Below are 55,827 nucleotides of genomic sequence, written 5' to 3'. Positions count from 1 at the left end.
GGGCCACACCGTCGCTGGAGAGCACCTCGACGTTGAGGCACAGCGACTGCAGCTCCTTGAGCAGCACCTTGAACGACTCCGGGATGCCCGGCTCGGGGATGTTCTCGCCCTTGACGATGGCCTCGTAGACCTTCACCCGGCCGAGGACGTCGTCGGACTTGATGGTCAGCAGCTCCTGCAGGGCGTAGGCGGCGCCGTACGCCTGCATGGCCCAGCACTCCATCTCACCGAAGCGCTGGCCACCGAACTGCGCCTTACCACCCAGCGGCTGCTGCGTGATCATCGAGTACGGGCCGGTCGACCGGGCGTGGATCTTGTCGTCGACCAGGTGGTTGAGCTTCAGGATGTAGATGTAGCCGACCGCGATCGGGTCCGGCAGCGGCTCGCCGGAGCGACCGTCGAACAGCTGCGCCTTGCCGCTGGAGCCGATCAGCTGCTTGCCGTCCCGGTTGGGCAGGGTCGACGCGAGCAGACCGGAGATCTCCGCCTCGCGGGCACCGTCGAAGACCGGCGTGGCCACGTTGGTGTCCGGCTCGGACTCGTGCGCGTCGATCGACCGGAGCTGACGCTTCCAGTCCGTGTCGTCACCGTCGACGCTCCAACCGGTCTTGGCCACCCAGCCGAGGTGCGTCTCCAGCACCTGGCCGATGTTCATCCGGCTCGGCACACCCAGCGGGTTGAGCACGATGTCGACCGGGGTGCCGTCCTCCAGGAACGGCATGTCCTCGATCGGCAGGATCTTCGAGATGACGCCCTTGTTGCCGTGGCGGCCGGCGAGCTTGTCACCGTCCTGGATCTTCCGCTTCTGGGCGACGTAGACCCGGACCAGCTCGTTGACGCCCGGCGGCAGCTCGTCGCCGTCCTCGCGGGAGAAGGTACGCACGCCGATGACCGTGCCGGTCTCACCGTGCGGCACCTTCAGCGAGGTGTCCCGGACCTCGCGCGCCTTCTCGCCGAAGATCGCGCGGAGCAGCCGCTCCTCCGGGGTCAGCTCGGTCTCGCCCTTGGGCGTGACCTTGCCGACCAGGATGTCGCCGGGGACGACCTCGGCGCCGATCCGGATGATGCCGCGCTCGTCGAGGTCGGCGAGCATCTCCTCGCTGACGTTCGGGATGTCGCGGGTGATCTCCTCCGGACCCAGCTTGGTGTCCCGGGCGTCGACCTCGTGCTCCTCGATGTGGATCGAGGTGAGCACGTCCTGCTGCACGAGGCGCTGCGACAGGATGATCGCGTCCTCGTAGTTGTGCCCCTCCCAGGTCATGAACGCCACGAGCAGGTTGCGCCCGAGCGCCATCTCGCCCTCGTCGGTGCACGGACCGTCGGCGATGACCTGGCCGGCCTCGACGCGGTCGCCCTCGAAGACCACCGGCTTCTGGTTGACGCAGGAGCCGGCGTTGGAGCGGCGGAACTTGTGCAGCAGGTACGTCCGGCGGTGGCCGTCGTCCTGGTGGACGGTGATGTAGTCGGCGCAGAGGTCCTCGATGACGCCACCGACCTCGGCGACCACCACGTCACCGGCGTCGACCGCGGCACGGTACTCCATGCCGGTGCCGACCAGCGGCGCCTCGGCCTTGACCAGCGGCACCGCCTGGCGCTGCATGTTCGCGCCCATCAGCGCCCGGTTGGCGTCGTCGTGCTCGAGGAACGGGATCATCGCGGTCGCGACCGAGACCATCTGCCGCGGCGAGACGTCCATGTAGTCCACGGCCGCCGGCGGGACGTCCTCGGTCTCGCCGCCCTTACGGCGGACCAGGACGCGGTCCTCGGCGAAGGTGCCGTCCGCCTTCAGCGGCGCGTTGGCCTGCGCCTTGACGAAGCGGTCCTCCTCGTCCGCGGTCAGGTAGTCGATCTGGTCGGTGACCCGACCGTCGACGACCTTCCGGTACGGCGTCTCGATGAAGCCGAACGGGTTGACCCGGGCGAAGGTGGACAGCGCGCCGATCAGGCCGATGTTCGGGCCTTCCGGCGTCTCGATCGGGCACATCCGGCCGTAGTGGGACGGGTGCACGTCACGGACCTCGAAGCCGGCCCGCTCCCGGGACAGACCACCCGGGCCGAGCGCGCTCAGCCGGCGCCGGTGGGTCAGGCCCGCCAGCGGGTTGGTCTGGTCCATGAACTGGGACAGCTGCGAGGTGCCGAAGAACTCCTTGATCGCCGCCACCACCGGGCGGATGTTGATCAGGGTCTGCGGCGTGATCGCCTCGACGTCCTGGGTGGTCATCCGCTCGCGGACGACCCGCTCCATCCGGGACAGGCCCACCCGGACCTGGTTCTGGATGAGCTCGCCCACGGTACGCAGGCGTCGGTTGCCGAAGTGGTCGATGTCGTCGGCCTCGTAGCCCTCCTCACCGGCGTGCAGCCGGCAGAGGTACTCCACGGTGGCGACGATGTCGTCCTCGGTGAGCGTGCCGGTGGTGATCGGCACGTCCAGCTGGAGCTTCTTGTTGAACTTGTAACGACCGACCTTGGCGACGTCGTACCGCTTCGGGTTGAAGAAGAGGTTGTCGAGCAGGGTCTGGGCGTTCTCACGGGTCGGCGGCTCGCCAGGGCGCAGCTTGCGGTAGATGTCGAGCAGCGCCTCGTCCTGGCCGGCGATGTGGTCCTTCTCGAGCGTGGTCATCATCAGCTCGGACCAGCCGAACCGCTCGCGGATCTGCTCGGCCGACCATCCGATGGCCTTGAGCAGGACCGTGACGGCCTGCCGACGCTTGCGGTCGATGCGGACGCCGACCGTGTCGCGCTTGTCGATGTCGAACTCCAGCCAGGCACCCCGGCTCGGGATGACCTTGACGCTGGAGAGGTCGCGGTCGGAGGTCTTGTCCGGCTGCTTGTCGAAGTAGACGCCCGGGGACCGGACGAGCTGGCTGACCACGACGCGCTCGGTGCCGTTGATGATGAAGGTGCCCTTCGGCGTCATCATCGGGAAGTCACCCATGAACACCGTCTGGCTCTTGATCTCGCCGGTGGTGTTGTTGGTGAACTCCGCGGTCACGAAGAGCGGCGCGCAGTAGGTGAGGTCCTTCTCCTTGCACTCCTCGATCGAGGCCTTCACCTCGTCGAAGCGCGGGGCCGAGAAGGAGAGCGACATGGTGCCGGAGAAGTCCTCAATGGGACTGATCTCGTCGAGGATCTCCGCGAGACCCGAGCGTGCGTGCGGGTCGTCCGCCGACCGGCCCTGCCAAGCCTCGTTGCCGACGAGCCAGTCGAAGGACTCGTTCTGAATGGCGAGGAGGTTGGGGACCTCGAGGTGTTCGGTGATCCTGCCGAATGAAACTCGGCGGGGAGCGAAAGCGCTCGACGTACGACTGGTCTTCGCAGGGCGGGAAGCTGCCAAGATGCGTCCTTCCGAGGACCGGTGCTGCAGAACGGCTGGTACGCGTGCACTCCAATGACCCCACCAGAAATATCCGCAAACGGACATTTCCGAGCAGGGGTCAAGTCGGAAGGCAGCGCAAACTAGCAGTGTAGCCGAGAGGCTAACCGCTGTCCAGCCCACCCCGCAGGTCGTCGCGGAACGTGCCTCGGGACCCTGTAACCGGGTCGCACCGGGCCGCTCGGAACGCAACGTTCCCGCCGGGCCGCTCGGGTGCCGCGGCCGATGGTGTCGCCGCTGCCATTACCCAAGTGGTGGCCGTTGCAAGCGCGGAAGGTCTTGCTGGTGTCAGCGTGCCTGGCAGCCCGGTGCCGCGTCAAGGGCCGGTCCCCGGGTCGCGTGTCTTTCCCACCGACGGACTACCGACAGGCGACGCCGGGCGGTCCGGCGCCGGGCGACGGACGCCCTGCTCACGCCGCTGCCGGCCGGGGCACCAACACGGCGGGCGGCGATCCGTTCCCGGATCACCGCCCGCCGCGACGCGGTGTGCCCCGGCTCACGTGAGCCGGACGCGCGCCTGGTCGTACCTCAGATCACTTGAGGGTGACCTTGGCGCCCTCGCCCTCGAGCTTGGCCTTGGCCTTCTCCGCGGTCTCCTTGTTGGCCTTCTCCAGGACCGGCTTCGGCGCGGCCTCGACCAGGTCCTTGGCCTCCTTGAGGCCCAGGCCGGTCAGCTCGCGCACGACCTTGATGACCTGGATCTTCTTGCCGCCGTCAGCCTCGAGGATGACGTCGAACTCGTCCTTCTCCTCCTCGACCGGGGCGGCGGCACCCGGGGCGCCCGGGGCAGCGGCCACCGCGACCGGAGCCGCGGCGGTGACCTCGAAGGTCTCCTCGAACTGCTTCACGAACTCGGAGAGCTCGATCAGCGTCATCTCCTTGAACGCGTCGAGCAGCTCGTCGGTGCTGAGCTTCGCCATGTCTGGCGTCCTTTCCAACTGGATCTACAAAGACTGAACTGGGTACGCCGGGAGGCCTCAGGCCGCCTCGGCGCCCTCCTTCTCGCGCTTGTCCGCCAGGGCGGCCGCCGCACGGGCGGCCTTCGAGAGCGGAGCCTGGAACAGGGCCGCGGCCTTGCTCAGGTTGCCCTTCATCGCGCCGGCCAGCTTGGCCAGCAGCACCTCACGGGACTCCAGGTCGGCGAGCTTCGTGACCTCGGCCGCAGAAATGGCCTTGCCCTCGAAGACACCGCCCTTGATGACGAGCTTCGGGTTGGCCTTCGCGAAGTCGCGAAGCCCCTTCGCCGCCTCGACGACGTCGCCCGAAACGAAAGTCAGCGCGGTAGGACCGGTGAACAGCTCGTCGAGGCCGGAGATGCCCGCGTCCGTCGCGGCACGCTTGGCCAGCGTGTTCTTCGCGACCGTGTAGCTGGTCTCCTTGCCGAGCGAGCGCCGCAGCTGGGTGAGCTGGGAAACCGTCAGACCGCGGTACTCGGTCAGCACCGTGGCACCCGCGTTCCGGAAGCTCTCGGTCAGCTCAGCGACGGCCGTGGCCTTGTCGGCCCGGATCGGCTTGTCCGCCATGTCCCTCCTCTCTCGTTGCTCGAGGCTGGTCACCGTCGGGCAGCGGGAGCTGTCGACGGTGGCGGAGGCGACACGACAACGAGAAAAGCCCCGGCGCAGGGCGCACGGGGCGAGGGCCGGCGGGCGCACGCACGGTCGGCGGACCATGCTGCACTGCCGATTTTCGCTTGCCGCCCTGCGCGGGTCGCCCGTCATCGCGGGACCTTCGACCGTGCCGAGGCACGGTGACCAGCGGTCTCTGGGTGGAACTTCGCGGCCAAGGTTACGCGACCCGCCCGGCGACCGCCAAATCGCCCCCCGGGTGGCCCGGCTCACTCCCCCGGCCACCCCGCCCGGCGAGCCAGCGCCCGACGGCGGTCCGGGTCGGGACCGGTGCCGCCCGGCCCGGCCGGCCCGCGCCGGCCGCCGGTCAGGGCCGGGACCGGCGCCGCCAGGAGTAGCCGGCGAGGGCGACCGCGCTCCAGGCCGCCGCCCACCCGGTGAGCGCGGCGCCGGTCGGCAGACTCAGGTCACCGGCGACGGCCCGGGCGGTGGCCATCACCGGTGGCGCCAGCCAGGGGGCGACCGAGCCGGTCAGGCCGAGGACGACGGCGCCGACCCCGCCGACCGCCAGCACCGCGACGCTGTACCCGGCGCTGCCCGTACTGGCCCGGCTGGCCAGCGCGCCGAGCGCCGCCGCCGGTACGACCAGCAGGTGCGCCCAGGCGCCCAGGGTGACGCCCACCACCACCGACCGGTCCCCCGGCTCGACCGGGCCGGTGACCCCACCGACCAGCCAGGGGAAGACCAGCGCGACGGCCACCGTGCCGAACGCCGCCACGCTCGCCGCCAGCAGCCCGGCCGCCTCCTCGCCCCGGACGCCGGCCAGCACCCGGGCCAGCCGGCGCTGGCCGTCCGGCTCCACGTCCAGCAGCACCTTGGTCTGCCAGGCGAGCACCGGGAAGAGCACCGCCGCCGAGACGCCGTACGCCTCCGCCGGCTGGGCCCGGCCCCCGCCGTAGAGCACGCCGAGCGCCACCAGGCCGGCGAGCACCGGGGCGAGCGCCCGGCCCGTCCGCAGGAAGCCGGCGAGCCGCAGCCGGGCCAGCGCGATCACCGGACCACCCCGCCGGGCTCGCCGGCCGCTCCCGTCGCCGAACCGGCCACCGCCGTCGCCGAACCGGCCGACGCACCGCCGGGACGGGCGTCGGCCACATCGCGATCATGATCGGTCGACGCGAGCTCCCTGTCGGCCGTCACGGAGCCGGCGGGCGGCCGGTCCGGTCCCGGTTCACCGGCGGCCTCGGCCGAACCCGCGGGCGACCCGTCCCGCCCCGGTCCGCCGGCCACGGACCCGGTGGGTGGTCCGGCCACGGACCCGGTGGGTGGTCCGGCCACGGACCCGGTGGGTGGTCCGGCCGGCTCGGGCCCGCCGGCGGCCGATGCCGGAGCGGTTACCGGGGCCGGTTCACCGGCCACCCCGGCGGGCCGTCCGGACCCGGCCGGCGCGGCGTCGGGGCGTACCCGCAGGATGTGGTGACCCTCGGCGCGCAACCGGGCGACGGTGCCGGCCACCCGCGCGGCCGGCACCGCGACCTCGACCACGGCCATCCCTGCGGCGGACGACGGCGCCTCCTCGGTGACCGTGCCGTCGGCCACCGTCCAGTGCCGCGCGCCGGGCAGCCGGACGGTCTCCCCACGGTGGTCGCTGACCAGCACCGCCCCGCCCGTGCCGAGCACCTCGTCGATCACCGCCGGGACCAGGTCGCGGGTGGCCGCGTCCAGGCCCTCCCAGGGCTCGTCGAGGACCAGCAGGCCGGGCGGGCGGAGCATCGCCTGGGCCAGGCCGACCTTCTGCGCGGTGCCCTTGGACAACTCCGGCAGCCGGACCGTGCGGAAGGCGGCCAGCCCCAGCCGGGAGGTCCAGTCGGTCACCGCCCGGCCGGCGGCCGCGGCGTCGAGGCCGGCGACCCGTGCCATGCCGGTCAGGTAGCGCTCCACGGTGAAGGGCTGGTCGGCGGGGAAGCGTTCCGGGACCCAGCCGACCCGCCGGGGGCGCTCGGTCACCCGGCCCCGGACCGGACGCAGCACCCCGGCCGCGATCTGCAGCAGGGTGGACTTCCCGGCACCGTTGCGGCCGAGCACCACCACGACCTCACCCGGACCGATCCGCGCATCCACACCCCGCAGCACCCACGGCCCCCGCCGGCGGTACCGCAACCAGACGTTCTCCAGCCGCATGCCGCGAGCCTGCCACAGCCGGACGAACGGCAGGGGCCCCGCCACGAGTCGTGGCGGGGCCCCTGCGCGGGAGTCGTGCTCAGCCCTCGGCCGGGGCCTCGCTGAGGTTCTTCACCAGCTTCGGGTCGACCGGGACACCCGGGCCCATGGTGGTGGTGAGGGTGACCTTCTTGAGGTACGTGCCCTTGGCCGCCGACGGCTTGGCTCGGAGCACCTCGTCGAGGACGGCGGCGTAGTTGTCCACCAGCTGGGTCTCGGAGAACGAGGCCTTGCCGATGATCAGGTGCAGGTTCGAGTGCTTGTCCACCCGGAAGGTGATCTTGCCGCCCTTGATGTCCTGCACCGCCTTGGTGACGTCCATGGTCACCGTGCCGGTCTTCGGGTTCGGCATGAGACCGCGCGGGCCCAGGATCCGCGCGATCCGGCCGATCTTGGCCATCTGGTCCGGCGTGGCGATCGCCGCGTCGAAGTCGAGCCAACCGCCCTGGATCCGGGCGACCAGCTCGTCGGTGCCCACCTCGTCGGCACCCGCCGCGGCGGCCTCTTCGGCCTTCGCGCCGGCGGCGAAGACGATCACGCGGGCGGTCTTACCGGTGCCGTGCGGCAGGTTGACCGTGCCGCGGACCATCTGGTCCGCCTTGCGGGGGTCGACGCCGAGGCGCATGGCGACCTCGACCGTGGCGTCGAACTTGACGTTGGTGGTCTCCTTGGCCAGCTTCACGGCCTCCGCGGGGGTGTAGAGCTTGGACCGGTCGATGACATCGGCGGCCTTGCGGTAGCTCTTGCTGCGCTGCATGTTCTGGTTACTCCTGTGGTCTCTGGCGGGCCGCGTCACCGCGCGCCCTCCCACGATCCGTTCGGGTCTGTGGTGGCCGACGTCAGTCGTTGACGACGATGCCCATCGACCGGGCGGTGCCGGCGATGATCTTCTCAGCCTGGTCGAGGTCGTTGGCGTTGAGGTCGGCCATCTTCTTCTCGGCGATCTCGCGCAGCTGGGCGCGGGTGACCGAGCCGACCTTGTCCTTCTGCGGGACGCCGGAGCCCTTCTGCACGCCGGCGGCCTTGATCAGCAGGCGGGCGGCGGGCGGGGTCTTCAGCACGAAGGTGAAGGTCCGGTCCTCGTACACGCTGATCTCGGCGGGGACGATGTCGCCCCGCTGGGACTCGGTCTGCGCGTTGTAGGACTTGCAGAACTCCATGATGTTCACGCCGTGCTGGCCGAGCGCGGGGCCGACCGGCGGCGCCGGGGTGGCCTGGCCCGCCGGCAGCTGAAGCGTGAACGTCTTGACGAGCTTCTTCTTCGGAGGCATGTCTCTTCCTGGGGCTTGGAACTGGGATTTTCGCCGGCCTGCGGGCGCGCACGGTCAGCGCGGTGCGGAGAGCCGACGTTCTAGGGTAGCGCAGCCGTCCACCACCCTCCCGGCCGAGGTCCGGGCGGGCGGCGAAACGACGCACCGGCGGCCGGCCGGGAGGCCCACCGCCGGTGCGGACGTACGTCAGATCTTGGCGACCTGGTTGAAGTTCAGCTCCACCGGCGTCTCCCGGCCGAAGATCGACACCAGCACCTTGAGCTTCTGCTGGTCGGCGTTGATCTCGCTGATCGTCGCCGGCAGCGAGGCGAAGGCGCCGTCGGTGACGGTGACCGAGTCGCCGACCTCGAAGTCGAGGACCTTGACCTCGGGCTTGGCCTTCTTCTGCTCGGTCTCGACGGCCGGCGCCAGCCACTTGAGCACCTCGTCGAGGGAGAGCGGCGCCGGGCGGTCGGCCCGGTCGGTCGCGCCCACGAAGCCGGTGACCCCCGGCGTGTTGCGCACGCACGAGTAGGACTCGGCGGTCAGCTCCATCCGGACCAGGATGTAGCCCGGGAAGACCTTGGCCTGGACCTGGGACCGCTTGCCGTTCTTGACCTCGACCTCTTCCCGGGTCGGCACCTCGACCTGGTAGATGTAGTCCTCCATGTCGAGGCTGGTGATCCGGGTCTCGAGGTTGGTCTTGACCTTGTTCTCGTAGCCGGCGTACGAGTGCACCACGTACCAGTCACCCGGCGCGTAGCGCAGCTTCTGGCGCAGCTCGGCGACCGGGTCGTACTCCTCGTCGGGCGCGGGCTCGCTGGTGGGGAACTCCGGCTCGCTGGCGGCCTCGACCGACTCGTCACCAGCCGCCGTCGCGACCGTGGACTGCTCGTCCGCGGGTTCGGCGGTCTCGTCGTACTCAGGCACGCTCGCTCACTTCCGTCACTATCGGCACAGTCAGCCGGTCAGCTGGGGTTGCCGAAGACCCACAGCACGCCCTTGGCGAAGCCGTAGTCCAGGCCGGCCACGATCGTCAGCATCACCGCGACGAAGGCGACCACCACGGCGGTGTAGGTCAGCAGCTCCTTGCGCGTCGGCCAGATGACCTTACGCAGTTCGGCGACGACCTCGCGGACGAATCGGGCGATGCGGCCGAACAGCCCCACCTTGTCGGTCTCGGCGCGGGTCTTCGGCCGGTCGGCCGACTCCGCCTTGGCCCGGGACCGGGTGGCGGTGCCACCGCCCCGGGAAACCGGCTCTTCCGCTTCGGTGGCGTCATCGTCGGCCACGTCGTCGACGACCTCGTCGTGCAGACGGTCGTCGCCGGCGTCCTCGCCGCGCCGCTTGTTGTCGGCCACTTCGCCCTCCGTGCGGGATGTCGGGTCGCACGCCGTCGGCGTGCGCGGCGTTTGGTCACGCCGGCCGGGCCCAACCGTCCCGCGACGGGCCGCGGCCGGCGGATCGACCGGGGGCCCGATGCCTCGGAGCCACCCCGCCGATGCCACCACCACGGGCCGAGCGCCGCCGGACGGCGGCGCGACCCACGGGAACGGTCAGGCCTGAGGCGCAGGGGTGACAGGACTTGAACCTGCAGCCTGCGGTTTTGGAGACCGCTGCTCTGCCAATTGAGCTACACCCCTGTGCGGCAACGCTCACCCTGCCCTGCCGCGCACGGCCGGGCAGGGATCGATTGCCCCACGGCGGACCAGTGTACGGGTAGCGGCACGACTTTCCCAACCGGTCTGCTCATCGCGCGTCGCGGGCCCGCTCAGCGGGCCGTCCGGATGGTCGCCCGGGCCTGCGACAACACCTTCTCGCCGAGACAGGTCGCGGTCACGTCGAGCCTGGTCAGACCGTCCTCGGTGACCTCCCGAACCACCGCGGTCACCTCGATCTCGGTGCCCTGGTCGTCGTCCGGGACCACCACCGGCCGGGTGAACCGCACGCCGTAGTCGACCACCGCGTCGGGCGCGCCGGCCCACTCGGTGACCGCCCGGCCGACCAGCGCCATGGTGAACATGCCGTGGGCGATCACCCCGGGCAGGCCGACCTTGGCGGCGACCCGGTCGCTCCAGTGGATCGGGTTGAAGTCGCCGGAGGCCCCGGCGTAGCGGACCAGGTCCGCCCGGGTCACCCGGAACGTCTTCGGTGGCAGCTCCATGTCAGGCCTCCCCGCGTACGACGAGCTTGGACCAGACCGCGACCACCGGCTCCCCGGCGGCGGTGGTGACGTCGGTGCGGGTGGTCAGGAAGCCGTGCCCGCCCCGGGAGGTGATCTCCTCGATGGTGCTGACGCAGACCAGCTCGTCCCCGGCCACGACCGGCCGGGTGTACGCGAACCGCTGGTCGCCGTGGACGACGCGGCTGTAGTCCATTCCCAGCGCCGGGTCCTCGACGATCTGCCGGTTGGCGGCCATGGTCACCACGAAGGGGAAGGTGGGCGGAGCCACCACGTCCGGGTGGCCGAGCGCGCGGGCGGCCTCCGGGTCGTGGTGGGCCGGGTCGGCGGCGCCGATCGCGGTCGCGAACTCGCGGATCTTTTCACGGCCCACCTGGTACGGGGCGGTCGGCGGGTAGCTCCGGCCGACGAAGGACGGGTCCAGGGACATGCCGCGAACCTACACGCAGAACACGAGCGCCGATCTGTGCGGTCGGCGGCGGCTCAAGGCCGCGCCGGTGCCGTGCAGATCGGCGCTCGGGTGTGCTCTGGGACCGGGCCGGCAGGGCCGGCCGCAGGTCAGCGGGTCTCGCGGTGGACCGTGTGCCGGCCGTCGCGCGGGCAGAACTTCTTCAGCTCGATGCGGTCCGGGTCGTTACGACGGTTCTTGCGCGTGATGTAGTTGCGCTCCTTGCACTCCACACACGCCAAAGTGATCTTCGGCCGGACATCGGTCGCCTTCGCCACGGCGGAGTGCCTTCCTCGCTACGGGTAACAACTACGGCGTGTCAGCCTACGCGCTGACTACGCGGACATGCAAAGTGGGCGCCAGTGGCGCCCGTCCTACTGACCACCAGGAACACGCCCGGAGGACGAGAGTAGCGGTGGCCGGACTTGAACCGGCGACACAGCGATTATGAGCCGCTTGCTCTGCCATCTGAGCTACACCGCCGCGGTGGGTCCAGCTGAACCCTCGAGCCCCCTTACGGAATCGAACCGTAGACCTTCTCCTTACCATGGAGACGCTCTGCCGACTGAGCTAAGGGGGCCTGCGCGATCTCCCCGGGGGGTGACGCGCAGGGGTAAGACTACACGGCCCCGCGCCGGAGGTGAAATCGGATCCCCCGCCCACCGTGCACCAGGGCGTCCGCCCAGGTCAGGGCACCACTCGCAGGCGCGGCAGCTCGCCCGCGGAGATCGTCTCCGGGTCCACCTGGGCGCCGAACCAGGCCTCCAGCCGCTCGTACGGCAGGGGCCGGCTGAACAGGAAGCCCTGCCCGATCTCGCAGCCGATGTCCTGCAGCAGCTCCAGGGTCAGCTCGCTCTCCACGCCCTCGGCCACCACGGCCAGGCCGAACTGCTGGGAGAGGGTGACCACCGCGTTCACGATCGCCAGGTCGCCTGGGTCCGTCGCCATGCCCTGCACGAACGAGCGGTCGACCTTGACCTCGTGCACCGGCAGCCGGCGCAGGTGGGCCAGGGACGAGTCGCCGGTGCCGAAGTCGTCCACCGAGAGCCGTACGCCGAGGTCGCCCAGCCGGCGCAGGGTGGGGATGGGCCGGTCGGTGCCGTCCAGCACCCCGGCCTCCTTGATCTCCAGGGTGAGCCGCTGCGCCGGTACGCCGTACTCGTCGAGCAGTTCCTTGACCCGGGCCGGGAAGTGCTGGTCGGTGAGCGTACGGGCGGAGAGGTTGACCGCGACGGCGAGCGGCTGGCCGCCGTGCGTCCAGTCCCGGCTGCGCCGCAGCCCTTCGCGGAGCACGAACTCGGTGAACCGACCCAGCTGGCCGGTGTGCTCGGCCACCGCCACGAAGTCCTCCGGGGCTACCGTGCCGTGCGCCGGGTGCTCCCAGCGGGCCAGGCACTCCACCCCGACCAGCCGGCGGTCGCGCAGGGTCACCTTGGGCTGGAAGTAGACCTCCAGCTCGCCCTCGTCGAGCGCCCGCCGCAGGTCGCCGGCGAGACCCAGCCGGCGTAGCGACCGGGACTCCAGCGCCGGGTTGAACAGCTGAACGTTGCCCGGCACCGACTTGGCCGCCGTCGCCGCCAGGTCGACCCGTTGCAGCAGGGACGCCGCGTCACTGCCGTGATCCGGGTGTACGGCGACACCGACCGCGGTGTCCACGTCCAGCGTGAGCGCGTCGAAGACCATCTCGTCGCGGATCTGCTCCCGCAACTGGGCGGCCAGTTCCAGGGCCGCCTCGGCACTCTCCAGCCGCAGCGTGACCAGGAACTCGTCGCCGCCGGCCCGGCCGACCAGCGCCGAGGACGGGACGCAGGCCCGCAACCGGTCGGCGACCTCGGCGAGGACCTTGTCGCCGGCGGCGTGCCCGAGCGACTCGTTGACCTGGCGCAGCCCGTCCACGTCGAAGAGCAGCAGCGCCACCACTTCGCCCGGCGCCCGGATCTTGACCGACTCGTCCAGCGCGCCGACGATGCGCCGCCGGTTGGGCAGCTTGGTCAACGCGTCGTGGTAGGCGTCGTGCCGCAGCCGGTCGACCAGCCGGGAGTTCTCCAGGGCGACCGCGGCGTGCGCCGCGACCGTCTCGAAGATGGGGATGTCGGCGGGGCCGAAGTGGTTGGTGTCGCCGAGCCGGTTGACGACCTCGAGCGTGCCGATCACCGCCTGCCCGGAGCGCAGCGGGATGACGATCATCTCCTTGACCCGGCTGTCCCCGCCGAGCTGGCGCAGGTCGACTCCGTCGCCGAGCCCTCGGCCGGCGGTCACCGTCTGGCCGGTCTTCAGCACTTTCTCCCGGATCGCGACCGGCGCGGGCGCGAAGTCGAGCAGCCCGGGGTCGTCGACCCGGGCGGTGAGCAGGACCTCCGGGTGCCGCCCCTGCGGTGGCAGCCAGAGCGTCGCGTACTCGGCCTGCATCAGCCCGCGGACCCGGCCGAGGAGCGCGTCGATGAGGGTGCCGTCCTGCCCGCTCTGCGTCACGGCCCGGGTGAGCTCGTACATGTCGCTGAGGGTCCGGTGCTGGCGGAAGAAGCGCGAGTACGACCGGTAGACGAAGGCCACCGCGGTCGCGACCGCGCCGAGCAGGAGGATCGCCCACCAGGTGCTGTCCAGCACGATCAACACCACCAGACCGATGGCCACGTTCACCACGGCGGTCAGCAGTGTCGGGGCGGCCGTCCGCACCATCTCCAGCCCGGCCTGCCAGCCCTGCAACAGACTGATCACCCCGCTGACGGCGACCAGTGCGGCGAGGGTGAAGGTGCTCACCGCGACGAAGAGCACGCCCCAGGTGGCCGGACCCACCCCCTCGGTCGGCGGCATGGCCAGCAGCACGAGGCCGGCCAGCGAACCGGCCGCGCCCGCCTTGGCGACGTTGAACCAGACCTTGGTCGCCGCGAGCCGCCGGCGCATCTGACCGATCAGGGCCGCGAGCGCCGCGATGAGGACCACCGTCACCGGCTCGAGGTAGTAGAAAGCCAGGACGAGCGGAATCTCGGTGAGGGTGACGGCGAGCGCCTGCCGACGGACGATGAACTGCAGGACCTGGGTGCCGGCGGCGACCATGGCGAACAGGAGGATGACTCCCATCGCCAAGTCGTCGACGGGAGGCGGTTGGACCGCGCTGGCCACCGTGCAGAAGACGACGGTGATCAGGGCCATCGGAGCCGTGATCAGCCAGGCCGAATCCACCGGCCTGCGCGCCGAAGGTTGACTCCGTGCCATCCCGCTCCTCTGCAGAGTCGCGTCGCAAAGGCTCGGGACCGAAGCCGCCCGAGGCCCTCCACGGGGCGAGCGGTTACCTGACGACTACGTTGGCGACCGAGGCGGCCCAGTCGTAGTCCATCAGGGCGAAGTTGGAGTCGACCGGGATGAGACCGCCGGCGACCGCGGCGAGTGCTGCGAGGGCCAGCGCCACGCCGAACAGCCGGCCAGGCTTACGACCAGACATCAGTGTGCTCCTGTCGGCAGGGGGAAGACGGTGGAGGTTCCACGATGGTGCCACAGGGAAGCGGCCACTGGAAAGCCGCACCAGCCAGCCCCGCCCGAGCGTCGGTGAGGCTGCGCCGTTCGGGCCACGGCCACCGTCGAGCCGGCCCAGATCACGGGGCTACGGAACCGCTGACCACCTCGCGCATCGTGCAATAAGACCTTTGCCGCATACCGTCGCAACCGCTTGACCGGTTCGTTTCCGACGGATCGGATCACATCCCGTATACCGCTGCCTTCCGTCGCGGCGCCCGGCGATCCGGACGAGTGCATCGACCACCATACATCGTCCGCTCCACCATGCCAGCACCCCGCCACGGTGCGTGTGTCACCGATTGCCACGGACCCGGGGAGGTGCGGTGGCCGGGTGGGCACGGCCCGGCCCTCCGGGCGTGCCACCGACGCGATCCGGTCGGCACGCCTGTGCGGTGGCTAACCCTCAGCCCGGTCACACCCGTGCGGCGCCGCGTGTCACCGCGATGAGGAAGTCATCCGGTCGGGTCGAGCCCGTGCCGGCAAACCGCAGGACGAGGAGCATCGCTGATGTCCATCACCTACATCGTCGTCACCGTGCTGGCCGCCGCCATGGTCGGCTTCTCCGCCGCCTCCGTGTTCCTCGGGGCGAAGTGGGTCGTGGAGCCGCTGGCCGACTACGGCGTACCCCGCTCGTGGTGGCCCTGGCTCGGCACGGCCAAGGCCGCCGGGGCGGCGGGCCTGGTCGTCGGCCTGTTCGTACCGGTCGTCGGCGTGCTGGCCGGGATCGGCCTGGTGCTGTACTTCACCGGGGCCGTCGTCACCGTGCTCCGGGCGCGCTCGTACGCGCACATCCCGTTCCCGCTGCTGTACGCGGCACCGGTGGTCGGCTCGCTGGCGCTGCTCGCCGCATGACGCCGGCCCCTCGGTCCGTTCCCAGCGCCCGGGTCAGCGGACGGCGGCGGCCGTCTCGTCGCCGTCGGATCTGGGGTGCGGGTGCACCACCGGCACCGGGGGGACGGACCGGGGCCGGGCGGCGTGCCGCCGCGCGTCGACGGCGAGCACCGCGAGCGCGGTGAGGGTCAGCAGCCCGCCGACGAGGGCGAGCAGCCGCGGCCCCGGGCCGGGCAGCAGGACGCCGCCGAGCAGCGATCCGGCGGCGATGCCGGCGTTGAAGGCGGTGCTGACGCCGGCCGACGCGATGTCGGTGCTGCCGGGGGCGAGTTGCAGACTCCGGTTCTGCACGGCGGTGGCGAACGCCGCGTACGCGAGGCCGACGCCGGCGAGCAGGACCACTGTGGCGGGTTGCAGCGCGCCGAGCGCGTACAGGCCGAGCAGGGCGGTGGCGCCGACGCTCAGCGGCACCAGCAGCGACCCGATCGGGTGGGCGTCGAGGGTCCGACCCACCAGGATCGTGCCGACCACGCCGGCCGCCCCGGCGACGAACAGCAGGGGCGCCAGCGCGGCGTCGGTGAAGCCGCTGACGTCCAGCAGGAGCGGCGTGACGTAGGTCTGCAGGGTCAGGAAGCCGCCGATGCCGACGGCGGTCGCGATCAGGAGCATCGTGAAGCGGCGGGCGTCGGGTGCGGTGCCCCGGGCGGCGCCCCCGGCCGTCGGCGCGTACGACGGGAGCAGCACGACGACCGCGACGGCGACCGCCACCCCGACCCCGGCCATCGCCACGAACGCCGCCCGCCAACCGGCCTGCTGCCCGAGCCAGGTGCCGGCGGGCACGCCGAGCACCGGGGCGAGTGCCGCGCCGGTGGAGAAGAGCGCCACCACCCGTCCGCGCACCGCGAGCGGGAAGAGGCCGGTCACGGCGGGCGAGACGACGGACCAGAACAGGGCCTGGGTGAGCGCGGTGACGAGGCGGGCGCCGGCCAGCACGGCGTACGTCGGGGCGAGCGCGGCCACGACGTTGGCCGCCGCGAACAGCACGAGGGTGACGCCGAGCAGCCCGCGGCGGGGGATCCGCTGGGTCAGCCGGGCCAGCGGCACGGACGCCAGCACGACCACGACGGCGTACCCGCTGACCAGCAGGCCCACCCGCGAACGCGAGCGGTCGAGATCCGGCGCGATGTGGGTGAGCAGGCCGATCGGCAGCAGCTCGGTCGTGATGAACGCGAACGCGGCGAGCGACAGCACGACGAGCGCGCCCCAGGCCCTGCGCGACGAAACCTCCGGCGCCAACTGCCACCCCTCCCCCGTCGCCGCGCATCGTCCCACGGAGCACGGGCTGCGGGATCGCGCGTTCCGCTGTGGCTCTGCTGCGCGTCGGCGGCGTCAGGCCACGGGCAGCCCGGCCAGGCCGGCGGCGAGACCGAGGACGGCGCTGACCGCCAGGACGCGCAGGACCGACCAGCGGGGCCCGAAGACAGGCCGACGACGCCGGGCAGCACGAACAGGATCCCGGCGATCGGCCCGCCCCGCAGCCCGTCGGTCAGCGCGAGATCTGCCGGCGCTGATGGGAGAGGTCAGTGTGGTGGTGTCCGCCGGGGTGGCTGTCGGGGTCGGTGTGGACCGTGGCAGTGGTCAGCCGAGGTATGGCGTGGGTCAACTGGTGCTCGGCGTCGGCCGCGATCTCGTGCGCCGAAACGAGGCTGAGGTGGGCATCAACTACGAGTTCCGCTTCGGCGTGCAGCCGATGGCCGATCCAGCGGAGCCGGACCGCGGCCACGTCGCGGACGCCGTTGACCGCGCGGAGGGTGGTTTCGGCCTGGTCGACGATGTCGGGGTCGACGGCGTCCATGAGCCGCCGGTAGACCTCGCGGGCGGCGTCCTTGAGGACGAAGGCGATGGCGATGGCGATGACCAGCCCGAGGGCCGGGTCGGCCCACCGCCAGCCGAGGGCGGCGCCGCCGGCGGCGAGGAGCACGGCGAGGGAGGTGTAGCCGTCGGTGCGGGCGTGCAGGCCGTCGGCGACCAGGGCGGCGGAGCCGATGCGGCGACCGACGCGGATGCGGTAGCGGGCGACGAGTTCGTTGCCGATGAAGCCGACGAGGCCGGCGGCGGCCACCCAGGGCAGGTGGGTCACCTCGGCCGGGTGCAGCAGCCGGGTGATGGCGGTCCAGGCGGCGGCGACGGCGGAGGCGGCGATGACCGCGACGATGATGATCCCGGCGATGTCCTCGGCCCGGCCGTAGCCGTAGGTGTAGGTGCGGGTGGCGGCGCGCCGGCCGAGGAGGAAGGCGATGCCCAGCGGCACGGCGGTCAGGGCGTCGGCGACGTTGTGCAGGGTGTCGCCGAGCAGGGCGACCGAGCCGGACAGCACGACGATGACCGCCTGGGCGATGGCTGTGATTCCGAGGCCGACCAGCGAGATCCACAGGGCGCGTAGCCCTTCGCGGGAAGACTCCAACGCGGCGTCGACCTTCGCGCGGGAGTCGTGCGAGTGCGGAACCACGACATGCGTCAGCCGATGCCACCGGGCGGCGAGTCGACCGCCGTGGTGGTGGCCGTGATCGTGCGGGTGGTCGTGACCGTGCTCCTGCCGGTGGTCGTGGTCGTTCACCGCGTCTCCCAACGTCGGGCGGCATGACAGTCGGTACCCCCGACGGCGGCGATAATATGTGCTCATGTACGCACGCGACAATCGTGCAGGTGCCAGTGACCTGCAACAACGCCTTCCTGCTGATAGCCAGATAGAGGCGGCTACGGAGATGTTGCGGATGCTGGCCGATGGCACCCGGCTGCGGTTGATGTGGCTACTCGTCGGCGGCGAGCACGACGTGACGGCGCTGGTGGAGGCGCTGGGAGTGGCGCGGCCGGCGGTGTCGCAGCACCTGGGCAAGCTGCGGTTGGCCGGGCTGGTCGCCGTGCGGCGCGACGGCCGGCGCGCCGTCTACTCCGCCCGAGGCGGGCATGTGCGGCGACTGGTGACCGAGGTCGTGCAGGCGGCGTCTCACCGGGTGGCCGGCATCCCCGACCACGACTGACGTGCATGGATGGGTGCGGCTACTCGCCGACCTTGGAACGGGGGTCGGCGAACCACTCGCGGGTGAACCCACGGACCGCGTCGACGTCGACCGCGTCGCAGGCGATGGTGCGGTAGGCGTGCACGGCCTTGACCGCCTCGGCCTGGTCAGGGGCAACGCCGCCGACGACCCGGCCGGCGGTGGAATCGGTGACGAAGGCCCGCACCTGGGCGAGCTGCTCGGCGGGCAGGTCCGGTCGGTAGGTGACGATCACGTATCCGTCACCGATGACGTGCCCGAACGACGTGGCCGGGACGACCTCGCCAGGTTCGAAGAAGTCCTTGACCGGGTGCCCCCCGCCGGCCGGGAACGTCTCGGTGCGGTTGCGCACCTCGCAGCTGCTCGCCGGATCGGCAGCGGCCTGCACCGGGCGCAGCGCGTCAGGGCCTGAGGTGATCACCAGGACCGCTGCGGCGACGACACCGGCGGCGATCAGCGCACCGTGTGAGAGCCGGACATCCCGCAGGCGGGGCAGGTAGTGACGCAGCACGTCGCCGATCATGAACATGGCCACGGCCGCGATGAGCTGCCCGATCTCGACGCCGAGGTTGAAGGCCAGCACCCGAGGGACCAGCCCGTCCGAGGGCAGGCCAACCTCCTGCAACCGGGTGGCCAGACCCAGACCGTGCACGAGGCCGAAGGCGAACACGGCGGCGGCGAACCCGGTCCAGTTCTTCGGCCGGCCGCGCAGGCCGACCACGCCGACGAACACCAGGCTCAGCGCAACCACGATGTCGACCAGGACCGGATTGACGTGCCAGTCGGCGACGGCGGCGGCGAACAGGGTGATGCTGTGCCCGAGCGCGAACAGCGAAATCAGCTTCGCCGCCCGCCGGATCTCTCCCGCCAGGAGCAGAGTTCCGCCGACGAACAGCAGGTGATCCCAGCCGGCGAGCATGTGCTTCGTGCCCAGCCACACGAACCCACCGACGGTCTCGCTCGATCCGCCGACACCATGAGCCCAGGCAGCCCCAGGAAGCACCAGCACGATGGCCGCCACCACGCCAGCAAGGACCGAGCCCCGTCGCACCGCAGCGAGCATCGCCCCGCGCCCTCTCCTCCGTCAGCGTCGCAGGCCCGGAGCCCGCCGCGTCGTCTGGTAGTCGCTCGGCCGCCTCTACAAGTTCCCGCGGTGATCCTGGCAACGAGAACGCCGAAGTGCCGGGGTCGGCCGACGGCGGCGTCAGGCCACGGGCAGCCCGGCCAGGCCGGCGGCCAAGCCGAGGACGGCGCTGACCGCCAGGACGCGCAGGACCGACCACCGGAGCCCGAAGACCAGCACCGCCGAGATCGCGGCGATCGCCAGCGGCACCGGTCGCCAACTACCGGGATCGGGCAGTTCCAGGTGCAGCGGGCCGGTCGTCACGACGTGCTGCCGGGCGAAGAGGGTGTGCACGGCGAAGTAGAGGCCGAGGTTGGCGATGACGCCGACCACCGCGGCGGTGATCCCGGTCAGCGCGGCCGACAGGGTGTGGTTGCCGCGGAGCCGTTCGACATAGGGCGCGCCGAGCAGGACGAACAGGAAGCACGGAACGAAGGTCACCCAGGTGGTCAGCAGCGAGCCGACCACGCCGGCCACCCACGGATCGAGGTCGCCCGGATTGTGGTACGCGCCCAGGAAGGCGACGAACTGGACGACCATGATCAGCGGGCCGGGTGTGGTCTCGGCCAGCGCCAGGCCACGGACCATGTCCCCGGCGGTCAGCCACCCGTAGTCCTCCACCGCCCGTTGCGCGACGAAGGCGACCACCGCGTACGCGCCGCCGAAGGTCACCACGGCGGTTCCGGAGAAGAACAGGCTCTGCTGGGTGTAGACGCTGCCGACACCGGTCAGGGCCGCCACCACGGCCACCGGGACGAACCAGGCGAGCAACCCGACGGTCAGCACCACGGCGGCGCGCCGGACGGTCGGTCGACCGTGGTGCAGCGCGTCGTCCGAGATCAGCGGGGCGCGGCCGTCCTTCCCGTCGGGACCGTGCCCGGCGGAGGTCAGGTATGCCGGCCGCCACCGGTGGACCGCCCACCCGGCCACCGCCGCCAGCGCGATGACGATCGGAAACGGCACCCCGAAGACCGCCAGGGCGGTGAACGCGGCCACCGCGAAGCCCAGCAGGACCCGGTTGGCCAGGGCGCGGCTTCCGACCCGCCACACCGCCTGGGCGACGATCGCCACCACCGCCGGCGCCAGCCCGGCGAACAACGCCGTCACGATCCGGGTGTCGCCGAATCCCACGTACAGCGCCGACAACGCCAGCAGGGCGACGACGCCGGGCAGCACGAACAGGATTCCGGCGATCAACCCGCCGCGCAGCCCGTTCAGCAGCCACCCCACGTAGATGGCGAGCTGCTGGGCCTCCGGACCGGGCAGCAGCATGCAGTAGTTCAGGGCGTGCAGGAACCGCCGCTGCCCGATCCACCGGCGCTCGTCGACCAGGTGGCGCTGCATCACCGCGATCTGCCCGGCCGGGCCACCGAACGTCTGGAGCGAGATCGAGAACCAGGCACGGGTGGCGCGGGCCAGCGGCACCACATCGCGCGCCGGCACCGACGCGCCGGCCGCCGACGTAGGAGATCCGTCTGAACCCAGGTCCACATCCGCCATGCCGGCAGCATCCTGCAATACCTATCGGGTTTGTAGGGAATTCCACGATGCGGGAGCGGGCCAGCCAACGGCAACGGTCAGGACCGTGCCGGCGATGTCAGGTAGTTCGGTTCGGGTAGCCGATTTCCCGGCTGCGGTTTGCTATCCCCACTCCCGGCGCACGGGAGGCTCGCCCGGCTCCTCGTGAGCGGGATCCGTGTCTTTCGTCTCGACCAGGTCCTCCGGGGCGACACGGTCGGGCAGCTTGCCGAACCTGCCGTGTCTCCGGGCTTCGAACTCCTCGTCCGTTGACCGGTCAGTGTGCTCGCGTTCCTCGCTCATCCGACCTCCCTCGCGGATTCCATTGTCCCGCTTTGCGCCGGGGCCTACGACTGCTCGACGAGGAGCGGACCGACCGCAGTACAAGATTGGCCCCCTCCCCGGTCACCTCAGTACTGCCAGCCGTTGTAGCTCAACAGCCGGCGGTCCGCTGCTGGCGGCCGGAAGCAGATCATCGGAGGCTGTGACGCCCGCGCCGTTTCCTCGACGATGGGTGCCGGGCTGTGAACCCGCCGGTGACCCAACGCAGGGCGAGCGTCGCGATGGCCCTCACCGGGAGCGAAGCGGCGCTGTGGGGAAACACGAGTTGGCTGGCCGCCACCACCGCTACGACCACCACAACGAGAGGAAGCCACTCCGGCCAAGCGAGGAGGCTGCCGAGCGCCGCGACCGCGCCACGCACGGTGAGGCAGGCGATCAACGACCCTCGGGCGCCTCATGCCTGGCGAGGACGGTGGAACGACGGCCCCACGGCCCGAATTGTGAACCACATGGGCAACGGCGACTACGAGCCGGCTGACCAGATCGTCTTCACCGTCGATGTCGAGGACCGGGGCGACGACGGCGCGAGGGTGACGCCCAAGTCCTCCGAACCGCCGTTGAGCGCTGTCCCGGCAAGAGTCCGGCATCAGGGCCTCATCCACCGCGGTCACCCGCCCTCCGCGGACCCCCGTACCGCCGGTTCGGTGACCCGACCATCGGTGCCGGCGGGCACGACCTCGCGCCGGCAGCGGTGGTTTGCCCGGCCCACCTACGATCCCCGCATGCGACGACGGGAGATCGACGGGGTGACGGTCCTCGAGGAGAATCTGCCCGGCCAGCTCGCCGGGACACTGTCCTTCGGCTGCGACCCCCGCGACGAGGACCTCGACACGATCGGCCTGACCCACGTGGTGCAGGAGTTGGTGCTGCGGGCTGAGCCATACGTCGCGGAGCAGTGCACCGAGATGACAGCCCTGAGCGAAACCTCCTTCACCGCGGCTGGCTCCCCCGAGCAGATCGCGGAGCACTTCGCCGCCATCTGCACGGTCCTCAGCGGCCTTCCGCCCGCGGACCTCGCCGACGCGCTGGCCGACGCCGACCCCGGTGACCGGTACCTCGGGGGTGTCGACGACGGTCTGCTCGACCCCTGGGGATCACTGCTCGCCCGCCGGTACGGTCCCCACGGCCCCGGCCTGGCCCGCTGGCCTGTGGTGGACTACCGGCTCTTCAGCGCGGACGAGATCGGGCGGCACGTGCGGCGGTTCTTCACCGCCGGCAACGCGGTCCTCGCCGTGACCGCCGCGCCGCCGGCGATGCGCCTCCCCCTGCCCGCCGGGCCACGGGTCACCCATCCCGCGCCGCCCCCGCGATACCAGACCGGCCCCGTCTGGTATGCCGATGAGGTCCACGGGGCCGGGCTGGCGTTCCGGGCCGAACCCGACGCGGCGGCGGTCGTGCTCCTCCGAGTCCTGATGTCGCGCGTCGACGCGGCGCTGGCGCGCGCCGGGCTCGCCTACGCGAGCTACCCCGAGGTCCTGGCGCTCGACGCGGCCCTGCACGAGTACGGACTGATCCTCCGCACCCGGGAAAAGAGGGCGAAGGGCTCGGACGCGGCGACCGCGGCGGAAGTGCTTTGGGCCGAGCTGCAGCGGCTGATCGGCGAGGGCCCGTCCCAGGCGGACCTCGACCGCGAGATCGCGTTCGCCGAAGCCCCGCCGGTGACCCTCAGCCAGATGCGGAGGGAACCACCAGATGTGCTGGAGCGGGTCGGGCCGCTCGAGTGGGCCGCCCAGCAGGAGCTGTTCGGCACGGCTGAATTCGCTCCGCCGGATCCACCGGACCGCTTGCGCCGGTTCACCGCGCAGGCGGCGCGCGACCTGATGGCCCGATGGCTGTCCTCCGCGATGGTGGTCGTGCCGCGCGGGACGCGACCGACGCTACCCGGCACCGCCGAGCAGGCCTGCCCGCGCGGCAGCGTGCAGCCCTCCGGTGAGGTGTACCGGCCGGCGTTGCTGAAGCGGCTCAGCACCAAGGGCGTCCTGATCGTCGGCGCCGACAGCGTCGCCACGGTGGACGGCGACGGTGACGTGCATACGGTGCCGCTGGCCGACGCGCTCCTGGTCGAGCAGGACGGACAGTTCTTGCTCGCACACCCGGGCCACGGCTGTGTCACCGACATCTCCGGCTATTCCTCGGCGGTCGCCAGACTCCGCTCGGTCCTGCCTCCCAGGCGCGTCCGACAGGAACACCGGCCATAGGGGTGGTGATCCGACGGCTATCGCCCTGGTGAGCCTCATGACGCCCAACCCCGTACCGGTCCGACGCGCCGGCCTAGCGGTAGACGCCGCCCCTGGCAGGTGCGTCCTCATCGGCGACTCCACCTCCGACATCGAAGGCGGACGCGCCGCCGGCGTGCGCACGATCGGGTTCGCCAATAAGCCCGGCAAGCGCAATCACCTCGCACGTGCAGGAGCAGACGCCATCACCGCGGGCATAAACGGCATGGCGGAAATCGCCAAGGTCCTGCACCACGAACTGGACGCCACATGAGAACAGCGCCGTCGGCAGCTCAGACGGTTCGACCGGGCGAGGGCTGCGAGAAGCGCGGCCCCGTTCGTCCGCCGGCGCGCCTTACGGCGTCGTCTAACGGCCAGTCACCAGCCGCCCCCCACCGTTAGCGAATACCTGACACAATGCCGCGTGCGCACACGCCTACGCATGATCAGGGTGACAACCAGACCCGTCCAGGTAAGAGAGACAGCCACCGTTGACCTGCCACAGAGCGCGGAAGCAACCTTCTCGTTCATGTGGGACCCGGCATCTTCACTCAAGCTCTCTGACTCGGTGGAAGTAGCCGTGGCTCTCCCCGGCCGGGAGGGAGTCGGCGAAATTCAAGCTTTCGTAGAGCGGACCCCAGCCGGCCGAATGGGCGTCCTTCACGAGGTGGTCGAGCTTGGTCCCGGCCGCCGCGCCGTGACCCGTAGCCTCGTCAGCTGGTGTCCTAGCTGGGGCGCACTCACCATTGAGGCGATCGGGCCTGACTCATGCCGTCTCATTCAGGAATTCTGGGCAGACGTTCCGGCGGGCGTACAGGTGGGGATTGACAAGCAGCTGCGCGACGAGTTCCGACGGCGGTTGGAATCCATGATGCTCCGGCTAAGTGAGTGGGCGGCCCGCCGACCCTGATGGCCTTGCCTTAGCTGACGTCGCTGGCCGGGCGCGAAAACGACCTTGGGGGTCCGCCCCAAACCCCGACCCTCTCCGGAGATCGGCCGCGGATCACCTCGCCGGGGACCCCAAGGACCACCAGCCTCCCCGGACAGGGCCAAGGTCGTTCGGCTGGTGAGGCGCCCCACCTTGTCTCCGCCCAGGGAGGCTGGACGGTCTGGCAACTGCCCGACGAGGAGATCCTCACCTAGGCCAGGGGCTCGGCACCCTTCCATTTCGCAATGAACTCCCGGCCCCGCTCGGTCAACGCGTATCGCTCCATCTGGTCTACACCCATGATGACGATGCGGCCCCCGGGACGAACGATCTTCACCAAGAGGCCGTCCTGCAGGAGGTAGCTCAGCAGGATGCTCAGGCCACCGGGAAGATCGATGGTTCCGGCATCCGGCTGTTCAGCAAATAGGGTGAGCACCCGCCGTTCGAGATCGCCATAGCGACTGTTCAAGAGGGCCAGATTTGCCTTGTACTGCAACATGGCCTTCCGGTCGATCTCTCCTCGATCGAACCGAGTGTGACAGGTGGGACACAGAGCAATAATGTTGCCGAACGTGTGTTCTTGGACCTTGCTCCACGGGCCGATGTGCGCCAACTCGACCGTGACCTGCCGGCAGGTCGGGATGGCGCAACGGTGGCCGGCCTCGACCAGGACCTGGCGCTCAAGCTCTCGCGGGGCCTTCCAGCAGGCATGTCATCCCCATCAGGCGTGCCCGTTACGTGCCCGATCGGCCGGTAGATCCGGCGCAACGGCGGTCAACAGCGGCAGGAGACAACAAAGGCCCTTGACTGGCGTTTCCGCAGGTCAAGGGCCTTGCTGTTCCCTGGTGGCGGGTAGAGGATTCGAACCTCTGTAGCTTTCGCGACGGATTTACAGGGCGTCGCCGTTCCGCCTACTAGCAACCCACTTGACCTGGGCTTTTGTGATCCGCGCATGCCGAGGGCGAGCAACCTTCCCCCCGATGCGCCCCCGCCCCCGGCTAGCCGCGAGGGCCCGAGTGATCTTGTCATTGACCGCGTCCTCCTCACCGTCGATGCAGTTGGCGTAGACCTTCAGCAGGACAGCGACGCTGTGCCCGGCGCGGCGAGCAACCTCGGTTGCCGGCACTCCCCCGTTCAGCCAGAGCGATACGGCAGCGTGCCGCAGGTCGTACGGCCGGCGGGCGAGCGGTGAGGCGGCGAGCTCGGGTGAAAGGGCATGCGCTCGTGCCTCCTTCCAGACCCGGTCGTATGTCGAGGAGGCGAGCGGACCACCACGGAGGCCCTGGAACAGGCGTCCGTCCGGAGTCGTCCCGTACCGCTCAAGGTGCTCACGAATCAACCGAACCAACTCCGTGGGGATCGGGATAGTGCGCGTCTCTCCCTGACCCCGGTGCTTCAGTCCTCGGACTTCCCGGCCGTCATCCGTCTCAGTCCAACTCGGCCCGGCGTACGGGTTGGTTTCCACCAAGACGATGCGGCCCCAGCCAGTGGACGGAAGGTCGCAGTCCATCCGGCGCAGGCTCGCCGCCTCTGAGGGCCGGAGGCCGGCGTAATAGAGGCAGCCGAAGAAGGCGACGAATCGGCTACCGTCGCGAACGACGTCCGGGACCGCCGTCAGGATGGCCTCTACTTGGCCGGCGTTGGCGACGACGCGGCGGTCGACTGTCTCCCCGACCTCGGGTGCCTTCCACTGGATCTTGTCGAGGGGGTTGTAGTCCAGGAGACCTTGCTCGACTGCGAAGCGAAGCGCGTTGTAGAGGGTCGCCCGCTTGCGCTGGACGGTACGGGCCGCGGCCGGCTTGCCGTCGAGCTTGCGAGCACAAGCGGTCAGCGCTTGTCGGACGACATCGGCCTTGGCGAGGTCACTGACCGGACGGGATACTCTGCCAATCCACGTCAGGGCGTCCACGATCTCTCGTCGCTGCGGGACGTCTTGGCGATTCGGGTTGAACGCCCAGGAGTAGAGCGCCTCACGCAAGATGTCGTCCTGAGGTGCGCCCCGGTTGGCAGTCACCAAAGAGGTGGTGACCGTAACGAGTGCCTCGACAGCCGAGCGGCGAGACTTTGCGGCCAGGCTCGGCCACTTCATCTCGGCGTAGGCGCGGGCGTGGGCGTACCAGGTCGTGCGGTTCTGCTCGCTGGCCGACTTCTCCGGGAGGCCGGTAACCTCGTCGAACGGGGTGCCAGCCTTAACCGCCTGCATGAGGTCGGCCCTAAAGCGGTCCGCGAGTGCCTTAGGGCGCGTCTCATTTGGTGAGGCGGCGGTAGCAGATCAGGGTGCTCGCGATGGTGGCAAAGGCTTCGAAGTGGTCGCCTTTGCGGTCGTAGCGGCGGACGAGGCGCCGGTAGCGCATGAGCCAGGACATGCAGGCTTCGACGACCCAGCGGTGGCGGCCCAGGCGCTGGGAGGACTCGATGCCCTTGCGTGCGATGCGTACCTGGATCCCCCGCCGCCGGACCTCGCGGCGCAGCTCGCGGGCGTCGTACGCCTTGTCAGCGTGCAGCTTGTCTGGCCGCCACCGGCGGCGCCCGTTGGGTGTGCGGATCGCCGGGACGCTGTCGAGCATGGGCAGCAGCAGTTGGCTGTCGTGGACGTTCGCGGCGGTGACCAGCACGGCCAGGGGCAGCCCCTTCCGGTCGCAGATGACGTGGAGTTTGCTGCCTGGCTTGCCGCGATCAACCGGATTTGGGCCGGTCAGATCGCCCCCTTTTCAGCCCGCACGCTGATGGAGTCGACCACGGCGCGGGACCAGTCGATCCGCCGGTCGCTGCCGAGCCGGTTCAGCATCGCCTCGTGCAGCCGCAGCCAGAACCCGGCCGCGGTCCACTGCGTGAACCTTCGGTGCGCGGTGGCCCGGGTGACCCCGAACGACGCCTCGGGCAGCTTCCACCAGGAACAACCGGCCTGGGTCACGTACACGATCGCGGCCAGCACCGCCCGGTCTTCCACCCGCCGACGACCACCACCCTGCCGACGGACCGGCGCGGGCGGGATCAACGGCGCCGCGATCTCCCACAGATCATCCGGCGCCCAGGTACGGATCATGGCCTCGTCCACGGAAGCAGATCATGCCCGAGCTAAACGATCATCCAAATGAGACGCGCCCTTAGTGATGAAGGATCGCTCGCGACGCCGACCGGCGACAGCCCAGCGAACCCGGTACTGCTTGCTCTTCCCCCGGTCAGCCCGCTTGCTGATGTCATGGATCTTGACGTTGTAAGTGCTCACGCCGCGACCTCCTCGTGGTCGCGGAGCCACTTGTCAACATCAGCCGGGCGATACCGGATCTCACCGTTGGGCAGCTTGATTGAGCGGGGCCCAAGGCCAAGCTGACGCCAGCGGTAGAAGGTGGACCGTGGCACATCTCCCAGCAGGACAAGAACCTCCTTCGTCGTGAGGAGCTTGTTCAAGCTTTGACCTCCTTTGCTCCTAGGCAGCGGCCGGCACCGTGCCGGCGGCGAGGGTCGTGCTGAGTTCGTGGGCGAGTTCTTCGCGGCCGGTGGTTCGTCGTTCGCGGGCGAGGGCGGCAGCGGTGTTGGCGAGGAGGGCGTCTCCGGTGGTGTGCCAGCCGACGCCGGCGAAGGTGAGGGTGCCGACGATGAGCGTGCTGTCGTCGAGGTAGTCGACTGCTCGGAGGCTGCCGGTGTACTCGTCGCCCTGGTCCTGGTGCTCGTGCCGGCGGTAGGCGACGCGGGTGTCCCGTAGGAGTTGGAACGTCACCGAGTAGCGGCGGCCCTTGGTGAGGAAGTGGCCGCCGAAGCCGAGCATGTGTGCCCAGCGGCGCAGCCGGGCGTAAGGGTTGGCCGCCGGTCTGGTGGCCGGTTCGGCGTCAAGGCAGGCTTGACGGGCCGCGACGCAGACAGGGCAGGCGGCGTAGCGGGTGTGGGTGCCGCAGTCGGGGCACTGCCAGCGGTCGACGAAGCCGGGGTTGGGCCGGTAATCCCGTGGTCGGTCGAGCAGGGGCCGGGGTGTGGTGGTGGGTCGGCCGACGCGCCAGCAGGCGTCGATGAGGCGGGCGGTGTGGTCGCCGTCGGGGTCGGCGTAGTCGCCGATGGTGTCGGCGGTCAGTCGGGTGGAGGTGTGCCCGGTGGCCTCGGTGCTTTTGGTGGCGTACTTGGCAAGGTATCCGGCGACCATGCCGTCAGTGACGTCCCCGTCGAGGCCGGTGCTGATGGGGCGGATGTCGAGTTGCTCGCCCCAGGCGATCGGCCAGCCGTCAGGCCGGTCGGGGTGCGGGCGGGTGCGAAACGCGATCTCGGCGGCGTGCCGGAGCGCGTCGACGAGGTCGGCGACGGTGAACCCGGCCGGCGGGGGGACGACGGCGTCGGGGTCCTGGCCGTCGACGCCGTCGAGGCGGGCGATGGCATGGAAGTGCACTGCGCCGCGGGCTTGCAGCTCGGCGACCTTCCCAGGCGACAGCCGCACAGGCGGAACCTTGCGGATGTTGCCCGATTCGGTGACGACCTCGACGCGGGGGATGCCGCGTCGGCGGGCGAGCTTGGCGAGGTAGCGTTCCGCGGCTTGTTTGGTGCGGTGCCACAGCTCGCCGGAGAACAGGTTCCAGACGACCTGGTGGTCGTGGTCGTAGCAGTCCAGGCACAACGGCCGCCCGAGCACCGTGTCCCCGGATTCGTGGCGTGCCCAGCAGACCGCCGGCCGGCCATGGGTGCAGAGGCCGATGTTGCGGCGCGCGTGGCACGGTTCGGCGCGGCAGTCGCAGCGGCGGCGGTTGCCGCAGGTGTGCCGCTTGACCACGCGGGCGTGTACCGTGCCGAACGACGGTGCGGTGAAGGTGGCGAACACCGCCGGGTGTTGCGCGACCGTTTCGGGGACGCCTTTGCCGCCGACGAGGCCGGCGCGCAGGAGTTGGAAGGCGTCGCGCTGGTAGGTCTGGGCGCAGGACGGGCAGACGGTGGCGCGGCGGTTGCCGCACGCGGTGTAGATCGCGGCGTCGGGCATGGCATCGGTGTGCCGCTGCTCCAACACTCGGCCCGTCGACGACTCGACGGTGAGGATCTGCCCGGCGAGTCGGATCGGTCGGGTGCAGCCGGCGGCGGCCCGGACGTGTTCCAGCCAGCCGAAGTAGTCGGGTCGGGTGGCGCGTTCGAAGGCGGAGCCGGTGGCTGTGTAGCCGTAGACGGGTGGGGTGGTGTCGGCGTTCGAGCCCACACCCCGGGCCAGGGAGGTCCGGGGTGTGAGGTCCAGCGTCGACGCCATCAAGCCGCCACCCCAAGGGTGCGGGTGGTGATGGTGCGTTCGGTGACGATGACCCGGCAGGCGCCGCACTGGCGCTTGGCCGGCTCGTGCCGATGACACGGAATCTGAGTAGTGGTATTGCCGCAGCGGATGGTGACCGGTGCGCGGCAGGGTCCGCCGGGGATGACGTCGACGAGCGTGCGGCGGATGTCGAACGGGTGCGGCCCGTCGTGGGCGGGACAGGTGTGGGTGACCTGCTCGATGTCGACGAGGTAGATGGTCACCGGGCACCACCCCGGATGGTGGTGAGGAGCCGGTTGGCGACGGCCGGGGTGACGTCGAGCCGGTCGGCCAGCTCGGCGGCGGTGATGGGTGCTCCGGTGGACTGTTCGTGCTGCACGGCCGCGAAGCGGGCCATCGGCAGCAGGTGAGCAGGGACGTCGACCGGCTCTGAGGCCGGCACGGTGACAGGCTCCGGCTCCACAGCCGGCGTGACGGTCGGCTCGGTGGCCGGAGTAGGTGTCGGTTCGGGTGCGGTGATGGCGGCCGGCGCTGCCGGCTCGGCGACCTGGGCGCGGAGCGGTTCGGCCGGCGCAGCCGCCGGCGGCTGGGTGTCGCCCTTGACGGGGGCAAGGACGAGCTTGACCAGGGCCATGAAGGCGAGGGCGGGAACGGCCGAGAGCAGCCAGCCGGAGATGCCGGGCTTGGCGACCGCGAGTTGTGCGGCGAGGGAGAGGCCGGCAGCGGCGATGAGCAGGAACAGCGGGTAGCCGATGGGTGCGCCGGTACGGCGGCGTCGGCGGATGGTGAGCAGGCAGGCGATGGGGACGAGTTCGGAGATGACGGCGTTGGCCCAGCCGAACCATGCCCCGGTGCCTTGAGGGCTGTTGGCGAGGGTCCAGTCTTTGACGTGGGTGAAGGAGGCGGCCCCGGCGAAGCCGGCGACGGTGAGCAGGATGAGAACCAGGACGGCACCCTCGGCGCGGGTGCCCCGGCTGGTCTGGGTGTTGGTGGTCATCAGTGGCCTCCGTGGCAGTCGAGGCAGCAGCCATAGCGGCGAGGGATGTAATAGGGCTTGACCTGGCCGCACTGCCGGCAGGTACGGCGAGCGCGCAGGGCCTTGGCGATGGCCTCCCGCTGGGCCGGGGTGGCGACCCGCTTTGGTGCAGCGAGATCGAGGCTGTAGAGGTAGGCGACCCGCTTGCCGCGCCGCCAGAGGATCTGCGCGACCGCGTGATGTCCTCCCGGCCGAAGGCCGGCGGCACGCAGTTGCCGACGCGTGGCAAGGCCGGCGGGAGCCATCCGGTACGGGTAGGTCGGGAACTCCTCGGCGGTGTCAGCCGGGTAGACAAAGGTCATGACTGGCCTCCCCAGCGCTGCTGGGCCGCCTGACGGGAAATGCCAAGCCGGGACCCGATTTCGGCCCAGGAGTAGCCGAAGGCCCGCAGGCCGATGACGGCGTCAGTAATGGCGTCGTCGATGACGGTGGAAAGGGCGACCAGGTCGCGGAGGGCTTCCACGTCTCCGGTGGCGACGCGGCGGCCGTGGGCGCGGATGATGCGGCGGGCGAAGGCGGCGAACTCGTCGTTCTCGACGACATCTCGGCGCTTCTGTCGGGGAAGGTGCGACGTCAAGGTGTGCTTGACGGTGTTCATCGGTTCTCGCCTCCCTCGGTGTGGAGGCGGTCCCACTCGTCCGCGGCGGCTTCCAGAGCCGCTACGACCTGCTCGGCGGTGCGGGCCGGGTCGTCGTTCCACGAGTACGGGGAGGTGTGGTCGTCGATGACGTAGCCGTCCTCGTCGACGAGGAAGACCGGCTCAGTGGTGTCGAGGTAGTCGACGAACACGGCGAGGGTGGCGAGGTAGTCGGCGAGGGTGTCGCCGTCGAGTTGGGAGAAGTGCTCGACCTTGTGGCCGGCGCAGGCGATGCCGATGGCCCCGGCGGCGCAGGCCGGCGGGGTCGGGAAGTCGGAGGGGAAGAGGGCGTTGTAGTAGGTGCCCTGGTGCCAGCCGTGCCGGCGCAGGTAGAGGGCAGCCATCCGCAGCAGGTCAGCAGGGCTGACTTGAACGGTGGTGGGTGGTTTCTGGGTAGCCTTCATGGCAGCCACGTCCTTTCGGGGCTGTTGGTGGAGGTCGGCAGGACCAGCTCTGCTGCCAGGCGGATGGACTGGTCCTGTCGACCGGCTATCGGGTGCGGAGCCGCAGGTAGCGGCGGTGGCGGGTGTCGTCCCCGCCCATCTGGTGCGGTGCGGAGACGAAGACGAGCCGACCGGTGCGGCTGGCGGCGTGGAGCATCACGGCCAGGTCCTCGGGACTGCCGACGATCCACATCTCGGTGTATTGGGCGGCCCGTTGGTTGCTGGCGCGGGCGTAGGCGCGTTCGCGGGTGGTCATGCCGCCATCCCCCAATCGGCAGGGTTGTCGGACGGGGTGGATAACCGGGTGGGTCGGCGGATCCAGGCGGCGTAGTCGGCGATGCCGGCGATCTGCGCGTCGGTGAGGTAGGCGACCTTGATACGGCGGGGGACGCCGCCTTCGGCGATGAGGTAGGCCGCGCCCTGGTTGGTGGGTTGGATGTCGGTGGCGGAGTAGCCCTGCTCCGCCCAGCCGTGACCGAGCACGATGTTCGAGCTGTTCGGGGTGGTGCAGCGGAACGCGGCCCGGTAGCCGAACAGGTCCCGCAGGCTGGTGGGGATGATGTCGAAGCTCGGCCGCTGGGTGGCGGCCACGACCGGGATGCCGGCGGCTCGGCCCCGGGCGACCAGGTCGCGCAGGAGCGCGACGAACTCTTCCTGCTCCTGCTTGCTGCCGACGGTGGCGGAGTAGAAGGCGATCTCGTCGACGAGGACGGTGATGACCGTCAGCGCGTCGAGGGCGGTGAGCTTGCGGCGCCCGTGGGCGCGCAGCCAGGCGTAGCGGTTGTTCATCACGACCTGGAGCCGTCGCAGGACGGTGAGGGCTTCGGTGATGTCGGGGCCGATGAACGCGTCGGCGCAGTCTTCCCACTGGCCGAGTTCGACGAGCTTGCCGTCGAGCAGCACGAGCCGGGAGTCGATGGAGAGGGCGGCGTGGGCGGCGATGCAGTTGAGCAGGCCGGACTTGCCGCCGCCGGGTTCGCCGCCGGCGAGGAGGTTGCGGTAGGCGAGAGTGATGTAGACGGGCTGACCGAACTCGTCGATGCCGACGAAGATTGGGTCGAACATCGACAGGCCAGGCCCCACCGGTATCCCCGCAGCAGGGGCGGGTGTCGTGGTGGTCATGGGTGCCCTCCTTGGGCGTTGGTGGGCGCGAGGAGCCACACGAACGAGCCCGCAGGGCTCCTCGCGTCCGGGTTCGGTGTGGGTCAGATCCAGTCGGAAACGTCGTCCTCAGCGGAGGACGTAGCCGCGGGCTTGCTGCCGTTGGTGGTGGTGGCCGGCTTCTTGCCGGCCGGCTTGCCCTGCGTCGGCAGGGTGATGGTGGGTGCGTCGACGTCGGGCAGGTCCAAGGCCGTGGGCACGGCCGGGGCGGGCCGGTCGGTGGCCGGGGTGGCCGGGTCGATGACGTCGACCAGCGGGGAGCCCACCGTCGCGGTGAGCACCTCGCGGCGCTTGATGTCGAACCGCAGGTAGGCGGCGTTGCCGTCCGAGGCCCGCTCGACCAGGGCGGTGGAGGCGTGGCAGGCGACCGCGATGCGGTCGAGCCGGCCTTCCAGGTCGGCCATTGACAGGCCGGGGCGGAGGTAGACCCAGACCCGCTCGCCCACGGGGGTGGGCTTGGCCCACAGGATCAGCGGCAGCGAACCGGACTGGTTGGCGATGATGAACTGCGCGAAGCACACGCGCAGCCGGTGCCGCACCACGAGGCACCAGGCCCAGGCGACGAACTGCCGGCGGGTGGCCGGGATGGCGGCGGGGACGCCGACGACCAGGGCGACAACCACGAGGGTCACCGGACCCGAGGTGTGGTTGACCAGCTGCACCCAGCCCGCGCCGAGAAGGGTGGTGAGCCCGATCTCCGGGGTCCACCACCACAGCAGCCGCAGCACCGGCCAGATGCGGACCAGCACCCACACGATGCCGCCGAGAGGTGCGCCGATGAGCGCGCCGACGAACAGGGCGAGGATCGGGTGCATGTAGGAAGCGGCCACCACGGCCGCCAGCAGGCCGGCGATGACCGCCGTCAGGATGAACGCCAGCCGGGCGTTCCGTGCCGAGGAACGGTGGACCTTGGCCTCGATGACCGTCACCGTTCCGGTGTTCCGCCCGAAGGGGCGGCGGGGGCTAGACTTGGACACGACGAGTCCTCCCTTGCACGAGGGTGGATGAGTTGGAGGGCACGGGGTCGGCAGGTTTGGACGCCAGTACCGACCCCGCGCCAGCTCTCTTCGGGGTGTGACCACCGGTCGTGGTCACCAGGCCGGGAACGTTGGACGCCAGAGCCGTCCCCGGACTGCCTTGTTCAGTTGGATGGATCAGCGGGCCTCAGGCCGCTTCGTTGCCACGGACACCAGTGGCAGACACAGCACAGTGACCGAGGACCTACTTGGCCGCCGAGTTACCAGCCTTCGGCTTCAGCGAGATGGCGCGGAACGCGACGCCGTTGCGCCCGTTGGTCGCCCACGGAATGGCCTCCAACTGCTCGACAGCGACGAGCTGTCCCACCGTCACGCCCGGCTTCTCACCCGCCGTGGTGATGGTGATGATCTCGCCGCCGGTCTCGTCGAGAACGAAGACCTGGGTGGACCACATGGGCCGGCCAGTGTTCTTCTCCGACCGCTGGTTGCCGTTCTGGTCGTTCTTCGGCTCCGGGTCCTTCGTCACCTGAACCTGCTTGCTCGCGGTGTCCACGTACAACTTCACAACAGACCTCCTGTGTCTAGGCGCATCCCCTGATGGATGACTGCCTCGCCTTGAAAATACCAACTCAGTTGGTACTACGCCAGACTCCAACCGGAGTTCTTCCGGCGTTTCGCTGACACCCACAACGATCTCCTTCACTGCGATAGAACGACAGGTGTCACTGCGGTGACAGGTCTAAGTCCCCTCGCCATGTCCCCTCGATCGGGGCGATACTGGCTGCATGGCTGACGTAGCTGCTGACCTCGACCGACCTGTCTGGGCAACCAGGCTGAGGGCTGAGCGCACCGCGCGGGGGTGGTCGCAGGGGGAAGCTGTGCGCGCCATGCGGGCACACGCCGCCGAGCAGCTCCCGGCCGACAGCACCATGCTTCGGAATTGGAAGCGGTGGGAGGCGGGAAGCTCCGAGCCTGACGCCTTCTACAAGGCCCTCATCGCTAAAACGTTCGGCACCGTCACGGCCGCGTTCTTCCCACCGGCGGCACCTCATGAGGCAGACGCGGAACTAATCGCGGGAACCGGCATGGAGACGGTGGAAATCCTTGCCCGCCTCCGTAGCTCCGACGTATCGAACGCCACGCTTGAAGCGCTGCGGATAACCGCTGATCGGCTGTGCTGCGAGTACCCCTATATGGCGTCGGAGCAGCTACGGGTGGAGGGCCGTGCGTGGCTGCGCCGGATCACCGCGTTGAGGGATCGTCGACTAACCCTCGCTCAGCACCAGGAGGTGCTAACCCTGGCAGGCTGGGTCGCGTTGCTCGTCGGCTGCGTGGAGTACGACATGGGCCTCCGCCGCGTTGCCGAAGGCACGCGCAAGGCGGCGTTGACACTGGGCGAGGAAGCCGGTAACGCCGCCATCTCAGGCTGGGCCTACGAAATGCGCGCCTGGTACGCACTGACACAAGGTGACTACCGAGGCGTCATCGCGGCCGCTGAGGCAGGCGAGGCAGTGGCAGCCCATGACGGGGCGGCCGTGCAGCTGACCGCGCAGCGCGCCAAGGCATGGGCACGGCTCGGCGACAGGCGACAGGTAGAGACGGCGCTGGACAAGGGCCGCACCTTGCTTGAATCCTTGCCGTATCCCGAGGACACCGACCACCACTTCGTGGTGGACCCGGCGAAGTTCGACTTCTATGCCATGGACTGCTACCGCATCGCAGGCGAGAACCGTCTCGCAGAAATGTATGCCCGTGAGGTCATCCGTTCCTCGACGGACCCCGACGGGACCGACCGGAAGCCGATGCGCCAAGCGGAAGCCCGGCTCACGCTGGGCGTGGTAGCGGCCAGGGCAGGCGACCTAGAGAGGGCTGTCTCCCACGGGCGGCAGGCGCTAGAGGGAGATCGCAAGTCGCTGCCCTCGCTGCTGATGGTTTCGAAGGAGCTGGCGACGCTGCTGCGGGAGCGATACCCGAAGGAACCGGAGGCCACCTCGTACCTTGATGAGGTGCGAGCCCTCAGCGCGAGCTGACCCCGTCGTCAGCGCCCCCGGTCGCTCGGCTTGGACGACCGCCGACGCCTGGGCGTGGGCGATTTTCATGCCAGGACATGACCCGGCTCGGGCGCCACATGTGAGTGCGGCCCACCGTGGCATCCGGCTCTGGCATCTGACCCCGCTTCCGGTAGTTGGTAACCGTCGCGACCTTCACGCCGAGGTACGCAGCTACGTCGGAGGTTGTCCACCACTCCGCAGTCGTGTCAGGGCCAGCTTCCACGGCCTCATTCTGGCACCAACGGCGGTATGACGGTCGAGGCCGACGACCGGCACTGGCTGGGAAACCCACCGGAGGCATATGTTGCCTTCTATGGGACCAGGGGAGGCACCAGTCCTGCCGGGTCGCCGGGCGGCGGCAGGCATACCGTTGGTGCGGTCGCCGCGCCATTGGCCATGGGTTGTTCTCTCGCTCGCAGCTGTGCTGTGTACCGGGGTCATAGCAGTGCCCGTGTCGTGGGCCGTTCTGCGACAGGCGGAAGCAGAGCGAGGTGAGGCAACACCGGACGCGGCGGTGAACGTGTACGTGCTCCGGATGAGCACCGGAGAGCAGATCGGCCTGTCACGGGTGCTGGCCGACAGGCGTCATGACGAGCTGCTGCGGCAGTGGCGTGAGTACCGCGGCGAGATGGAACGCGGCAATGTTCCGTCGAAGCTTGAAGTGGCCGGACCGATCGACGTCGAGGACCAGGCCGACGACCGTGCGACGGTGACCGCCCAGGTACATGCAGTTTGGTGGAACGAACAGGTCAACCTCAGCGGCACAACTCACCCGTGGCGGTTCGAGACTCGGCGAGACGCCGGCGGCTGGCGGGTGTGGGCAGCCGAGCTGCCACCGTGGTGCGGTGTCCACGTCCGGGCAGACGCCTGCCGCTGATCGCTATCGGGCGCGACCGGTCCAGCTAGTGATTTCGCCGGCGGTTGGACTCCTGCCGGATCGCCTCCGTGAGGTCCCGCCAGGTGCCGGCCGAGGTCTTCATCATCCGGTCGACCATCGAGCGGGCAGCGGGTTCGTCCGGGAAGTCGTATGAGACTTCCTGCCCCCCGTCACCGCCGAGGCGGCCCCGCACTCGCCACAGCCGACCGTCGGAGAGCAGCCAGATGTCCCGCCGGGCCATGCGACCCCACGACCCGTTCCACCAGCGCCCCCGTACCTCCACGAGCAACAATCTAGTCGAACAGACGTACGATCCGGCCGGCTGCCGGCGATGTCGGGTCTCAGCACGTGCGTGACAGATCGGTATCAGGACCTGGTTAACTCTCCGCCACCTGTGGCACTGGCCCGACGCCTGGCCAAGGTCGACGAGCTGATCAGAACCGGCGGCGACGGCTGGAAGGAACTGATCGGCCTCTACCGTCGCCCGCCACGGGCGAGGCCGTTCGACCCCAGGCCGCAGCAGCACATCCACCTCCACCAGCCCTGCCGGGTGGTACGACTGTCTCAGAGGCCGACAGAAGCGGCAGAAACGGGGCGAGCGGATGACGAGTGGCGCAGCCCGGCTGCTGCGACGACCGGAGGAGCACCGGGCGACGTTCCTGGAACTGTTCCTCGACCTGGTGTTTGTCTTCGCGATCTTGCGGCTCTCGGATGGGCTGCGGGACCATATGGACTGGAGCGACGCCTTCCAGACGCTGGTGCTGCTGCTCGCCGTGTGGTGGGTGTGGACCCAGACGGCGGGGATAGGCGACACGTTCGACCCGCAACGGCCAGCGATACAGGCGCTGATCATCGGGTGCATGTTCGGCAGCTTGGTGCTGGCGGCCGCGGTGCCTGAGGCGTTCGGCGAACATGGCCTGGTCTTCGCAGGCGCGTACGTCGCCGTCCAGGTCGGCCGCAGCCTCTTCCTCGTGATCGTTACGCGTGGCCACGAGCGGCGGCCTCCCGAGGTGCGGGTGCTGTTCTGGTACGGCGTGTCGGCGGTGCCGTGGATCGCGGGCGCTGTCGTGCAGGGTTGGCCGCGTGGGGTGCTGTGGGCGCTAGCGGTGGCCGTGGACTACACGGCGCCGAGACTCGGCTGGCCCACGCCGAGGCATGGCCACGCCAGTGCGGCGGAGCTTTCGATCTCGGCCGAGTTCCTGGCCGAGCGGCATCGGCAGTTCTTCATCATCGCGCTCGGCGAGCTGATTCTGGTGACGGGGCTGGGGCTCAGCAGCAACGCCTTCGAGGCGGACCGCAGCGCGGCGGCCGTGGTGGCGTTCGCGACCACGGTGCTGCTGTGGCGGATCTACATCCACCGTGCCGGGGAGGCGTTGGGCGGGGCCGTCGCCGCCGCCCCTGATCCGCTCCGCATTGCCGTCCTCGCGATATACGCCCACCCGGTCATGGTCGCCGGCATCGTCGCGATCTCCGTCGGCGACGAGCTCGTCATCGAGGACCCGTTCGGGCACACACAACCGGCGTGGGTCGCCGTCATCCTCGGCGGACCCGCACTGTTCCTCGCCGGACGGGCCACCTTCGAGTACGTGGTGTTCGGCCGGGTGTCCCGAGACCTCGTGGCCGGGGTCCTCGTGCTCGCCGCCATCTCGCCGGCAACGATCTTCCTGCCGCCGGTGCTGGTCGCCGCCGCCGCTGCTCTCGTCCTGGCCGGGATCGCCGTATCCGACGCAGCCCGTGCCCGAGGACGCCCACCCGAGCCGCCCTCACCACCTGGCTAGCCAGAAAGTGTCACCACGTCCCGAGACAGATCTGTCACCCAGGTCCCGAGACCGGACACGGGACTGCCGGCGGACTGCCGGCGATGTTGTGCAAAGTTTCTGTACGTCTTCAAGGCGGCCCTGAACGGGCCGCACGCGCCGCCGCCAGGGCGCGCGCCGGCCGCTGCCGCTGCCGCTCTGCGGCCGACCCGCCAACGCCCGGCGGCTGGCGCGGAGAGCGGGGAGCCCGGAGGGCCGCCGCAGAACGACAGACCGTTGACGGGTGGTGTGGTGGGCCGGCAGCCGGCCGGGCCGCGCGGCCAGGACCCGCGCGACGTGAGGAAGCGCACGCCGGCCGCGTCGGCGAGCTGGCGCACCGGGCGGGGTTGCGGCTACGGCGCCTCCGGCGGGGGCGCTCCGGCTCCAGGATGGCCGAAGATCGTCGGCAGCCGCCGGGTCCGTGGGTGGTTGCCGTAGGCCATCCCGCCTGCCATCGACCCGGGCAAGCCGAGCAGACCACCGCCCGGCGCGCCAGCGTCCGAACCTGCGTCAAGGCTCGCTTGACATGGCGCACCGGGCGGCGGCCCGCTCCCCCAATTGGGCGGGTCGACGGCAGACGGGATGGCAGGGCGTCCTCGTTGGCCCTGTTCGGGTCAGGCTGGAGCCATGTGACGAACCGCGTCCGTTGCCTTTTGAACAATCTGGCGACGAGAGGGCGGCAACGGCGGATCTTGCTGAAGGGCAACAGTCATCGCTTCAAGGCAAAACTCAATGAAAGCCTCAGCTACCTCGTCCGGGCTCAAGCCTGCCGGGAGCTGCCACTCGCGCTCGAAGATCAACCGGTTGGCCGTTGCCGTGCCTATGGTCGTGTACCTCGACGTCAGCGAGTGGAAAACGATGGTGTCAAGCACCTCGTTGTCGTCATCGGCGCTCAGATAGCGTTCATCTTCGTCTGTGAGAGGTACGTACAGCCAAGCCGAGATCTTGTCATCGTCTGAGAACACGCGCCAGAAGAGGCAGGCTTCGCCCTTGGCTCGTGCCACGCCAAGTGTCGGAACCCCGTTGAACCGATCGAAGATCTCGACTGCATCCAGGTTAGGTAGCGGCGCCCAAGCTAGGTTGCCCAGCTCTGGCGTAGGTCCATAGCTACTCACGCGTACCACCTCCTATGTCAGGTTCAGTGAAGCACTCGGCGAAGATCTTTGCTAGGTCCTCGTCCCACTCCATGGGCTCACCGCCGAGTGTGGGTGCAAGAACGCTGGTGTGCTGCGGGATGGATCCTGAGGGAGTGTGGCGGACCACAAAGCCCCTCGCCCGCAGGGCTCCCGCCGTCGTGTACCGCACGGCCGACAGGGGATGCGCCCACTTGAAGACAAGGATGGCAGCCTCTCTGACCTCCAACCGGCCCCACAGCAAGGACATGTCGGGTTCGTTGTTTTCGACACGCGGGCGGTCCCTGAACCTGCCTACCGAGCCACGCTCCCCCTTGCCGTACTGCGTCAGTTCGGCGTCATTCGGGATCTCTACTGGTGGTATCGCCCGTCGCGGCATGCATCGTCCTCGGGAGTGGGGGCCCTGCGTTTTCATCCCTACACGGACAGCAGTATCGCTCTAAGCTGTGACGAGATCAAACCTCCAACAAGCGGTCATATCCCCCGAATCGTTAAACAAGCGTAGCTGAAGGCCCGTCACGCCAGTGTCAAATTCTTGCCACGAGCCCTAACCTGTCCGGCTGCGGCGGGCCGTCTATGACGCGCACCAGTACGCGGCAGAACGGCGGAGCCGACCCGGTACGCAGCAGCGACGAGCTGGCGGACGCGGGAGAGTGATCTCTACGGCAGACGGACGCTTCAAGAGAAGAGGTCTGGTGCGTGACGGTGGGCCCGCCGCGCGACCTCGGGAACAGGCAGGACGGTTGCTGCGGTCAGGTCGGCGACGGTGATGTGCGGGCCAGCAAGGATGCGGCCAAGCACCTCCTCCTGTTGCGGCTCCAGTTCTACAAGCCGGCGTAGAACGGTCAGCAGATCATTCAGCTCCACCGTCCAGTCATGCGGCCAGCGTTCGGCATGGATGGCGTCCAGAGGGCTGGACCGTCGACCGCCTGGGTTGGCTTTGCGGTAGGAGAACCACTTCTTCACTACCTGCATGCCGCCCACGTCGTACTCCCATACGGCGGGCGGGACTGGCGCGAACGAGCCGGTTCCGGCGTACAGAGTCTGGGCAGCAGGGTCGTAGGTCATCGTCGCGGGGAGAGGGCTAACCGGGATCGCGACGGTGTTCAGCGGCCGTCGCGGGTCGCCGACGGGATAGCGGATGTTGTCTTTGGGACGCTCGGCGGCTGGGTCAGCGAAGGCGGCACCGTAGGTGTGCAGCCAGGCGATCTGTCGGCCGAGCGTGACAGACTCGACCCACAAGGCGGGGTCCGCGGTGAGCGGCACCCGAACGCCGGGCGTTTCGAGTTCCTCAGCGAAGCGACGCGTGAATCCTGGGTGGGCCACAGCGCCGGCGATGTATGCGACGAGGTCCTCCACAGCGACAGACTGTCCGAGCCGATCGCCCAACAAGGTCAGCAGCAGCGTAGGTACGTTCGGGGCACCGCTCGCGTGCCGCATGGGTAATACCCGGCCGCCTCGCCCGTTGAAGTAGTCCATGTCCGGTACCAACGCGGAGAAGAGGACAGCCGGCCCAGTTTCGAACGGGTGTGCATGCTGCTCGACCAGATATACCTGGCCCGGGTCGGCCGCACGCCAGAGCTCGGGGCGAGGATAGTCAAGAACGCGGCTGTCGGGAATGATCCACTGGCGGTCAAAGCTGCGGTAGGCGACGCGCGCGGGCGACGGACATTGGGCCCGCTCTTGATCGATCGTGCCAGTGTGCGATGGCAGGCCGGGTAGCGGTTCGACCTTGGAGTCGATCGTACGGTCGCGGGTCTCCTTAAAAAGCTCCTTACGCTCTTCACGACTAGCGGCGGCAGGCAATGCCGACCATCGGCGCTCAAGAATTTCGGAAGAGGGCGCGTAGACCCAGGTGCGGTTCGGCTTAGCTCCAGGCAACACCCACGGCAGCAGGTCCCCGAGTGCTGGATAGTCGTCCCAGCCAGAGTCGGCGGCTGGCGTCAGCGGAGCAGTCCACTCTGTGCGGGCCGGACGCCACTGGTCACTGGCGAGTGTCAAGTTACGCAGCTGGTCGTACTTCTCAAGCCGTCGCCCATGCAGAGCCGTGTACCAGATCCTTGCGGGCTTCGTTCGATCCGTTGCCGCCCGTCTCACGAAAATGCCGATCGCAAGTGGTCGTTGGACGCCTGGGAAGACTCGGGTGGAGACGTCCGGACGAATACCCTCCGGCGAAACGTTGATGATCCAACCCTCGTCGCATGTCTCGCGGAGGTATTTCCGCATGCCCTTAAACCCAGGCCCGCGCAAGTAGCCGGCGGTGCTGATGAAGGCCACCACCCCCTGGCCCTCGTTGGCATGGGCGTCGAAGACCTTCCAGGTGGCCCACCGCCAGAAGTAGACGTAGAGGTTCTTAAGCACGTATTCGGTGCGGCCGTTGCCGCTCAGCCGGAACGTGTCAAGCGGCGCTGGCTCGTGCGGCGACCCGTTCTCGACCCAGCCGCCGAGCCCTTCGGCCCGCTCACGGTAGGGCGGGTTGCCGATAACCACGGTTACCGGCTGTTGTGCCTTGATCCTGTTGGCACGCTGTCGGGACCGCGACAAGGGCGCATAGGTGGAGGCGATCTGCTGCTGCTCGGCGTGTGGATCATCGAGAGTGTCCGTGACGTACAGGTGTGGCCCGCCCGGGGGGAGGGAGGCCGAGTACTTGCGGAGCATGTCTGACTCGCGTAGCTCGGCGACGGCGTACGGGCCCATCTGCAGCTCGAATCCGATTAGCCGCCTGGCGAGTTGTTCAATCGCGTGGGGCACGGATCCCGCACCGTCTGAGTCGGTGACCTGCTCGGCCACCCGCTTGATGATCGCGTGCAGGAATGTGCCAGTACCCATTGCCGGGTCAACGGTGACGACTTGTGGGGACCAGAATCCGTCCGCGCAGTCCAGCCGGGTACGCAGGACGTCTTCAACCAGGCGCACCATCTCGGTTACTACCTGTATGGGGGTGTAGTAGGTGCCCGACGCCTTGCGTAGCTCGTCGTCGTAGACCTCAAGGAAGTCTTCGTAGAGGTGTAGGTAGGCGTCAGCCCGGCCAGCTCGGATCCGGTCCCACTCGACAGCGTCGACGACTCGGACAAGCAGGTCGAGACTGACTCGGAACCGGTCGGAGATGTTGTCGGTGAGCAGCTGTAGCGCTTTACCCATGACGGAGTGGGTGTGGCCGAGCTTTCGACCGACCTCGTGCAGGTTGCCGTTGACGAGTGAAATGTTCTCCGAACGGGCGAGGAGCAGGGCGAAAGTCACCGCCTGGGCGTAGCCATCGGCAAAGACCTTGTTGTCTGCCGTCGGGAACAGCAGACGTCGCCAATCCTTGGCGAGGCCGGTGAAGGGCTGCTCCTGCTCGGCTTGACCAGCCCGGACGGCGGCCGCCTCGCGGTCGAGTTGGTCCACGACCTCTTGTCGCAGCAGCCGGCACAGTGGTGCGATTGCCTTCACCAGCTGTCGGACCGAGCGGATCGGTGCCGGCTTCCAAGTCAGGAAGTCTCGTAGTAGCTGCTCGAAGCGGGCATCACGGGCTGCGAGCAGATTGCCGGCAGTGGAAAGGGAGCTGTCGAGGTGCACGATTTCGCCGACCTGCTCACCATCCCGGTACAGCATCCACGAGCCGCCGTTGGTGTAGAGCAGGTTCGGTAGATCCTTTAGCCGCTCCCACTGCGCAAGGTTGTGTCCCCTGAAGCTCGCCGGGTCGATTGCCGTGGTCGGCTTCTTGACCTCCAGGTAGCCCGTGATCGTCCCGTTGATCCGGATCGCGTAGTCAGGCCTGACCTTCAAATCATCGAGCGCAGTCTCCGGGTAGTAGGCCATGGTGACGCCAAGGTTGTTGCAGACAGCCTGTAGCAGACGCTCGATCGGAGGCCGGATAGCCGCCTCAGGCTCGCCCGGACCAGCCAGTGCGGTCTTGCACTCCTGACCGAATACAGACACTGCCGAACGCAGCCACTCGCTGACAGCCTCAGTCACGAGGACCCCCCGGATCACCTGAGCCACAACCGGCACTCCCGACACTAGAGGATCAATGAGAGACCTGCTCTCCCCTAGATCGCCGGGCAGTCTTGGCCAGATCGGCTGCCCCCCGCTACGCCCCCAGACTCTGAGCGACGGTGGGCATCGGTCGGACTCAGCGGGACCAAACAAGATCGGCCCCTGACCGCATTTCTGCTGATCAAGGGCCGTCTTCGCACCTGGTGGCGGGTAGAGGATTCGAACCTCTGTAGCTTTCGCGACGGATTTACAGTCCGCTCCCATTGGCCGCTCGGGCAACCCGCCAGGGCACCCCACCGCGTCACGACGCGGCGGCGAAAGCAAGGATAGCGGCTACCCCCGGCACAGGTGCAAGCGGGTACCGTCAGGGGGTCGTACCGCTGGTCAGCGGGGGACACAGGACCACAAACCGCCGGACAGCAGGAGCATGATCATGGCAGCGAACCCGTCGTTCGACATCGTGAGCAAGGTCGACCGGCAGGAGGTCGACAACGCCCTCCGCCAGGCCGAGAAGGAGCTCGCGACGCGGTTCGACTTCCGGGGCACCGGCGCCGAGATCTCCTGGTCGGGCGAGGAGGCGATCAGCCTCCAGGCCGAGACCGAGGAGCGGGTGCGGGCCGCGCTGGAGGTCTTCAAGGAGAAGCTGGTCAAGCGGAACATCTCGCTCAAGTCGCTGGACGCCGGCGACCCGCGCTCCTCGGGCAAGGTCTTCAAGATCGACTGCAAGGTCATCCAGGGCATCGACTCGGACAAGGCCAAGGCGATCAGCAAGAAGATCCGCGACGAGGGCCCGAAGGGCGTCCAGGCCCAGATCCAGGGCGACCAGCTGCGGGTGACCGGCAAGAAGAAGGACGACCTCCAGGCGGTCATCGCCCTGCTTAAGGCCGAGGACTTCGGGGTCGCCCTGCAGTTCACCAACTACCGCTGACCGTGGGCGGGCCGGCCCAGACAGGGCCGGCCGCCCCCGCCCGCTCCAGCGGATGAGACCGGACGGCCGCGGAAGGAACCGCTAGCCGGCGAAGACCAGCAGCAGGATCACCGTCAGGATCGCGCTGATCAGCAGCGAGCCGAGGCAGCCAACCCGGTTCGAGAAGAAGACGAACATGGTTCTGACGTACCCGTCCCGACCCGGGTCCAGACCTCAGGCCGGGACGGGCTCCTCGGCGCGTACCGCCGCGGTCTCCGCGCGGGCGATGGGGCCGGCCGGCAGCGCGGCGACCCCGGCCCCGACGGCGACCGCCGCCCCGGCGAAGAGGAAGGCCCAGGGCACCCCGCCGGCGTGGTCGACGATCAGCCCGGCGACCGCGCCGCCGGCGGCGCTCGCGCCGACCGACATGGTGACCACCCAGGTGTACGCCTCGTTCAGCATGCTGGCCGGCGAGATCCGGCCGACCAGGGTGTTCTCCAGGGTGAGTGCGGGCGCGATGGTGGCGCCGCCGATCACCAGCGCGGTGCCCAGCGCCGCCGGGGTGGGCATCAGCGCGAAGACGGCGAAGCTGGCCGCCACCGCGCCGAGCAGCCAGGCGAACTGCCGGGTCATGTTCGGCGCCGGCCGGCGGACGCCGAACCAGAACCCGCCCGCGGCGCTGCCGATGCCCCAGACGGCCAGCAGCACCCCGGCGAGGCTGTCCGGGTCGTCGGCGGTGTAGTTGGTGGCGAACGCCGGCACGATGACGCCGGCCGCGCCGAAGGCGATGCCCAGGCTCGCTACGCAGAGCAGCAGCGCCGGGAACCCGGCGACCCGCAGCGGGCCGAGCCCCCGGGCGCGGTGCTCGTGCGGGTGCGGGCGCCAGCCGCGCATCACCCGGCCGAGCGCCACCGCGGTGGTACCGACCAGGGTCACCACGGCCGAGCCGACCAGCGCCGCCATGGCGTCGGCGACCAGCACGAACCCGGCCACCAGCAGCGGCCCGAGCACGAAGACGATCTCGAACAGGGTGGTCTCCGCGGCGAGCGCGGTGTTGCGCAGGTGGTACCGGCCCGACGCCGGGCCGGTGAGGTCGTTCCAGGCGCCCCGGATCGCGGCGGTCAGCGGCGGGTAGGTGGCTCCGGCCACCCCGGCGGCCAGGAAGACGAACGCCAGGCTGCCGCCTTCGGCGCGGGCCGCCCAGAGCAGGCCGAGCAGCGCGAGCGGGTGGGCGACCGCGGTGCCGAGCAGCACCGGGGTGGGGCCGACCCGATCGGCGATCCGCCCGGCCACCGGGCTCAGCGCGGCGCCGGAGAGGGCGTAGATGCCGCCGGCGACCGCGGCGAGCGAGTACCGGCCGGTCACCTGCTCGACCACGAGCAGCAGCGCCAGCGGGGTCATGCCGATCCCGAGCCGGCCGACGATGCCGGTGACCAGCAGCATCGGCGCCCCGGGGATCCGCCAGACGCCCAGGTACTGGCGCAGTGCGGCCACGGTCGACCTCCTTGGCAGGGAATGTAATGGGCGGGAGACGTTTCGACCCTAACGCTCGGCCGACCGCCGGAGAAACGGTTTGTGCCCGCGCACACGACTCCGCCCGCGCCCGGAGAACCGGGCGCGGGCGGAGGTGGTGTGGCGGTCCCCCGGCGGCCGGAGGCCGGCCGCCGGGCACCTCTCAGGTCAGCGCTGGAACTGCACCGGGCCGGCGCCGGCGGCCATCCGCTCCAGCCGGGCGACCCGCTCCTCCATCTTCGGGTGGGTGGAGAAGAGCTTCGCCACGCCGCCGCCCTTGAACGGGTTGTCGATCATCAGGTGGGCGGTGCTGGTGAGCTGCCCCTGGGCCGGCAGCGGCCGGCGCTGGGTGCCCATGTGGATCTTCCGCAGGGCGCTGGCCAGGGCCAGCGGGTCGCGGGTCAGCTGGGCGCCGGACGCGTCCGCCTGGAACTCCCGGCTCCGGCTGATCGCCAGCTGGATGATGGTCGCGGCGATCGGGCCCAGGATGATGGTGAGCAGCAGCACGGCCGGGTTCGGGGCGTCCTCGTCGTCCCCGCCGCCCAGCGGGATGAACCAGGCGATGTTCGCCAGGGTGGTGATGATGCCGGCCAGGCCGGCGGCCACGCTGGAGATGAGGATGTCCCGGTTGTAGACGTGCGACAGCTCGTGCCCGATCACTCCGCGCAGCTCGCGGTAGTCGAGGATCTCGGTGATCCCCTGCGTCACGCAGACGGCCGCATGCTGCGGGTTTCGCCCCGTCGCGAACGCGTTCGGCTGCGACGTCGGGCTCACGTAGAGCCGCGGCATCGGCTGCCGGGCCTCGGTGGCCAGCTCGCGGACCATCCGGTACAGCTCGGGGAACTCTGCCTCGCTGACCGGTTGCGCCCGCATCGAGCGCAGTGCGAGCTTGTCGGAGTAGAAGTAGGTGATGCCGTTCATCAGCAGTGACAGGACGACGGCGATGACCAGTCCACCACTGCCGCCGAACCAGTAGCCCACCGCCAGGATCAGCGAGGTGAGCAGGCCGAGCAGCGCGGCGGTCTTCAGACGGTTGTGATGCACGTTCGCTCCTTCGGTGCACGAATCGCCAGGGATCCGCTGACCGGTTCAACAACCCGGTACCCGCCAACCATCCGTCGTATGGCTGTGAGTTGCCTGGGAGCGCGACCACGCGCGCCCGGCTCAGCGGGCGGCGAGGTCGAGCACGAGCTGCGGAGCGACGCCGATGACCAGGGCGACGAGGGTGGCCGCCGCCAGCACCACGGCGACCGTGCCGGCCGACACGGCGGCGACCGCCGGGCCGGCGCCCGGCGAGGTGGTGGCGGCTGGGCCGGCGCCCGGCGAGGTGGTGGCGGCTGGGCCGGCGCCCGGCGAGGTGGCGGCGGCCGGGGCGTAGAGGGCGGCGGTGAGCCGCAGGTAGTAGGCGAGGCCGACGACCGCGTTCACGGCCACCACCACGGCCAGCCAGCCGGCGCCGCCGTCCAGCAGCGCCCGGACCACGGTCACCTTGGCGAACAGCCCGGCCAGGCCCGGTGGCAGGCCGGCCAGCCCGATCAGCGCCAGCCCGAGCGCCGCCGCCCGCCAGGGGTGACGGCGGGCCGCGCCGCGCAGGTCGTCGAGCGTCCCGCCGTCCGCGCCGGCAGGGCGGAGCGCCACCACACCCGCGAAGGCCGCCAGCTCCAGCACCACGAAGAAGACGGCGTACGCGACGGCGGCGGCGTACGCGGCCGTGCGGGCGTCACCGGTGCGGCCGGCGGCCAGCGCCAGCGCGCCGAGCGGGGCGAGGATGTAGCCGGCCTGGGCCACCGACGACCAGGCGAGCAGCCGGACGGTCCGCCGCTGGCGCAGCGCCACCAGGTTGCCGACCGTCATGGTCAGCACCGCGAGCAGGGCGAGCACCGGACCGGTCACCTCGGCCGGCAGCGCGTGCTGCACCACGGCGAGCAGGGCCACCACGCCGCCCAGCTTCGAGGCGGTGGAGAGGTAGGCCGCCACCGGCAGCGGCGCGCCGTCGTAGGTGGCCGGCGCCCAGGCGTGGAACGGCACCGCGGCCACCTTGAACGCCAGCCCGAGCACCACCAGGGCCACGGCGGCGCTGGTCAGCGGCAGGTCGAGCAGCTCCGGCCGGTCGGCGAATAGCGCGCCGAGCCGGCCCAGGTGCAGCGCGCCGGTGGCCGCGTAGAGCAGCGCGGCGCCGAGCAGCGTCAGGGTGGTGGCGACCACGCTGACCACGAAGAAGGTGACCGCCGCCTCGGCGCTGGCCAGGCTGCCCCGGCGCAGCCCGACCAGGACGTAGAGCGGCAGGGTGAGCGTCTCCAGCGCCACGATCAGGGTTATCAGGTCGCCGGCCGCGCCGAGCACCACGCCGCCGGTCATCGAGCAGGCGAGCAGGAAGGCGTACTCCCCGACCGGCGACTGCCCGGCCCGCAGCGCCGGGCCGGAGAGCGCCAGCACGCCGAGGGTGAGCAGGGCGACGACCGCGCCGACCAGGGCGGCGCGCCCGCCGAAGACGTACGAGCAGTCGGCGCCGACGCAGAAGGTGCGCCGCTCGGCTCCGGCGCCCACCAGCGCCGAGCCCAGCGCGGTGGCCACCGCGCCGAGGGCGGCCGCCGCGACCGTGGCCCGCGGTCGGGCCAGCACCAGGTCGGTGACCAGCACCAGCACGGCGGTGCCGGCGGCCAGGTACGCCGGCAGCAGCGCCACGTTGTCGACGCTCTGCACCACGCTCATGCCGTCACCCCGCCTCGCCGGCCGGCCACCGCGCCGAGCCCCGTCGGCGTACGTAGCACGCTCACGGCAGCACCTCCACGAGTGCGTCGACCGGCGCCTCGGCGACGCCGAGCACCAGTGCGGGGGCCAGCCCGACCGCCAGGGCCAGCAGCACCAGCGGCGCCCAGGCGGTCACCTCGGCCCCGGCCAGCCCGGGGGTGAACCGGGCGACCGCCGGGCTGGGCCGGCCGTGCGTCACCATGCGCAGCAGCCGGAGGAAGTACGCCGCGGTGAGCGCTCCGCCGACCGCCGCCAGCACCCCGAGCGTGGTCCAGAACGCCCCGCCGACCTCGACCGCGGCGATCACCGCGAACGCCTCGCCCCAGAACCCGGCCAGGCCGGGCAGTCCCAGCGAGGCGACCGCGGCGAAGCCGAGCAGCCCGGCGAGCCGGGGCGCGCTCTCCCGCAGCCCGGACAGGTCGGCGAGCGAACCGGTGTGCGCCCGGTCCTTCACCGCGCCGGCGAGGAAGAAGAGCAGCCCGGTGATCACCCCGTGCGCGACGTTGCCGATCAGCGCGGCCTGGATGCCGGTGGTGGTGAGGGTGGCGACGCCGAGCAGCACGAAGCCCATGTGTCCCACGCTCGAGTACGCGATCAGCCGCTTGAGCTCGTCCTGGGCGAGGCAAACCAGCGCGCCGACCAGGATGGCGGCGACCGCCAGCGCGCCGAGCACCGGCGCCGCCCAGCGGGCCCCCTCCGGCGCCACTCCGACCGCGACCCGGATCAGGCCGTAGGTGCCCATCTTGAGCAGCACCCCGGCGAGGACCACGCTGCCCACCGTGGGCGCCTGGGTGTGCGCGTCGGGCAGCCAGGAGTGCAGCGGCCAGAGCGGGCTCTTCACCGCGAACGCCAGCGCCAGCAGGGTGAACGCGGCCAACTGGGTGCCCCGGGACAGCCCGGCACCGCCGGTGAGCGCCACGATGTCGGCGGTGCCCGCGGCGGCCACCACGACGTAGACGCCGACCAGCAGCAGCACGGAGCCGAGCAGGGTGTAGAGGGCGAACTTGCGGGACGCCCGCCGCCGGTCCGCGCCGCCCCAGCCGGCGATGACCGCGTACATCGGCAGCAGGACGACCTCGAAGAAGACGAAGAAGAGCACCAGGTCGAGGGCGAGGAAGGTGCCCAGAATGCCGACCTCGACGACCAGCAGCAGGGCCACCAGGGCCCGGCCGCTACCGCCGTCGGGCACCTTCCACAGCGTGTACCCGCAGCAGAGCAGGGTGAGCAGGGCGGTCAGCACCACCAGCGGCCAGGAGATGCCGTCCACCCCGAGGTGGAAGCGCAGGTCCAGGCCGGGCACCCAGGGCAGGTCGACCCGGTGCCAGGGGCGCACCGCCGGGGCGCTCGGGGCGTAGCCGGACCAGGCCCGGTCGCCGAGGCCGAGCAGCGCGGCGGCCAACAGGGTGACCGCGGCGGCCACCGTGCCGACCACCCGGGCCGCCCGGTCCCGGGGCGTCGCGGCCACCGCGACCGCGCCCAGCGCCGGCACCGCGAGCACCGCGACCAGCAGGAACTCTCCCGCGCTCATGCCGCCCCTCCGATCAGCGCGGCGGCCAGGCCGATCAACAGCGCGCCGGCGAGCACGCCGGCCGCCGCCCGGGGCAGCGCCGCCCGGTGCAGCGACGCCAACCCGCCGCCGAGGCCGACCGCGGCCCGCCCGCTGCCGGTGACCGCGCCGTCCACCACCACCTCGTCGCCGGTACGCACGCCGCGGGCCAGCGCGCCGGTGGGGCGTACGACCAGGGCGTGCTGGACGTCGTCGAGCCGGAACGCGCGGGCGAACACCGGCCGCAGCGGGCCCAGCGCGGTCGCCGGGTCACCGGCCGGATCCCGCCGCCAGCCGGCCCAGGCCAGCCCGGCCCCGAGGGCCAACAGCGCCAGCGGCAACAGCACGGCCGGGGTCAGGTGCACCAGCGCCGCCGGCGACAACAGGTCGGACGGCAACTCGGGGGTGGCCAGCGGCGCCGGCCGGACCCGGTCGGCGAACGGACCGGCGAAGCCGGCCAGGCCGAGCAGCGCGGCCGGGACGGCGAGCAGCAGCACCGGCCAGCGCAGCACCGCCGGCGGGTCGTGCGGCGCGGCCAGCGCGGTGCGGGACGTGCCGAAGAAGGTGCGCAACAGCAGGCGGGTGGCGTACCAGGCGGTGAGCGCGACGCCGGCCAGGCCGGCCAGCCAGACCAGCCAGCCCACCCAGGACGCGGCCGGGCCGGCGTCGTGCAGGGCGGCCTCCTGGGCGGCGGCGAGCACGCCGTCCTTGCTCCAGAAGCCGGACAGCGGCGGCAGCCCGGCCAGCGCGCCGAGACCGACCACCGTGCACCAGAAGGTCACCGGCATGCTCCGGCGCAACCCGCCCATCCGCGACATCAGCGTGGTGCCGACCGCGTGGATCACCGCACCGGCGGCGAGGAAGAGCAGCGCCTTGAACGCGGCGTGGGTGAGCAGGTGGAACAGCGCGGCCGGTGGCGAGCCGACGGCGAGCGCGCCGGTCATGTAGCCGATCTGGGAGACCGTCGACCAGGCGAGTACCCGCTTGAGGTCGTCCTGCGCGGTGGCCGCGAGCGCGCCGAGCAGCAGGGTCACCGCGGCCATCACCCCGAGCACGGCCAGCGCGACCGGGGCGCGCTGGAACAGCGGGTATAGCCGGGTGACCGCGTACACCCCGGCGGCGACCATGGTGGCGGCGTGGATCAGCGCGGAGATCGGGGTCGGGCCGGCCATCGCGTCGGGCAGCCAGGTGTGCAGCGGGAACTGGGCGCTCTTGCCGGCCACCCCGGCCAGCAGCAGCAGGCAGGCGGCGGTGAGCGTGCCGGTGGCGTGGTCGTGGGCCAGCACGTCGGCGATCCGGAAGCTGCCCGCCGAGACGCCGAGCAACGCGATGCCAAGCAGGAAGCCGACGTCGCCGACCCGGGTGACCAGGAACGCCTTCATCGCCGCCGCGGGCGCCTCGGGCAGCCGGCGGTCGTGCGCGATGAGCAGGTAGGAGCAGATGCCCATCACCTCCCAGCCGACCAGCAGCAGGACCAGGTCGCCGGCGACCACCACGAGCAGCATGGCGGCGGTGAAGAGGCTGATCTGCGCGGCGTAGGGCGGGTAGCGGTGGTCGACGTCGACGTCGTCGTGCGGGCCGCGCTTGAGGTAGCCGATCGAGTAGACCTGCACGGCCAGAGCCACCGCGGCGACCGCGACCGCGACCAGCGCGGCGGCGCCGTCCAGCCGCACCCCGAGGGTGACGCTCAACCCGCCCAGGTCGACCCAGGTGGTGGACGCCTCCGCCGCCCCGTCGAGGGTGACCAGCAGGGCCACCGCGAGCGCGAGCGCGCCGGCCGCACCGGCCACCCCGAGGGCGATCGCCGCGCGACGCGCCCGGTCCTCACCGGCGTCGCGCGGCGCGGGCGGCAGCAGCAGGCCGAGCAGGCCCGCCACCAGCGGTACGACCGGCAGCAGCGCGCCGAGCAGCGTGGTCGTGCTCACCGCTCCCCCTCCGGGCGGTCGGCCGGCCCGGACCGGGCTCCCGCCTCGACAGCGACGGGGGTCGGCTCGGTCGCGGGCTCGGTCAGCGGGACCTCGTCCACGGCGACGCTGGCCCGCAGCCGGTAGAGCTGGAGCACGATCGCCAGCCCGACCCCGATCTCGGCGGCGGCCAGCACGATCACGAAGAGCGCGAAGACCTGCCCGCCGTGCGGCAGCGCCGCCTTCGCGGTGGTGTCCGCGGTGACCAGGACCAGGTTGACCGCGTTGAGCATCAGCTCGACCGCCATCAGCACCAGCACCGCGTTGCGCCGGCGCAGCACGCCGTATACGCCGAGGCCGAACAGCAGCGCCGCGGTGACGTACGGGACGACCGGCCTCACCGCGACCGCCCCTGCTCGGCGCGGTCCCGCCCGGCGTCCGGCCGGCCGATGTCGGGACGGGAGAGCACGATCGCGCCGACCAGGGCGGCCAGCAGCAGCACCGAGAGCACCTCGAACGGGAGCACCCAGCTGGCGAAGATCTCCTCGCCCAGGCGTTCCGCGGTGCCCGCGTCGGGCAGCTCCACGGTCGTCCAGCGGTACGCGTCGACCAGCAGGGCGGCCAGCCCCAGCCCGGCCCCACCGCCGATCAGCGCGGCCGGCCAGCCGGGGCGGTCCAGGTCGTCGGAGGCGCCGATCGGGGCCCGGGTCAGCATCACCGCAAACAGCAGCAGCACCACCACGGCACCGACGTAGATCAGCACCTGCACCCAGGCCACCATCTCGGCGCCGAGCACCAGGTAGATCCCGGCCAGCGCGCCCAGGCAGACCACCAGGTAGAGGCCGGCCCGGACCAGGTGCTTCGTGCCCACCACCAGCGCACCCGAGCCGACCGCCACCGCGCCGAGGGCGAGTAGCAGCACGTCCGCACCGGTCACCGCGCCACCCCTGCCGTCCCGGCCTCAGCTCGCGACTGCGGGGCTCGCAAACCCCGCTCACTCCTCGCGCTCACGGCCTGGCCTCGCCGGGCTCCGGCTCCGGGCGTACGGCCGGGGCGGCCGGCCGGTCGGCGGGGGCGGCCGGGACGGCGGCCTTGCGCGCGGCGGCGGTCTCCTCCTTGGCCGGCTCGCCGTTCGGGTCGTGCGCCGGCGGCGGCGGCACGGTGCCCATCCACTGCCCGAGGTGGTCCTTGTCGTGCAGCAGGTCCTTGATGTCGTACTCGGCGTACTCGAACTCGGGCGACCAGTAGAGCGCGTCGAAGGGGCAGACCTCGACGCAGATGCCGCAGTACATGCAGAGCGAGAAGTCGATGTCGAACCGGTCGAGCACGTTGCGCTGGCGGGGGCGGGCGGCGCCGGGCACCGCCACCTCCTCCTTGTGCGAGTCGATGTAGATGCACCAGTCCGGACACTCGCGGGCGCAGAGCATGCAGACCGTGCAGTTCTCCTCGAGCAGCGCGATCACGCCACGGGACCGGGGCGGCAGCTCGGGGGCGACGTCCGGGTACTGCTGGGTGGTGGATCGCCGGGTCATCGTCTTCAGCGTGACCGCGAGCCCCTTGACCAGACCCGCGCCGGGCAGGCCGCGATCACCGGTGCCGCCGGCCTCGCTGCGCTCGCTGCGGTCGCTCATGCCGACCATCCTGCCCTGTGCCCGCGGCGCGCGCGACCACCCCCCGGTGCCCGGCTCGGCCGGATCACCCCCCGGTCGCGCCGACGCCGCCGGCGGGCGGGAGCATCTCGACGCCGAGCTGCTGGAGGACCTGGAACAGCTCGTTGCAGCTCCACACGTCGATGATCCGGCCGGTCTCGTCGAAGCGCAGGAAGGTGGCGCCGGAGTAGCTGACCACCCGGCCGGTCGGCGGCACCGGGCCGAACTGCCCGGCCTGGGTGCCGGCCGCCCGCCAGTGCACCGCCACCCGGTTCCCCGCGGCCACCAGGTCCACGATCTTGTAGCGCAGATCCGGGAAGGCCGCCCGGCGGTCCCGGTGCCAGGCGAGCGTGCCCTCCGGCCCGGAGCCGCCCAGCCCGGGGCACTCCGCGGCGATCAGGTCGTACGCGGACTCCTCCCGGCCGGCGTTCCAGACATCGGCGATGAAGCGTCGGGCCGCCGCCTCCACATCGGTCATCCCGGCAGCGTAGTCAGCGCACGCCGGGCCGGCCGGCCCGAGATCCGCAATGATGGAGGCAGACGACGACGGCACCGGAGGAGACGGCGTGGGCGGCGAATCAGGCGGGACGACCGGCGGCAAGTACGTCGAGCCGGGCGGCGAGTTCACCCGGGACCAGCGCTACATCGCCACCCGGGTCACCGCCGACGGGCGGGACGGCTATCCGGTGGAGCCCGGCCGTTACCGGCTGGCGGTCAGCTTCGCCTGCCCCTGGGCCAACCGGATGATCATCGTCCGCCGGCTGCTCGGGCTGGAGGGCGTGCTCTCCATGGCGGTGGCCGGGCCGACCCACGACGCCCGGAGCTGGACCTTCGACCTGGACCCGGGCGGGCGCGACCCGGTGCTCGGCATCGAGCGCCTCCAGGAGGCGTACTTCGCCCGGTTCCCCGGCTACGACCGGGGCATCACCGTGCCGGCGATCGTGGACGTGCCGACCGGGCAGGTGGTGACCAACGACTACGCGCAGATGAGCCTGGACCTCTCCACCGAGTGGACGGCGTACCACCGCGAGGGCGCGCCGGAGCTCTACCCGGAGCGGCTGCGCGACGAGATCGACGAGGTCAACGCGATGGTGTTCCGGGACGTCAACAACGGCGTATACCGTTGCGGCTTCGCCGGCAGCCAGGAGGCGTACGAGTCGGCGTACCGCCGGCTCTTCGACCGGCTGGACTGGCTCAGCGAGCGGCTGGCCGGGCAGCGCTACCTGGTCGGCGACACCATCACCGAGGCCGACGTGCGGCTGTTCACCACGCTGGCCCGCTTCGACCCGGTCTACCACGGCCACTTCAAGTGCAACCGGAGCAAGCTCAGCGAGATGCCGGTGCTCTGGGCGTACGCCCGGGACCTGTTCCAGACCCCCGGCTTCGGCGACACCATCGACTTCGACCACATCAAGCGGCACTACTACGAGGTGCACCGGGACATCAACCCGACCGGGGTCGTCCCGCTCGGGCCGGACCTCACGAACTGGATCACCCCGCACGGCCGGGAGGCGCTCGGCGGCCGCCCCTTCGGGAACGGCACGCCCCCGCCACCCCCGCCCACCGCCGAACGCATCGACCCCACCCACACCCCGCTCCGCTGACCCGGCGCAGCGCCGGCGGGGAGCGCGCGCGGCGGCGGGTCAGAGGGCGACGCGGACGGCGGCGGTGAGCACCAGTTGG

General features: G+C 70.6%; 57 protein-coding genes and 4 tRNA genes (2 of these 61 running past the window's edge). 9 read left to right on the top strand and 52 right to left on the bottom strand.

Annotated features, from left to right (window positions below; all coding sequences use genetic code 11):
- The 17 genes from rpoB to ACVCAH_RS03870 all read right to left on the bottom strand — a co-directional run.
- Window positions 1-3,334, bottom strand: partial view of a DNA-directed RNA polymerase subunit beta gene (gene rpoB, locus ACVCAH_RS03950; protein ID WP_447134646.1) — the 5' portion only. 98 nt of this gene lie to the left of the window's left edge; the window shows 3,334 of its 3,432 coding nt (coding positions 1-3,334); the start codon lies at window positions 3,332-3,334; its stop codon lies beyond the left edge, outside the window.
- A gap of 572 nt (window positions 3,335-3,906) precedes the next feature.
- Window positions 3,907-4,293 carry a 50S ribosomal protein L7/L12 gene (rplL, locus tag ACVCAH_RS03945; RefSeq protein ID WP_363766717.1) on the bottom strand — a complete coding sequence of 129 codons (387 nt, stop codon included), beginning with the start codon at window positions 4,291-4,293 and terminating at the stop codon, window positions 3,907-3,909.
- A 57-nt stretch (window positions 4,294-4,350) separates the two neighbouring features.
- Complete coding sequence (gene rplJ / locus ACVCAH_RS03940) at window positions 4,351-4,896, bottom strand: 50S ribosomal protein L10 (protein WP_357314333.1); 546 nt, start codon at window positions 4,894-4,896, stop codon at window positions 4,351-4,353.
- A gap of 409 nt (window positions 4,897-5,305) precedes the next feature.
- The gene (locus tag ACVCAH_RS03935) at window positions 5,306-5,992 is read right to left on the bottom strand and encodes a hypothetical protein (protein WP_447134645.1); all 687 of its coding nucleotides are present in this window, start codon (window positions 5,990-5,992) and stop codon (window positions 5,306-5,308) included.
- A complete protein-coding gene (locus tag ACVCAH_RS03930; protein ID WP_447134644.1) occupies window positions 5,989-7,116 on the bottom strand; it encodes an ATP-binding cassette domain-containing protein in 1,128 nt (375 codons plus the stop codon). Before ACVCAH_RS03930 ends, ACVCAH_RS03935 begins: the two co-directional genes overlap by 4 nt.
- Window positions 7,117-7,195: 79 nt before the next feature.
- Window positions 7,196-7,912: a 50S ribosomal protein L1 gene (gene rplA / locus ACVCAH_RS03925; RefSeq protein ID WP_447134643.1), complete on the bottom strand. Its 717-nt coding sequence runs from the start codon at window positions 7,910-7,912 to the stop codon at window positions 7,196-7,198.
- 82 nt (window positions 7,913-7,994) lie between these two features.
- Window positions 7,995-8,426 carry a 50S ribosomal protein L11 gene (gene rplK / locus ACVCAH_RS03920; RefSeq protein WP_447134642.1) on the bottom strand — a complete coding sequence of 144 codons (432 nt, stop codon included), beginning with the start codon at window positions 8,424-8,426 and terminating at the stop codon, window positions 7,995-7,997.
- Window positions 8,427-8,612: 186 nt separating this feature from the next.
- Window positions 8,613-9,335: a transcription termination/antitermination protein NusG gene (gene nusG, locus ACVCAH_RS03915; protein ID WP_447134641.1), complete on the bottom strand. Its 723-nt coding sequence runs from the start codon at window positions 9,333-9,335 to the stop codon at window positions 8,613-8,615.
- Between the two features lie 38 nt (window positions 9,336-9,373).
- The gene (secE, locus tag ACVCAH_RS03910) at window positions 9,374-9,766 is read right to left on the bottom strand and encodes a preprotein translocase subunit SecE (protein WP_447134640.1); all 393 of its coding nucleotides are present in this window, start codon (window positions 9,764-9,766) and stop codon (window positions 9,374-9,376) included.
- 209 nt (window positions 9,767-9,975) lie between these two features.
- Window positions 9,976-10,048: transfer RNA gene (locus ACVCAH_RS03905), tRNA-Trp, on the bottom strand.
- Window positions 10,049-10,176: 128 nt separating this feature from the next.
- Complete coding sequence (locus ACVCAH_RS03900; RefSeq protein ID WP_447134639.1) at window positions 10,177-10,569, bottom strand: MaoC family dehydratase; 393 nt, start codon at window positions 10,567-10,569, stop codon at window positions 10,177-10,179.
- 1 nt (window position 10,570) lies between these two features.
- Complete coding sequence (locus ACVCAH_RS03895) at window positions 10,571-11,017, bottom strand: FAS1-like dehydratase domain-containing protein (protein ID WP_447134638.1); 447 nt, start codon at window positions 11,015-11,017, stop codon at window positions 10,571-10,573.
- Between the two features lie 128 nt (window positions 11,018-11,145).
- Window positions 11,146-11,313, bottom strand: coding sequence for a 50S ribosomal protein L33 (gene rpmG, locus ACVCAH_RS03890; RefSeq protein WP_007073056.1), 168 nt, complete (start codon window positions 11,311-11,313; stop codon window positions 11,146-11,148).
- 132 nt (window positions 11,314-11,445) lie between these two features.
- Window positions 11,446-11,518 (bottom strand) — tRNA-Met (locus ACVCAH_RS03885).
- Window positions 11,519-11,542: 24 nt separating this feature from the next.
- Window positions 11,543-11,615, bottom strand: a tRNA-Thr gene (locus ACVCAH_RS03880).
- 107 nt (window positions 11,616-11,722) lie between these two features.
- On the bottom strand, window positions 11,723-14,251 hold the full coding sequence (locus tag ACVCAH_RS03875) for an EAL domain-containing protein (RefSeq protein ID WP_447134637.1): 2,529 nt from the start codon (window positions 14,249-14,251) through the stop codon (window positions 11,723-11,725).
- A 73-nt stretch (window positions 14,252-14,324) separates the two neighbouring features.
- Entirely contained in the window at window positions 14,325-14,477 is a 153-nt protein-coding gene (locus tag ACVCAH_RS03870; protein WP_447134636.1) for a hypothetical protein, read from the bottom strand.
- A 581-nt stretch (window positions 14,478-15,058) separates the two neighbouring features.
- Between ACVCAH_RS03870 and ACVCAH_RS03865 the strand changes: the two genes are divergently transcribed.
- Window positions 15,059-15,403 (top strand): DoxX family protein, encoded by a 345-nt coding sequence (locus tag ACVCAH_RS03865; RefSeq protein WP_447134635.1) that lies wholly within the window; start codon window positions 15,059-15,061, stop codon window positions 15,401-15,403.
- A gap of 33 nt (window positions 15,404-15,436) precedes the next feature.
- Here ACVCAH_RS03865 and ACVCAH_RS03860 read toward each other — a convergent pair whose 3' ends face one another.
- A complete protein-coding gene (locus ACVCAH_RS03860) occupies window positions 15,437-16,678 on the bottom strand; it encodes an MFS transporter (RefSeq protein WP_447134634.1) in 1,242 nt (413 codons plus the stop codon).
- A gap of 250 nt (window positions 16,679-16,928) precedes the next feature.
- Window positions 16,929-17,999, bottom strand: a complete 1,071-nt coding sequence (locus tag ACVCAH_RS03855) for a cation diffusion facilitator family transporter (RefSeq protein WP_447134633.1) — start codon at window positions 17,997-17,999, stop codon at window positions 16,929-16,931.
- 64 nt (window positions 18,000-18,063) lie between these two features.
- On the opposite strand from ACVCAH_RS03855, the gene ACVCAH_RS03850 reads away from it, so the two are divergent.
- Complete coding sequence (locus tag ACVCAH_RS03850) at window positions 18,064-18,423, top strand: ArsR/SmtB family transcription factor (RefSeq protein ID WP_447134632.1); 360 nt, start codon at window positions 18,064-18,066, stop codon at window positions 18,421-18,423.
- Window positions 18,424-18,442: 19 nt separating this feature from the next.
- Here ACVCAH_RS03850 and ACVCAH_RS03845 read toward each other — a convergent pair whose 3' ends face one another.
- From ACVCAH_RS03845 to ACVCAH_RS03835, 3 genes are all read right to left on the bottom strand, one after another.
- Window positions 18,443-19,492: a HupE/UreJ family protein gene (locus tag ACVCAH_RS03845; protein ID WP_447134631.1), complete on the bottom strand. Its 1,050-nt coding sequence runs from the start codon at window positions 19,490-19,492 to the stop codon at window positions 18,443-18,445.
- 153 nt (window positions 19,493-19,645) lie between these two features.
- Entirely contained in the window at window positions 19,646-21,064 is a 1,419-nt protein-coding gene (gene chrA / locus ACVCAH_RS03840; RefSeq protein WP_447134630.1) for a chromate efflux transporter, read from the bottom strand.
- A 141-nt stretch (window positions 21,065-21,205) separates the two neighbouring features.
- A complete protein-coding gene (locus ACVCAH_RS03835) occupies window positions 21,206-21,385 on the bottom strand; it encodes a hypothetical protein (RefSeq protein WP_447134629.1) in 180 nt (59 codons plus the stop codon).
- 761 nt (window positions 21,386-22,146) lie between these two features.
- Here ACVCAH_RS03835 and ACVCAH_RS03830 point away from each other — a divergent pair.
- The gene (locus tag ACVCAH_RS03830) at window positions 22,147-23,622 is read left to right on the top strand and encodes a hypothetical protein (protein ID WP_447134628.1); all 1,476 of its coding nucleotides are present in this window, start codon (window positions 22,147-22,149) and stop codon (window positions 23,620-23,622) included.
- Between the two features lie 37 nt (window positions 23,623-23,659).
- Window positions 23,660-23,914 carry an HAD family hydrolase gene (locus ACVCAH_RS03825; RefSeq protein ID WP_447134627.1) on the top strand — a complete coding sequence of 85 codons (255 nt, stop codon included), beginning with the start codon at window positions 23,660-23,662 and terminating at the stop codon, window positions 23,912-23,914.
- 865 nt (window positions 23,915-24,779) lie between these two features.
- On the opposite strand, the gene ACVCAH_RS03820 is transcribed toward ACVCAH_RS03825, so the two are convergent.
- The 15 genes from ACVCAH_RS03820 to ACVCAH_RS03750 all read right to left on the bottom strand — a co-directional run bounded on the left by ACVCAH_RS03820 (window position 24,780) and on the right by ACVCAH_RS03750 (window position 34,605).
- Window positions 24,780-25,211, bottom strand: coding sequence for an HNH endonuclease (locus ACVCAH_RS03820; RefSeq protein ID WP_447134720.1), 432 nt, complete (start codon window positions 25,209-25,211; stop codon window positions 24,780-24,782).
- 246 nt (window positions 25,212-25,457) lie between these two features.
- Complete coding sequence (locus ACVCAH_RS03815; protein ID WP_447134626.1) at window positions 25,458-26,771, bottom strand: tyrosine-type recombinase/integrase; 1,314 nt, start codon at window positions 26,769-26,771, stop codon at window positions 25,458-25,460.
- 43 nt (window positions 26,772-26,814) lie between these two features.
- A protein-coding gene (locus tag ACVCAH_RS03810) for an IS5 family transposase (protein WP_447134719.1) occupies window positions 26,815-27,614 on the bottom strand; the annotation gives its coding sequence in 2 pieces (ribosomal slippage) (window positions 26,815-27,281 and window positions 27,281-27,614; 801 coding nt in all).
- A 21-nt stretch (window positions 27,615-27,635) separates the two neighbouring features.
- Window positions 27,636-27,797, bottom strand: coding sequence for a hypothetical protein (locus ACVCAH_RS03805; RefSeq protein WP_447134625.1), 162 nt, complete (start codon window positions 27,795-27,797; stop codon window positions 27,636-27,638).
- Window positions 27,794-27,979 (bottom strand): helix-turn-helix transcriptional regulator, encoded by a 186-nt coding sequence (locus ACVCAH_RS03800; protein ID WP_393439673.1) that lies wholly within the window; start codon window positions 27,977-27,979, stop codon window positions 27,794-27,796. The genes ACVCAH_RS03805 and ACVCAH_RS03800 overlap by 4 nt, the downstream gene beginning before the upstream one ends.
- Window positions 27,980-27,998: 19 nt before the next feature.
- Entirely contained in the window at window positions 27,999-29,786 is a 1,788-nt protein-coding gene (locus ACVCAH_RS03795; protein WP_447134624.1) for a replication initiator, read from the bottom strand.
- Window positions 29,786-30,049 (bottom strand): hypothetical protein, encoded by a 264-nt coding sequence (locus ACVCAH_RS03790; RefSeq protein WP_447134623.1) that lies wholly within the window; start codon window positions 30,047-30,049, stop codon window positions 29,786-29,788. Before ACVCAH_RS03790 ends, ACVCAH_RS03795 begins: the two co-directional genes overlap by 1 nt.
- Window positions 30,046-30,783, bottom strand: a complete 738-nt coding sequence (locus tag ACVCAH_RS03785) for a hypothetical protein (RefSeq protein WP_447134622.1) — start codon at window positions 30,781-30,783, stop codon at window positions 30,046-30,048. Before ACVCAH_RS03785 ends, ACVCAH_RS03790 begins: the two co-directional genes overlap by 4 nt.
- Window positions 30,783-31,124: an RRQRL motif-containing zinc-binding protein gene (locus ACVCAH_RS03780; protein WP_447134621.1), complete on the bottom strand. Its 342-nt coding sequence runs from the start codon at window positions 31,122-31,124 to the stop codon at window positions 30,783-30,785. The genes ACVCAH_RS03785 and ACVCAH_RS03780 overlap by 1 nt, the downstream gene beginning before the upstream one ends.
- On the bottom strand, window positions 31,121-31,420 hold the full coding sequence (locus tag ACVCAH_RS03775; RefSeq protein ID WP_447134620.1) for a hypothetical protein: 300 nt from the start codon (window positions 31,418-31,420) through the stop codon (window positions 31,121-31,123). The genes ACVCAH_RS03780 and ACVCAH_RS03775 overlap by 4 nt, the downstream gene beginning before the upstream one ends.
- On the bottom strand, window positions 31,417-31,863 hold the full coding sequence (locus tag ACVCAH_RS03770; RefSeq protein ID WP_447134619.1) for a DUF6197 family protein: 447 nt from the start codon (window positions 31,861-31,863) through the stop codon (window positions 31,417-31,419). The genes ACVCAH_RS03775 and ACVCAH_RS03770 overlap by 4 nt, the downstream gene beginning before the upstream one ends.
- An 85-nt stretch (window positions 31,864-31,948) precedes the next feature.
- Window positions 31,949-32,158: a hypothetical protein gene (locus ACVCAH_RS03765; protein ID WP_447134618.1), complete on the bottom strand. Its 210-nt coding sequence runs from the start codon at window positions 32,156-32,158 to the stop codon at window positions 31,949-31,951.
- Window positions 32,155-33,024, bottom strand: a complete 870-nt coding sequence (locus tag ACVCAH_RS03760; protein ID WP_447134617.1) for an FtsK/SpoIIIE domain-containing protein — start codon at window positions 33,022-33,024, stop codon at window positions 32,155-32,157. The genes ACVCAH_RS03765 and ACVCAH_RS03760 overlap by 4 nt, the downstream gene beginning before the upstream one ends.
- An 83-nt stretch (window positions 33,025-33,107) precedes the next feature.
- On the bottom strand, window positions 33,108-34,040 hold the full coding sequence (locus ACVCAH_RS03755) for a hypothetical protein (RefSeq protein ID WP_447134616.1): 933 nt from the start codon (window positions 34,038-34,040) through the stop codon (window positions 33,108-33,110).
- A gap of 244 nt (window positions 34,041-34,284) precedes the next feature.
- Window positions 34,285-34,605, bottom strand: a complete 321-nt coding sequence (locus tag ACVCAH_RS03750) for a hypothetical protein (protein WP_447134615.1) — start codon at window positions 34,603-34,605, stop codon at window positions 34,285-34,287.
- Between the two features lie 322 nt (window positions 34,606-34,927).
- On the opposite strand from ACVCAH_RS03750, the gene ACVCAH_RS03745 reads away from it, so the two are divergent.
- Window positions 34,928-36,070: an XRE family transcriptional regulator gene (locus tag ACVCAH_RS03745; RefSeq protein WP_447134614.1), complete on the top strand. Its 1,143-nt coding sequence runs from the start codon at window positions 34,928-34,930 to the stop codon at window positions 36,068-36,070.
- 556 nt (window positions 36,071-36,626) lie between these two features.
- Window positions 36,627-36,968 carry a hypothetical protein gene (locus ACVCAH_RS03740; protein WP_447134613.1) on the top strand — a complete coding sequence of 114 codons (342 nt, stop codon included), beginning with the start codon at window positions 36,627-36,629 and terminating at the stop codon, window positions 36,966-36,968.
- Window positions 36,969-36,993: 25 nt separating this feature from the next.
- On the opposite strand, the gene ACVCAH_RS03735 is transcribed toward ACVCAH_RS03740, so the two are convergent.
- Window positions 36,994-37,251, bottom strand: coding sequence for a hypothetical protein (locus ACVCAH_RS03735; protein WP_447134612.1), 258 nt, complete (start codon window positions 37,249-37,251; stop codon window positions 36,994-36,996).
- A 319-nt stretch (window positions 37,252-37,570) separates the two neighbouring features.
- Between ACVCAH_RS03735 and ACVCAH_RS03730 the strand changes: the two genes are divergently transcribed.
- A complete protein-coding gene (locus ACVCAH_RS03730) occupies window positions 37,571-38,746 on the top strand; it encodes a low temperature requirement protein A (protein WP_447134611.1) in 1,176 nt (391 codons plus the stop codon).
- Between the two features lie 632 nt (window positions 38,747-39,378).
- On the opposite strand, the gene ACVCAH_RS03725 is transcribed toward ACVCAH_RS03730, so the two are convergent.
- The 4 genes from ACVCAH_RS03725 to ACVCAH_RS03710 form a co-directional block, all read right to left on the bottom strand.
- A complete protein-coding gene (locus tag ACVCAH_RS03725) occupies window positions 39,379-39,879 on the bottom strand; it encodes a hypothetical protein (RefSeq protein WP_447134610.1) in 501 nt (166 codons plus the stop codon).
- A complete protein-coding gene (locus ACVCAH_RS03720) occupies window positions 39,872-40,276 on the bottom strand; it encodes a hypothetical protein (RefSeq protein ID WP_447134609.1) in 405 nt (134 codons plus the stop codon). Before ACVCAH_RS03720 ends, ACVCAH_RS03725 begins: the two co-directional genes overlap by 8 nt.
- Before the next feature lie 299 nt (window positions 40,277-40,575).
- On the bottom strand, window positions 40,576-43,881 hold the full coding sequence (locus ACVCAH_RS03715) for a type ISP restriction/modification enzyme (protein ID WP_447134608.1): 3,306 nt from the start codon (window positions 43,879-43,881) through the stop codon (window positions 40,576-40,578).
- 195 nt (window positions 43,882-44,076) lie between these two features.
- Window positions 44,077-44,160, bottom strand: a tRNA-Tyr gene (locus ACVCAH_RS03710).
- Between the two features lie 148 nt (window positions 44,161-44,308).
- Here ACVCAH_RS03710 and ACVCAH_RS03705 point away from each other — a divergent pair.
- Complete coding sequence (locus ACVCAH_RS03705; RefSeq protein ID WP_447134607.1) at window positions 44,309-44,803, top strand: YajQ family cyclic di-GMP-binding protein; 495 nt, start codon at window positions 44,309-44,311, stop codon at window positions 44,801-44,803.
- A gap of 213 nt (window positions 44,804-45,016) precedes the next feature.
- On the opposite strand, the gene ACVCAH_RS03700 is transcribed toward ACVCAH_RS03705, so the two are convergent.
- The 9 genes from ACVCAH_RS03700 to ACVCAH_RS03660 form a co-directional block, all read right to left on the bottom strand.
- Window positions 45,017-46,276 (bottom strand): MFS transporter, encoded by a 1,260-nt coding sequence (locus ACVCAH_RS03700; protein WP_447134606.1) that lies wholly within the window; start codon window positions 46,274-46,276, stop codon window positions 45,017-45,019.
- A gap of 186 nt (window positions 46,277-46,462) precedes the next feature.
- A complete protein-coding gene (gene htpX / locus ACVCAH_RS03695; protein ID WP_447134605.1) occupies window positions 46,463-47,338 on the bottom strand; it encodes a zinc metalloprotease HtpX in 876 nt (291 codons plus the stop codon).
- 120 nt (window positions 47,339-47,458) lie between these two features.
- Window positions 47,459-49,006, bottom strand: a complete 1,548-nt coding sequence (locus ACVCAH_RS03690) for an NADH-quinone oxidoreductase subunit N (protein ID WP_447134604.1) — start codon at window positions 49,004-49,006, stop codon at window positions 47,459-47,461.
- Between the two features lie 61 nt (window positions 49,007-49,067).
- On the bottom strand, window positions 49,068-50,573 hold the full coding sequence (locus ACVCAH_RS03685) for a complex I subunit 4 family protein (protein ID WP_447134603.1): 1,506 nt from the start codon (window positions 50,571-50,573) through the stop codon (window positions 49,068-49,070).
- On the bottom strand, window positions 50,570-52,516 hold the full coding sequence (locus ACVCAH_RS03680; protein WP_447134602.1) for an NADH-quinone oxidoreductase subunit 5 family protein: 1,947 nt from the start codon (window positions 52,514-52,516) through the stop codon (window positions 50,570-50,572). Before ACVCAH_RS03680 ends, ACVCAH_RS03685 begins: the two co-directional genes overlap by 4 nt.
- Entirely contained in the window at window positions 52,513-52,896 is a 384-nt protein-coding gene (nuoK, locus tag ACVCAH_RS03675; protein WP_447134601.1) for an NADH-quinone oxidoreductase subunit NuoK, read from the bottom strand. The genes ACVCAH_RS03680 and nuoK overlap by 4 nt, the downstream gene beginning before the upstream one ends.
- Complete coding sequence (locus ACVCAH_RS03670) at window positions 52,893-53,432, bottom strand: NADH-quinone oxidoreductase subunit J family protein (protein WP_447134600.1); 540 nt, start codon at window positions 53,430-53,432, stop codon at window positions 52,893-52,895. The genes nuoK and ACVCAH_RS03670 overlap by 4 nt, the downstream gene beginning before the upstream one ends.
- 70 nt (window positions 53,433-53,502) lie before the next feature.
- Window positions 53,503-54,135 (bottom strand): NuoI/complex I 23 kDa subunit family protein, encoded by a 633-nt coding sequence (locus ACVCAH_RS03665; RefSeq protein ID WP_447134599.1) that lies wholly within the window; start codon window positions 54,133-54,135, stop codon window positions 53,503-53,505.
- Window positions 54,136-54,190: 55 nt separating this feature from the next.
- On the bottom strand, window positions 54,191-54,622 hold the full coding sequence (locus ACVCAH_RS03660) for an ester cyclase (RefSeq protein WP_447134598.1): 432 nt from the start codon (window positions 54,620-54,622) through the stop codon (window positions 54,191-54,193).
- Between the two features lie 52 nt (window positions 54,623-54,674).
- Here ACVCAH_RS03660 and ACVCAH_RS03655 point away from each other — a divergent pair, with 52 nt between their 5' ends.
- Window positions 54,675-55,748 carry a glutathione S-transferase family protein gene (locus ACVCAH_RS03655; RefSeq protein ID WP_447134718.1) on the top strand — a complete coding sequence of 358 codons (1,074 nt, stop codon included), beginning with the start codon at window positions 54,675-54,677 and terminating at the stop codon, window positions 55,746-55,748.
- A 39-nt stretch (window positions 55,749-55,787) separates the two neighbouring features.
- Here ACVCAH_RS03655 and ACVCAH_RS03650 read toward each other — a convergent pair whose 3' ends face one another.
- On the bottom strand, window positions 55,788-55,827 hold the final stretch of the coding sequence (locus tag ACVCAH_RS03650; protein WP_447134597.1) for a complex I subunit 1/NuoH family protein. It continues 923 nt past the right edge of the window; 40 of the gene's 963 nt are visible here — the last part of the coding sequence; the start codon falls outside the window, past its right edge; its stop codon occupies window positions 55,788-55,790.

The organism is Micromonospora sp. LZ34, from assembly GCF_052981855.1.
Note: the sequence above shows the minus strand (reverse complement) of the source record. Positions and strands in the feature narration are given on the sequence as shown.

Excerpts from the sequence above, each read along its gene's own strand:
- rplL (WP_363766717.1), bottom strand. The coding sequence starts at position 4,293 with ATGGCGAAGCTCAGCACCGACGAGCTGCTCGACGCGTTCAAGGAGATG.
- rplJ (WP_357314333.1), bottom strand. The coding sequence starts at position 4,896 with ATGGCGGACAAGCCGATCCGGGCCGACAAGGCCACGGCCGTCGCTGAG.
- ACVCAH_RS03930 (WP_447134644.1), bottom strand. The coding sequence starts at position 7,116 with ATGCGGCTGGAGAACGTCTGGTTGCGGTACCGCCGGCGGGGGCCGTGG.
- rplA (WP_447134643.1), bottom strand. The coding sequence starts at position 7,912 with ATGCAGCGCAGCAAGAGCTACCGCAAGGCCGCCGATGTCATCGACCGG.
- rplK (WP_447134642.1), bottom strand. The coding sequence starts at position 8,426 with ATGCCTCCGAAGAAGAAGCTCGTCAAGACGTTCACGCTTCAGCTGCCG.
- ACVCAH_RS03900 (WP_447134639.1), bottom strand. The coding sequence starts at position 10,569 with ATGGAGCTGCCACCGAAGACGTTCCGGGTGACCCGGGCGGACCTGGTC.
- ACVCAH_RS03895 (WP_447134638.1), bottom strand. The coding sequence starts at position 11,017 with ATGTCCCTGGACCCGTCCTTCGTCGGCCGGAGCTACCCGCCGACCGCC.
- ACVCAH_RS03875 (WP_447134637.1), bottom strand. The coding sequence starts at position 14,251 with ATGGCACGGAGTCAACCTTCGGCGCGCAGGCCGGTGGATTCGGCCTGG.
- ACVCAH_RS03870 (WP_447134636.1), bottom strand. The coding sequence starts at position 14,477 with ATGTCTGGTCGTAAGCCTGGCCGGCTGTTCGGCGTGGCGCTGGCCCTC.
- ACVCAH_RS03865 (WP_447134635.1), top strand. The coding sequence starts at position 15,059 with ATGTCCATCACCTACATCGTCGTCACCGTGCTGGCCGCCGCCATGGTC.
- ACVCAH_RS03850 (WP_447134632.1), top strand. The coding sequence starts at position 18,064 with ATGTACGCACGCGACAATCGTGCAGGTGCCAGTGACCTGCAACAACGC.
- chrA (WP_447134630.1), bottom strand. The coding sequence starts at position 21,064 with ATGGCGGATGTGGACCTGGGTTCAGACGGATCTCCTACGTCGGCGGCC.
- ACVCAH_RS03835 (WP_447134629.1), bottom strand. The coding sequence starts at position 21,385 with ATGAGCGAGGAACGCGAGCACACTGACCGGTCAACGGACGAGGAGTTC.
- ACVCAH_RS03830 (WP_447134628.1), top strand. The coding sequence starts at position 22,147 with ATGCGACGACGGGAGATCGACGGGGTGACGGTCCTCGAGGAGAATCTG.
- ACVCAH_RS03825 (WP_447134627.1), top strand. The coding sequence starts at position 23,660 with ATGACGCCCAACCCCGTACCGGTCCGACGCGCCGGCCTAGCGGTAGAC.
- ACVCAH_RS03815 (WP_447134626.1), bottom strand. The coding sequence starts at position 26,771 with ATGCAGGCGGTTAAGGCTGGCACCCCGTTCGACGAGGTTACCGGCCTC.
- ACVCAH_RS03795 (WP_447134624.1), bottom strand. The coding sequence starts at position 29,786 with ATGGCGTCGACGCTGGACCTCACACCCCGGACCTCCCTGGCCCGGGGT.
- ACVCAH_RS03785 (WP_447134622.1), bottom strand. The coding sequence starts at position 30,783 with ATGACCACCAACACCCAGACCAGCCGGGGCACCCGCGCCGAGGGTGCC.
- ACVCAH_RS03780 (WP_447134621.1), bottom strand. The coding sequence starts at position 31,124 with ATGACCTTTGTCTACCCGGCTGACACCGCCGAGGAGTTCCCGACCTAC.
- ACVCAH_RS03775 (WP_447134620.1), bottom strand. The coding sequence starts at position 31,420 with ATGAACACCGTCAAGCACACCTTGACGTCGCACCTTCCCCGACAGAAG.
- ACVCAH_RS03770 (WP_447134619.1), bottom strand. The coding sequence starts at position 31,863 with ATGAAGGCTACCCAGAAACCACCCACCACCGTTCAAGTCAGCCCTGCT.
- ACVCAH_RS03765 (WP_447134618.1), bottom strand. The coding sequence starts at position 32,158 with ATGACCACCCGCGAACGCGCCTACGCCCGCGCCAGCAACCAACGGGCC.
- ACVCAH_RS03760 (WP_447134617.1), bottom strand. The coding sequence starts at position 33,024 with ATGACCACCACGACACCCGCCCCTGCTGCGGGGATACCGGTGGGGCCT.
- ACVCAH_RS03745 (WP_447134614.1), top strand. The coding sequence starts at position 34,928 with ATGCGGGCACACGCCGCCGAGCAGCTCCCGGCCGACAGCACCATGCTT.
- ACVCAH_RS03740 (WP_447134613.1), top strand. The coding sequence starts at position 36,627 with ATGAGCACCGGAGAGCAGATCGGCCTGTCACGGGTGCTGGCCGACAGG.
- ACVCAH_RS03730 (WP_447134611.1), top strand. The coding sequence starts at position 37,571 with ATGACGAGTGGCGCAGCCCGGCTGCTGCGACGACCGGAGGAGCACCGG.
- ACVCAH_RS03720 (WP_447134609.1), bottom strand. The coding sequence starts at position 40,276 with ATGCCGCGACGGGCGATACCACCAGTAGAGATCCCGAATGACGCCGAA.
- ACVCAH_RS03705 (WP_447134607.1), top strand. The coding sequence starts at position 44,309 with ATGGCAGCGAACCCGTCGTTCGACATCGTGAGCAAGGTCGACCGGCAG.
- ACVCAH_RS03690 (WP_447134604.1), bottom strand. The coding sequence starts at position 49,006 with ATGAGCGTGGTGCAGAGCGTCGACAACGTGGCGCTGCTGCCGGCGTAC.
- ACVCAH_RS03685 (WP_447134603.1), bottom strand. The coding sequence starts at position 50,573 with ATGAGCGCGGGAGAGTTCCTGCTGGTCGCGGTGCTCGCGGTGCCGGCG.
- ACVCAH_RS03665 (WP_447134599.1), bottom strand. The coding sequence starts at position 54,135 with ATGGTCGGCATGAGCGACCGCAGCGAGCGCAGCGAGGCCGGCGGCACC.
- ACVCAH_RS03660 (WP_447134598.1), bottom strand. The coding sequence starts at position 54,622 with ATGACCGATGTGGAGGCGGCGGCCCGACGCTTCATCGCCGATGTCTGG.
- ACVCAH_RS03655 (WP_447134718.1), top strand. The coding sequence starts at position 54,675 with ATGGAGGCAGACGACGACGGCACCGGAGGAGACGGCGTGGGCGGCGAA.